This window comes from Faecalimonas nexilis (assembly GCF_059731825.1).
The window spans coordinates 1,441,789-1,499,459 of the sequence record NZ_AP029189.1 but is presented as its reverse complement, the minus strand read 5'-3'; the positions used below and the strand labels follow the sequence as shown (position 1 = coordinate 1,499,459).

Here is a 57,671-nt window from a genome sequence, read left to right as displayed (position 1 = left end):
TTCATATCTTTCAGGTTTTTTCTGACTTGATATGTGGTTCCATCTATCTCGATCTCGGACGGTTTGCTCTTACTTTTCGTTGAGTATAAAAGCACTTCATTTTCAGATAGCTCAACATTTTTGTGTTCCAGTTTATTATAAGTGTCCTGAGTCATCAAATACATGCTTCCATAAGACCCTTCTTTGACAGAAGTCATATCATCTTTAGACAAGATAAACTTATTTTGTACTCGGTTGACCGCAAATGGTGTCGCCTCATACTGCTCATCATTCCGGTAAGTAAGCCCATATTTTTCTACTATATCTGTGATGGTCTGATCAATGGATGCTTTTTCTTCCTCCGACAACTCCGTTCCGGAAATTGTCACATCATGCGGAAATCTTGTCTTTAATATATCCTCCATCCCAACATACAATGCCACTGTTGTGGAGACCATAACAAGCACCATCGTACTCAAAATACAAATGTTGGCAAGTCCCACCGCATTTTGTTTCATACGATATAACATTCCTGAAACAGATGTAAAATGTTTCGTATTGTAGTAAAATTTTTTATTTTTCTTTAACAGTTTCAATAAAGCAATACTTCCTGCTGTAAAAAGTGCGTATGTTCCGATGATAACAAGTATCACGGCGACAAAAAACAGACCCATTGCTGTAAGCGGTGATTCCGTTGTCTGTGCGATATAATATCCGCCTCCCAGTGCAGCCACGCCGATAATAGTCATAATGACTTTTGTTTTTGGTTCTTTCTCGCCCTGTTTTCCACCATGGAGCAATTCAATCGGATTGGCAAGTTTGATCTGGATCAAATTAAAGAGCAGATTCGCCGCAAAGATCCCACTAAACAAAAATAATGTCCCGCTAATTGCTTTTATTTCTATTGAAAACTTCAGCGCTACGTCAAAATGTAACATTTTGAGCAAAAACAAAAAAATCAGTTTGTTGAGGAGAATCCCTCCGCCAAGTCCAAGAATCAGACTGATCGCAACCACAATCAGTGTCTCACATATAAGCATTTTGGCGATGTGGCTCTTTCCAAGACCCAACACATTGTAAAGTCCGATTTCTTTTTTTCGCTGTTTCATCAAAAAACTATTCGTGTAAAACAGAAAGATCACTGCAAAGATTCCAACTACACATGTTCCATATGAAAGAATAATCATTAAGCTGTCTGACCCCGGCATCTGCCGGATTCCTTCATTATATACAAGAGAATGCATGATATAGAACATTGCAATCGTGACCACACAGGTAAATATATACGGCACATAACTTTTCCGGTTTTTCTTTAAATTTGTGACTGCCAGTTTTCCATAAATTGAACTACTCAATGCCGTCACCCCCTGTTGTCAACACCGTCAACGTATCAGAAATTTTCTGATAAAGTTCTTCATTGGAAAGGTTTCCGCGATATAACTGGTGGAACACTTCTCCATCTTTGATAAATAGTATTCTGTTTGCCGTTCTTGCCGCTTTTACACTATGTGTAACCATCAAGATCGTCTGCCCATCTGTATTGATTGTGTTAAACAATCTCAAAAGTTCTTCCGATGCCTTCGAATCTAAAGCTCCTGTCGGCTCATCTGCCAAAATCAACTGTGGTTTTGTGATCAACGCTCTTGCAACTGCTGCCCTCTGCTTCTGTCCCCCGGACACCTCATATGGATATTTGTTCAACAAATGTGTGATGCCAAGCTGCTCTGCAATCGGGCGAAGTCTGCTTTCCATCTCCGGATATTTTTTCCCTGCCAATACAAGCGGAAGGAAAATATTGTCTCTCAAAGAAAACGTATCCAATAAGTTAAAATCCTGAAATACAAAGCCCAAATTCTGTCTTCTGAATGCAGCCATCTCACGTTCTTTGATCGTAGTTAAGTCCCTTCCCTTTAAGAGAACCTTTCCTCCTGTCGGTTTATCCAACGCAGCCAAAATGTTCAAAAGAGTTGTTTTCCCAGAACCAGATTCTCCCATGATTGCCACGTACTCTCTCGGCTCCACCGAAAAATTCACATCCGCGAGCGCCTGCACCTGGTTCCCTCCAAAACGGGTCGTATATATTTTTTTTACATTTTTTACTTCTAATAATGCCATATCATTTCCACCTTTCTACTTTGTCTCTTTCTTGAATGCTCCTTTATTGTATAAGAAAAGATTTTTCCCTGCCATAATTTCAGGTGACAATTTTGCAATCCAATCTTACACTTTTGTAAGGTTCAAAATGACTGGTTTGATTTGCTTTTTTATGGCTTACATCTGCCACATGGTTCATATCCCTTTTGAATCAATTCTTCTCTGGTTCCCTCATAGGTCTCTTTATTTTTTCCCTTCATATCTTTGACGCTTGAACAGGTTGGTTTGTGGAACTTCTTATTGTTCGTGTTCAAAACGTAACTCTCTACCTGATTATCTGAAGCCTGATTTGTTTGTTCTGTATCTGTTTCATGGCTGTCTCCGGTTGCATAATCAATCTCAATCCCAGGCTGTACGTTGTACACATACACATGAAAAGAAAGTCCTTCTCCTTCATCTTCCACAGACTCTGCCTCCATTTCCACGCCGGATGCAACAAGATTATCCCCCTCATAAATCGGTGTTACACGGTAACGGACATGATGTTCTGTCTCTTTTATATAATCTGCCACCATGTTTTCAAATGGAAGCATTCCATCCACATTCATATATCTTGTCCCCGTAATGAGATTCTTTTCATTGGCATTTTCCGCAGTGAGCTGATAGCCAATCAAATGACACCGATTATACAAATACTTTCCATCTACATTATCATACTTGACCGTATGCCATCCGGATGGTTTGATCTGCCCGATTTTTCCTCTTTCCTCATTTGGCATCAACTCTTTTCCAATCATCGCTTCCGCCACGCCACATCTGCCTTTTGCATCCAGTTCACTGTAGGACTCAAACACATCTTCATCAAGTTCTGCCTCCGTAAAATCCGGTTTGTTATCATGAATCGTGACATAGGGTTCTCCCGCATATTCCGGTACTGACTCAACCTCAATATGCTTTGTCACTTCAATCTGCTTACCATCGTTTTGTACGGTTTTATTCAAGTTCTCGCAGCCTGTCACAGAAAACACCAGTACTACTGCCAGACAAGCCGCTATTTTTTTTCTTATGTTACTCATCTTACTTCTCCCTTTTACTCTAATCGAAAATCATCACGGTTCAAATTCAAAAAGATTTTTGTTCCTTTTGACACTTCCGATGATATATAAATTCTATGATTTAATTTATCGACGATGCTTTTGCAAAGATATAGGCCGATTCCCGTCGATTTCTTATCTGTTCTTCCGTTATACCCGGTAAATCCTTTTTCAAACACACGTGGAAGATCTTCCTGCCAAATACCAATTCCGGTATCTTCTATCACCAGTACATTCTCTTTCTTTGGTTCTAAATAAATAGAAATCGTTCCTTCATTCGTGTACTTCAGTGCGTTGGATAAAATCTGTTCGACAACAAGGCCAAGCCACTTTTCATCTGTCAGTATCTTATTCTCAATCGGCTCATATTTCAGTTTTATTTTCTTGAGAATAAATAACTTAGAGTATTTTTTTACTGCAGGTTTGATAATCTCATCCATCGAGTACCACTGCAGCTTTAAGTCTGATGCCATATTCCCCAAACGGATATAAGACAGTGCCATCTCCACATACTGTTCAATTTTAAATAGCTCCATCTCAAGCTCAGTGCGTTTTTCAAATGAAATCTCCTCAGCAGCCTGAAGTAAAATCCGCATTGCGGCAATCGGTGTTTTTATCTGATGCACCCAAAGACTGTAGTAATCAAGCATTTCTTTTCTAGCGATATTGTTATCAGACTCTATTTTCGCTTTCCCCTCGAACAGTGTATTAACCATCTCCTGATAATACCTCTCCACCAGATCCTCAGGTTCTCCATCCTCCGGGACACAGATATTGATATTGAGATACTGTTCCTCCATCCGCTTACATTTTCCATAATATTTCACAAAATCAACAGCAAGAAGAATCACCTCCACACTAAAACAAAGTGCAAATGCATACCACACGGTGTCTGGCGATATATCATACAACATTAAAATGACTGTAAAAATCACAGCGAAACTAAAGCTAATTCCTATCCATCTTTTATTTTTCTTCCAGTATGATCTGAATTCTTTCATGTCTCTATAATATATCCAATCCCTTTCTTTGTCTTTATAAACTCTACAGCAGCAAGTTCAGCAAGTTTCCGCCTAAGCCTTGTGACATTGACTGTCAGTGTATTGTCATCCACAAAAGCATCGCTCTCCCAAAGTGCCGTCATCAACTCTTCTCTTGTCACAATTTTTCCTGCATGCTCCATCAAAACCTGCAAAATCTTAAATTCATTTTTAGTCAATTCCGTCTTTTTTTCTTTATAGCTTACAATCCCATCATTCAGATTCAGCAACAGTCCCTGATGCTCCAGAACATTTAAATTTCCCTGAAATGAGTAGGCTCTTCGCAGCATTGCCTGCACTTTGGCTGTCACAACATTCAGATCGAATGGTTTTTCAATAAAATCATCGCCGCCCATATTCATCGCCATCACAATATTCATATTATCGGATGCCGACGACAAAAATACAATCGGTGTCTTTGCTATTTTTCGTATCTCCGTACACCAGTGAAACCCATTAAACAGTGGCAATATAATATCCATCAGCACCAGCTGCGGATCAAACTCCAAAAAATCATTCATCACATTTTTAAAATCTTTGACATAGCGCACTTCATAGTCCCATTTTTCCAAATGACTGCTCAGTGTCTTCGCAATCATCATATCATCTTCTACAATCAATATCTTATACATGGTACTCCTCCTTCTTCGCTCTCTATTGTAACACATAAAAACAGATTATTCATAGCTCCAGAAAATGCTGATTTTATGCAGTATTTCTTCATCTTTATAAGAATATTTGACACGGGATAACTGATATAATTTTCCCAAATACTCCGCGGCCTCTTTCACCATTTCTTCCAGCATCGGCTCTTTTGCTTCTGCATATACCGCTTCATTTGCAAATTTAAAAACGACCTGGCTTTGCTTATTTTGAATGCTCTCTTTCATCTTTGCAAGAATGGTATCTTTTTCATATGTCTCATAATACATCCCATTCAACACATAATAATTCGCATCTTTAGCCGTGCATTTTGGAAGTGCGATCACATCATCCGGCTTATGGGTCTGAAACAATTCCTCCTCCGAGATACAGAGGTAATCATAAACAATATTTGTGTCCACTTCCTCCAAATACACCGGGTCTCCCCATGTTGTATCCACATAGTAATAGTCTTCTCCACAAGAGACCAAATTCCACGCATGCGGCACCTCTTCACTTGATTCAGGACGCTTGGCTGTCCCTGTCACATAAGTGCAAAATACATTCAACCGCTCCAATAAATACTGCGTCGTTCTCGCATAGCCTGCGCAGACAGATTCCCCGTTAACCAATACACTGTAAATATTCTGATTGTCTGAGGCTCCTTCCCTGTAATCCGTATGGTTGATCACATATTCATATACATATTGAATTTTTTCATACTCTGCCCCATCCTTCGGCGCTCCATCAAGCACTTCCTGTGTTATTGCATCAATCTCTTTTTGTTTGCGCTCCCGCTCTTCTTGTCCATACTGATATTCAGGGTTTAAAACAGAATAGCTTTCTGTTCCTTTTTGGTAAATCGTTGTCTTCCCTCTTCCGTCACACCAGAAAATCTCCGGATAATCATTGAGCACAAATTGAAACAACTGATTGTTCTTTTTTGCATCTGCACTGTGCAGATAAATTTCCCCGTTTCCATCCAACACTCCTTGCAAAATTTCCTGATACACCACTTTGTCTTTTTCAGACAACGATTCATAATAATATTTTTGTGCCGGATTCGTCTCTTTCAAATTGACCTTTTGATACGGAATTTCATTTCGCTTTTCATAGCTTCTTTTCCATTTTAATCCATATGTTCCAACCATCCCCAGAACAACAACGACCGCTACACTCATTCCAATGCCCAAAATCATTCCGAGACAACCTCTCTTCTTTTTTCTCGCCATATTTCTCTCCTCTTTTATTCACAATCCCTTTTTTTCAGAATATCATAACAGTAATAGATTTCCTATGAGGTATTTTTATGAACCGTATCACTACCGCACAGATTGACAACGCTGATAAAGGAAAACTTCAGATCAATGTCACCTCCGACATAAATTCCTATCCAATCTCAGAGGCTAAAATATCCATTACTTATACCGGCGTTCCAGGATCTCCGATTGAAGAATTGACAACCGATTCCTCAGGACAGACCGAAGTGTTGGAATTAGATACACCACCACTTGAATACAGCCTAAATCCAACTATCGAATATCAGCCATATTCCGAATACACTCTGAATGTGTCTGCTCCTGGTTTCGAACCACTAAGCATTGCCGGGGCAGAAATCCTTCCGGACGTCACCGCCATCCAGAATATTACTATGCACCCGATGACCGATCCAGAACCTCCGGAAGATGTATTTGTTATTCCCGCTCACACATTATATGGAGAATATCCACCTAAAATTCCAGAAGATGAAATCAAGCCTCTGCAGGAAACCGGCGAAATTGTACTGAGCCGGGTTGTCGTACCGGAATACATTGTCGTTCACGACGGCTCTCCGCGAGACAGCACTGCAAAAAACTACTATGTCAAATATAAAGATTATATCAAAAATGTGGCGTCCAGCGAAATTTATGCCACATGGCCACAGGATACTATCCGTGCAAATGTGCTCGCGATTATGTCATTTACACTAAACCGCGTCTATACTGAATGGTACCGGAATCAAGGATATGATTTTACAATCACTTCCTCAACTGCCTTCGACCACAAATGGATCCCGGAACGTAACGTCTTTGATACAATCTCAGAAATCGTAGATGAGCAGTTTGCAAGCTATCTGTCCCGTCCAAATGTCAGGCAGCCAATTTTGACTCAATACTGTGACGGCAGGCGTGTCCAATGTCCGAACTGGATGACACAGTGGGGTTCCAAGGCACTCGGCGACCAAGGATACTCACCTATTGAAATTCTGCGCTACTACTACGGTGACAATATGTACATTAATACTGCTCAGGAAATTTCCGGCGTACCTTCCTCGTGGCCTGGCTATACCCTTTCCAATGGTTCTTCCGGGGACAAAGTTCGTCAGATGCAGGAACAACTCAATGTGATTGCCGGTGCCTATCCTGCAATTCCAAAAGTTGCTGTGGACGGCATCTATGGTCCTGCGACTGCTGCCTCTGTGCGAAAATTCCAATCCGTCTTTGGACTCCCTGAAACGGGAACAGTCGATTATCGCACATGGTATAAAATCTCCGAAATTTACGTAGGAGTCTCCAGAATTGCTGAGCTCGTGTAAGGCAACACCTTCAATTAGGGACAGGGGTATGTTCAATTGGGGACGTAGTAAAATTCAATTTTACTACGTCCCCAATTGTTAAAATAATCTCTTTATATCGTTAAACATCACGAATATCATCAGCGCAAACAACAGCATCAATCCCGCGAAATGCACCATACCTTCTTTATCCGGCGGCACTCGTTTGCCTCGTATCGCCTCAATAAACAAAAACACAAGTCTTCCGCCATCCAATGCCGGAAATGGTATCAGATTCATCACACCAAGGTTGGCTGATAATAAAATGGCAATATTCATCAATTCTATAATCACAACCGATAATCCATATGATTTACTCTGCTCATACGTATTTCCGACCATGTCAACGATACCAACGGGTCCGGATAGCTGATCAACTCCCACCTGCCCGGTGACAAGCATCTTCAAACTTTCTAAAGTGGTACAGATCCAAAATTTCACTTCATAAGCCCCATACTGCAACGCCGTGAACAAATTCGCCTCTTCGTTCTTGCCAGGAGACATCAACCCTAGTTTGTATGCTCCGTTTTCATCTTTTTGAGGCGTAATTGTCACCTCATGTTTTTCCCCATCTCGCTCATATGTGAGGTCTACCGTTTCCCCCGGATGGAATACATTAAAGTAAAGCACCTCACGCCAAACATTAATTTTCTTTCCATTCATCTTAAGAATCCGGTCTCCAGCCTGCATTCCTTCTACCTCCGCAGAATATCCTGGTGTCACACCGGAAATCACCGGTTTATCATAGCCAACCCACGCAACCAGTATTACCGCAAAAATAAATGCCAATATAAAATTAAAAATCGGTCCGGCTGCAATAACAGAAATTCTTGCCCAGACAGGCTTTGTGTTAAAACTTCCCTCGGACATATCCTCCACATCATCTTCGCCCATCATACAGGAGCCTCCGATTGGAAGCAGTTTGATCGAATACCTTGTATCTCCGGCTACTTTGCTGAACAGGCGGGGACCCATTCCGATAGAAAACTCCTCCACATGGATTCCATTCTTTTTCGCCAGCAAAAAATGTCCCAGTTCATGGATTGTCACAATCAGTCCGAACACCAATATTGCAAGTATAATTCCCATTTTACCACCACCTGCTTTCTATCTGTTCATATACTTCTTGTTCCGTCTGTAAAATCTCATCTACCGATGGATCTGCTATCGTTTTGTGTGCCTGCATACAATGCTCGATAATCTCTGGTATCTCCAGATACTTAATCTTTCGCTCCAAAAACTTACTAACTGCAAGTTCATTCGCCGCATTGAATACCGTCGGAAGTGACCCTCCCTCTTTTCCCGCTTCAAATGCAAGACGAAGTCCATAGAACGTCTCCATATCCGGTTTTTCAAATGTCAGCTTTGACAATGCTGCAAAATCCAATCTGTCTCCCGGCAGAAATCTTCTCTCCGGATAATATAATGCATACTGTATCGGCAGTTTCATATCCGGTGTTCCAAGCTGCGCAATGATCGCGCCGTCCACATATTCCACCATCGAATGAATGATACTCTGCGGATGCACAACGACCTCAATCTGATCAAGTGACACATCAAAAAGCCATTTTGCTTCAATGACTTCCAAACCTTTGTTAACCAATGTAGAAGAATCGATTGTAATCTTTCTTCCCATCTCCCAATTGGGGTGTTTCAGTGCATCTTCGACCTGAATATTGAGAAGTTCTTCTCTTGTCTTTTGGCGGAAAGGTCCGCCCGATGCCGTCAGTAGAATCTTATGAAGCGCTTTCTCCTGTCCCCCCTGAAGAGACTGAAAAATGGCGCTGTGTTCACTGTCCACTGGAAGAATCGCCACCTGATATTCTTTTGCAAGCGGCATAATGATATGTCCCGCTGTCACCAGTGTCTCTTTGTTCGCAAGTGCAATGTCTTTTCCTGCCTTGATTGCCTCAATTGTTGGGCGAATCCCAATCATTCCCACAATCGCAGTCACAAGGATCTCACTCTCTTCCATAACAGACAGTTCAATGAGTCCCTCCATGCCTGACACAATTTTGATATTCAGATCCTTCACATTCTCACGCAGCTCTTTTGCGCGTTCCTCGCTCCATACTGCCGCCATCTTCGGATGAAATTCCCGAATCTGTCTCTCCAAAAGTTTGATGTTATTCCCTGCCGCAAGTCCAAGTACCTCTATATCCTTATTTTCTCGGACAACTTCTAACGTCTGTGTTCCTATGGATCCTGTAGATCCCAGTATTGCTATTTTCTTCATGAAACATCCTTTCTTTTATCGCATCAATGCGACCGCCATATAATAAATAATCGGTGCTGTAAAGATCACACTGTCAAATCGGTCTAAAATTCCACCGTGTCCAGGAATCAGTTTTCCGTAATCTTTAATATCATGGTTACGCTTGATAGCAGATGCAGCCAAATCTCCCACCTGGGAAATCATTCCGCCAACACCGCAAATAACCGCATATTCTAACGCATTTGCGTCCGCTCCTGATGCAAACTGATTGATTGCAAGTGCATAAATTACTCCCAAAAGTGCTGCCCCGAGAATTCCCCCGATACCGCCCTCAATAGATTTTTTCGGGCTGAGCTTCGGCGCCATCTTATGCTTTCCAATCAGCATTCCGACACAGTAAGCACAAGTGTCACATCCCCATGAACAAAGGATAATGAGCCACACTAAATATGCCCCCTGTGTAAGCTCTCGCGTCTGGTAAACATAAGATAACATCACTGCCACATAAAACAGTCCGAAAAACGTAATCATAATCTGTTCTGATCGATACTTCGGATATGAAAATACATACACCGCCATAATGGCAACTAAAAATGCAATCGTAAGTAATGTCACCATATCAGCTCTTCCCATACGGATCATCCCATAATAGACGATACACGCCGCATAACCTACCACACCAAGTAATGTGTTGTGCCCTTTCAGCACTTTATATAATTCACTCATTCCAATCAGACTGATCAGCAGCACTGTTGCGAACAGGATATCACCTCCACTGATGATTGTCACCAATGCGATTAGGACAAGCAAAATTCCACTCAGTAATCTTGTCTTAAACATCTATTCTTCTCCTTCCTTCACGCCCCCAAAACGTCTGTCTCTACTATTATAATGCTCAATGGCTTTTTTCAATTCCTCTTTCGTAAAATCCGGCCACAATACATCTGTAAAATAAAATTCACTGTACGCAAGCTGCCATAACAAATAGTTCGATAACCGCTGTTCCCCACTTGTGCGGATCAGAAGATCCGGATCCGGAATATCATGTGTATCCAAATACTGTTCAAATACTGTTTCGCTGATTTCGTCTGCATGCAAGCGTCCGTCCTCACAGTCTGTACACATCCTTTTCATCGCACGGATCATCTCATCACGGCTTCCGTAATTTAATGCAATTTGAAAATTCAATCCATCATTATTCTTTGACGCTTCCTCAAGCTCATCGATTCTTTTTCGAATATCATCATCCAGGGCGGTCTTGTCGCCAATCACCCGGACTTTCATACGGTTTTTCTCTGCCGTTTTCAGGCAGGTCTTCATATAATTTCTGAGAAGTTTCATCAATGCATCCACTTCACTTTTCGGTCTGCTCCAGTTCTCCGTCGAAAACGCATAGACTGTCAGATATTTGATTCCCATCTTATATGCCTCTTTACAGATGCGCTCCACATTCTTGCTTCCCTGTGCATGCCCATAGTTTCTTGGCATCCCTTTTTTCTTTGCCCAACGACCATTTCCATCTAAAATAATCGCCACGTGCTGTGGTACGTTCATACAACGTCCTCCTTTTCTTTTGGTGCATACTGTCAAAGAAGATAAGCAAAGTCTGCATCTTAGCATTCCTCACTTATCTTCTTGCTCATCTTATCTCTTAAACAGTAAGAACTTCTTTTGATTTTGCTTCTACTGATTTATCTACTTCTTTGATGTATTTATCTGTTAATTTTTGTAATTCTTCTTCTAATCCTTTGATCTCGTCTTCAGAAACATCGCTTCCTTTTAACTTCTTAAATGCGTCATTTCCATCACGACGGATATTTCTGACTGCAACTTTTGCTGCCTCACCTTTTTTCTTAACATCTTTTACAAGTTCTTTTCTTCGTTCTTCTGTCAGTTCCGGGAACACAAGGCGAATTACTGTACCGTCATTTGTCGGATTGATTCCGATATCTGATGTCAGGATTGCTTTTTCAATCTCTTTTACCATACTCTTTTCCCATGGCTGAATCTGAATCATACGAGCCTCTGGAACAGAGATATTTGCCACCTGCTGAATCGGTGTTGCTGAACCATAATAATCTACTGTCAGCTTATCTAAAATGTGTGGGTTAGCGCGCCCTGCACGGATTGTTGCAAGCTCTGCATCCAGACTGTGTAATGTTTTCTGCATCTTTGTATCATATACCTGTAATTTTTCGTTCATAATCATATCCTCCAAAATCTCTCTTATACTGTCACTTTTGTTCCTGTGAATGTACCTTTCATTGTCTCAACAATACTGTTTTCTTCATTCAATCCGAAGACTAACATCGGCATCTTATTCTCCATACATAAAATAGACGCCGCAAGATCTACAGCCGCAAGACGTTTGTCAACCGTCTCCTGAATTGTGATCTCATCATATTTTTTCGCATCCGGGTTCAACTTCGGATCGCTGTCGTAAATACCGTCAATTGCCTTTGCAAGCAGCATTGCATCCGCCTCAATCTCAATCGCCCGAAGAACTGCTCCTGTATCTGTTGAAAAATATGGATGTCCTGTTCCTCCTGCAAAGAAAATAACCTTTCCACTGTTTAACGCCTCAACTGCTGCGTCTTTTGAAAACAGACTTGTAAATGCGCCGCATGTAAACGGTGTGAAAATCTCTGTCTTCATTCCAACATGTCTGAAAATATCAGATACGTAAATACAGTTCATAACCGTTGCAAGCATTCCAATCTGGTCTGCCTTTGTGCGGTCGATCGTCTCACTTGTTCTTCCTCTCCAGAAGTTCCCGCCGCCTGTCACGATTGCGACCTGGATCCCATCGTTTACCAGCTGCTTTACCTGATTGGCAACCCCGATACAAGTTGCCTCATCAAAACCAGTCTTTTTATCTCCTGCTAAAGCTTCCCCGCTCAGCTTTAATAACACTCTTTTCATATGTCTGCTCCTTATTCTATTTTTTCCTCTTGTGTTTCATTATTATATCATAAAGCTTTCTTCGTGCACAGTCTATTTTGCTATCCTTTTAGAAAATTTTAACTTTTATTTATATTTAAACCATATTTTTTCCCATCCAAACATGCTATGATACTTTCAGAGGTGAACAATATGAAGGAAAAATTACAACATTTTATGATGGGACGCTATGGCATCGATTCATTTTCCAAATTTTTGCTTGGAGTGACTGTTTTCTTCTGTGCCATAGATTTGTTTTTTCATAGCGTCGTTTTGAATTCCTGGACACTGCTTTTACTCATTTATACCTATTACCGTGTGTTCTCAAAGAACCATAGCAAACGGTATCAGGAAAATATGAGATTCTTACAGATAAAGAATAAGCTTTTAGCAAGATTCCAGCGTGAAAAATCACACATGCAGCAGCGGAAAACACATCATATTTATACTTGTCCGACATGTAAACAAAAGATCCGTATTCCAAAAGGAAAAGGACGTATCTGCATTACCTGTCCAAAATGTAAGACAGAATTCACACGGACAAGTTAAAAATCAGCATCGGTACACAGCTCTGTGAACCGATGCTATTTTTACTCCTGTATTTGTTCTGCACACAACGCCTCCATTTTCTCATGTACATAAGAAAAATCCCTCTCGTCATTTATCGTAACAATCACATCGCTTGCGGACAAAATAGTCCCTCCTTTTGGGATGATCTCTTTTTCGCCACGCTTAATCGCAACTAAAAGGCAGTGTTTTGGCCAGTCAATCTGCGCTACCGCTTTATGTACCAACAAAGAGCCATGCATGATAACATGCTCAGATAATATCTTCTGACCCGTTGTTTTCACCTGCTCTTCCCCCCGATTTTTCAAAAGTCTGCCCAGCAAGCTTTCATAAATCGGCTCTGATTTCATCAAACTTGCGACCACATATGCCACAATCGAGACAACTGACAGCGACAGCATCTGACTTAGCGATCCGGTCATCTCAAAAATCAAGATAATTCCGGTAATCGGCGCTCTTACTATCGCAGTAAAATACCCGGCCATAGCAAGCAGGACAAAGTTATTGATATACTCCGGGCTCATTCCGAAATATGTCGTTCCGACCATTCCAAAAATACCGCCGATAAATGCCCCTAACACCAGAAGCGGAAAAAATATTCCTCCAGGTGCACCACTGCCAAAACAAATGGCAGAGAACACAAACTTTGCGACAAGCAAAAAAACAACACTTGTAAGAGCCAACTCTCCATGGGTCAAAGCATCGATCAGATTATGCCCGCTTCCAAGAAGTTCCGGCATGATAAATCCCAAAACACCCGCTAACAAAAATGGGAGCATAACTTTTGTGATTTCGTTTAATCCTTTTGTCTTTTTATAAAGTCCTTGTACAGTTAACGTAAACCAATTATAAAAAGCTCCCATCACACCAAGGATGACACCAAGCAGCAGAATCATCCAATAATAACTCTGTGGTAATGCATGCCCAATATCAAATTGAAATACCGGATCCAGTCCAAATACCTTTGAAGAAATATAATCTGCCGTAATCGATGAGGTCATGACAGACACGAGCACAGACACTGAAAAATTCTTATGAATTTCTTCAAGTGAAAACATCACCCCTGCAAGAGGTGCATGAAATGCCGCAGATAGTCCCGCACTGGCACCACAAGTCAGCAAAAATTTTTCTTCTGTCTTTCCCCTGTCAAGCATTTTGGAAATTCCTTTTCCCGTCATTGCGCCAAGCTGAATGGACGGGCCCTCTCTTCCAAGAGAAAGTCCGGCAAACAAAGATAAAAATCCTCCTAAGAACTTTGCTGGCAGCACTCTATACCACCGCTGATTCAGTTTCCCGATCATCTCTCCTTCAAGCTGTGGAATTCCACTTCCTGAGATCATCGGCTCCCACTTCACAAGCAAGCCTACAATAACCGCAAACAGTACCAAAATAACGAACCACAAACACATCTTGACCGGAGAACCTTTTGCATAATGCAAAATCATCTGCAGCCACTCTCCTACATATGCCAGCACAAGCCGGTATAGCAGCACAATTCCCCCCGCCACTGCTCCAACTAGAAGACCTTCTCCAATCAACACCATATGAAATCGTTCCGCTCTGTTTAGAACGTACGACGTATCCTTTTTCACTTTTCTCTCACTCCTATTTTATTTCTGCATCTTCCAACGTTTTATAGCCATAAAATGCCGTTGTATAGCGCATGATTTCTTCTGTCATATTTTTTTGTTCCTGCACAAACGCCACAATACGTCTTCCATAGAGCACCAATGTCTGCATAGAATATGTCTTAAGTTCTCCCCGCAGATAAGTCTCAAAAGAAATATCATACAGTGTATCTTCCGATGTGTGGATGATTCTTGCCTGTCCGGACAGGTGCGGATATTTTTCAGCAAACTCCTCTCGCCATCCAACCTGAATCGCCACAATCTGCTCAACCATAGCCTGTTTTTCTTCTGAAATCTTCGGAAGTCCCGTGGCAATCGCTTCGTATTCTTTTGGAGCTGTAGACTCCATCATATAAGCATACTTTTCCATCACCAGATTTCTTCCCTGCGCTTTTCCCTCTTGAAGATCCTGCCAGTAACTCTCCAAAAGAGGCAGATCCCATATCAAAAACTGGCTTTTGCGCATCACATCAAACGTCTCAAAATCATCCTGACACGCAGCACGCCCGCCTGTATTTCTCACATTTTGAAACATCTCCCACTCCATTTCTACAATTTGTTCTATTATCGGATTCATCTCTTCTTTCGCCTCCAAAATTCTTTCCACATGCAATTCCAAAAACGTCTCCTCCCCATATGTCAGGTTTTGTCGTTTCAGTTCTTCTAACAGCCTTGCACAAATTTCTTCCACCACGCTCTCCCGTTCTCCTTCTGAAGAAAGTACCTGTTCAAACAGCGGTTTCAATTCACTTAAGCGTTCTAGATTTTCAAGACCTCTCCACGCCCATTTATAATACGGCATATACCTTCGATTCAAAAGATATGCTGTCCGCATTCCTTCCCGCACAAATTCGTCTAGCGCAAGATTTGCTGCTACAATATCATTTCGTTTTTTACATCTTCCATAATTATACTGCCCGGCTTGTGCTGTCAGCGCAACGGCATTTGCAAGTCTTCGTTTCCAGACAGCAAATGGCATTCCATTTTGCAGTTGTTCCCGAATTGCCGAAAATTCTCCCAATGGGTCATCAAACATCTCCCCATTCACTGCCATGGCAAGTTTTTCGTCTTCCATCTCACTCCATGCACCGTTTCCGGTAAACTCTTCATAAAATTCAGGAATACTTAGCACTCCCACACGTCCGCCTCCTCGCTTTGAAGTATTCCGTGCCGGATAACCCATAAAAGCCTTCGGGAGCGCCTCATATGCTTCCTGCATCTTTTGACCTACTTTTTCATAGTCTTTCTCCGTAAGCCAAAGACAGAATCCCGGTCCAAAATCATGATCCTTTGACCACATGTCGTCAAACCCGAGACACTCTGAGCCATGCCCAACAAGACCTGCTGCCACACGATCTGCATATTCTGGAAATTGCTCTTTTAGCATCGCTTTCCCGTAAGTCTCATAGTAGCATTTTGACAATTCGAGACCTGAAATCTCTTTTTTCGGTCTTCGTATGTTCTCATAAGTTTCTTTCGCCTCTTTTTTCAGATACTCTGCCTCTTTTGCAAATCCAGCTTTCGAAAGCACAATTGCGCAGTTTTCACAAGTCATTGCATAAGACTCATTCTTCCCAAAATGCGCCAAAATCTCCCGCAATGCTTCTGTATAGGCCGAAATTGCTTTTTCCAATTCTCCCTGCTCATAGTGCCCCTGTGCAAGAAGTGCCAACGCACCGCAATAGTGCGCATCTTTTTCTTCACATTCCTCAAATCGTTCAATCGCCCTCTGCACATATTCAATCCCTTGTGCAAATTCTTCCTTTTCATAGCAGACTGACGCCAGATTTGCATAGGTTGTCGCCTCTTCCACTTTATGATCCGGAAGGTTTCTAACAATTGCAAGCGCCTGCAAAAGACAGCTCTCTGCCGTCCCATAGTCTTCTTTTTGCTGAAATGCCATACTCATATTATTATAAAGTCCCGCCAAACGCTCATCTTGAATTCCAAGATTTTTGAAAATCTGTTCCGCTGCCCGGTACATCGCAATCGCCTTTTCGCACATACCTGCTGCTCGATATGCGGTCGCCGCATTCAAAAGTGTCGTCCCATGCGCCTCACTCTCCTGTAAACCAAGCTCTTTCACCAGTTCCAGCATCTCTTTTGAAATCTTTAGCGCCTCCTCATAGTTGCTGATACTTCTATAGTAACCAATCTGTTCATTTCCCTGAACCAATCTTTCCATTGTTCCTGGATCTATCTGTTTGTTTTCTTCCTGCATTTTGTTTCCTCATTTCCTGCCCCTTTCGGCATTCTTTTACACTATTTTTTATTATAGCCAATTTCATGCAGTAACACAACCTGCAGAAATTCTGCAATGTAATCTTAATTTATTTTAATAAATTTATCACTTTTCATTAAACACTTTTTTTGTTACGTGCGTTATAATATTTTTACTATGTACAAGAGAGGATTTTATTTATGGATTCAAGAAATTTAGATCATATAAATTACAGTTACACTGATTCAGAACGCGCTAAAAGAAACGCGCTAAAAAAACGCAGAAGAAAGCAGCTTCTCATACAAAGATGCGTCTTTTTTCTCATCGCCCTGCTTTTTCTGATACTCTTGGGAAAAACAGTATTCTCTATCAAAGAAAAATTATTTCCAAAGATAACGTCTTCCGAAGGGAACAATACTTCTGCAAATAAAGCAAAGAAAAAAATTGAATTCACACCGATCCCATCTGACACTGCTTCATTGCCTTCCGATGTCGTGACAAACTTGAATAACATGGCCGCAAGCGACAAGCGTGTCGCAGAAATTGTGAACCACTACGACCAGTATCCTGCTGATTTGCTGGAACTGCTCTCAAAAAATACCGAGGCAACTGATTTCGTTCTAAATTACCCATCTGAAAAGGACAAGCCTTGCGCCGATACAATCGGCGATGTCACAAAAGGGGTAATTCCGCACCTTCTTCAATGGGATACACGATGGGGCTACGGAATCTACGGGGATAATTTTCTAGCCATCAACGGCTGCGGACCAACTTCCCTTGCAATGGTAGTTTCCGGACTGACCGGAGACAATACGATCACCCCATATAAGATTGCACAATATGCAGCTTCCAACGGACTCTATGTTCCGGAATCCGGTTCCAGCTGGGAACTGATGCGGATAGGCGCCAAGCAATATGGAATCACCTCTCAGGAACTTGTATTAGATGAATCTGTTATGGCAAACCAACTCGCTTCTGGGCACCCGATTATCTGTAGTATGCGTCCCGGAGATTTTACTACTACCGGACACTTTATTGTGTTGAACGGATATGAGAATGGACAGTTTCATGTCTTGGACCCAAACAGCAATGCAAACAGTGAAAAGTTGTGGAGCTACGAACGACTTTCTCCACAGATTAATAATCTTTGGGCATTTTCTATTTAAAAAGAAGGAGCCAGATCAATTTGATTCTGACTCCATTCTTTATTTTACTAATTTTTGATTCAGCGGGTAATCTGAAAACAACCTTTCGATACATTCCTCATACACATGCCGTTTTTCTGCCTTTTTGATCTTCTTGGCAGCCTTCTCTGCTCCTTCAAATAAATGTATCATGAAAAACCACAATTCTTTCATCTTAAAAAGAACCGCCCGGTCTCCCGAAAGAACTTCCTGATTCTTCCTGTAAAATTCATCTTGAAATGCACGCAATACTTCTTTATCTAAGCTTTTACCCTCACAAATCAGATTCAAAAGTCCTGGATTTACCATCACCCCGCGCCCAAGCATCACACGCTCCACCTGCGGATACTCCTTTTCAAACGCTTCAAAATGCGACTTAATAAACAGGTCCCCATTATAGCAAAGCCGATTTTTGCTTTCTTTCACTGCCTGTCCAAATACTTCCATATTTGGTTTGTTCTTATAAAAATCTGCCCTCACCCTCGGATGGATAATCAGTTCTTCCATCTCGAACTTATTATAAATGTTTAAAAGCCGCTCAAATTCTTCTGGATGCTCCACCCCGATTCTTGTCTTGATGGAAATCTTTGATTCTGTCCGCTCAAAAATTTCGTATAGAAAGCGTTCCAGCTCATCCGGATATCCCAAAAAGCCGGATCCTTTTTTCTTTGCGGTAACTGTCCCAGACGGACATCCCAAATTCAAATTGATTTCTTCATATCCATACTCCCGAAACTCCTGTGCCGTCCGGATAAAATCCTCCGCATTATTAGTCAGAATCTGCGGGACCACACAAAGCCCTTGATTGTGCTGTGGCAGAATTTCTTTCAACTCTTTCGGTTTGAATCCACGATTTGGATGCGGTACGATAAACGGAGTAAAATATTTATCCATTGGATGGAAAAAATGATGGTATACATTCCGATAAACATATGTCGTCAGCCCCTCCAACGGCGCCAGATAAAATTTCATAATTGTCTTCTCCTCTTCTAACGAATTTTAAATGTCTTCGGTGCAAACCGAAACACGCAAAAATATGACAGCGGAATAAAGATGATTGTCACAGCAAGCACTCCCAATGTAAACAGCCATGAACCTGTCTGTATCTGCAGACAAAGATAGCATCCAAAATACACCAGTGCATTTACCACCGAAAAAATAGGGCTTTTCACCGTCTTTTCTTCTGTATATGGCTGCGTGATATAGTACATAAACAGATGAAACAGACAGAAAAATGCGGATAATAGCAAGGAGCCTGCCATCAACGGTATCACTTTCCAAACAGCTAGTATCTCACCACACAGAAGAGTCCAAAGAAGAATCATCCCGCAGATTATAGCCGCCGGAACTGCATCTAGCATCAATAATTTTCTAAGGCGTATCTTAAAATTTTTCAAGATTGCATCTGCTTCCCGGTAATATCCATATTTCAGCAGACTGATATCACAGTTAAAAAACATTGCCTTACAAATTCTTCCACCTGTGGACTCCAAATACATGACAAATACCATGACCGGCATCATCTGCGTCATCGCCTCAAATGTCTTTTGTTTCATCTGCTCTCCCACAAATAACAATGCCACTGCCCCAATCAGTCCAACTGCCAAGATGATGATGATTCTGCTTTTGACCGCTCTTGAAACAATTCTTTTATGGCGTTCAAAGAAAATGGCATTCAAATAGTCATACCCTTCTTTTTCCTCGTATTTTCTCGAGCGCAGTTCCTCTTTGGAAATATCCTTATCCTGAATCTGCACATCTGCAGCCCGAGCCTCTTTTACCGCATCATCCTGCTCTAAAAAATCTTTCAGGCTGACCATCTTTTTCGCAAAAATCGTATATCCCCCATACTTCCACACTTTCGAGAAACAAAACATTCCTACTAACGTGAAACTCAAAAAGACAACAACTTCTGCCATCACATATCTATCAAAAAACAACCTTGGGACTGCTGCCGCCACTCCATATCCGAGTGCTAATATGATTCCAAACATTAAAAATGTTTTTCCTAAAGATTTCCAAAATACTTTTTTCCCTTTTTTCTCGGAATGTCGATAGTGTTGTAAAATTCCGGCATGCCCAATGTATCGTGTAAAAAACAATGATACAACAAACAACGCAGATTCCGCTCCAAATCCAAACCACAATAGCGGTACTAAAAAGCAGATGGTATCTTTCACTCCTTTTAGTACCATCTTGGAGCGATAATGCTGTGCCGCCGGAATCCGCATCACATGCAGCAACACATAATCCTTTTTTGCCCCTTCCGTCAGGTTTGACACCAAAAAACTTCCCGGCAAAAAAGAGAAAATTAAAAACAAGTAGACCATTACTGCTTTTTGATCTACAAAAATCCCTTCTTTTTCCCAAAATCCCTGAATCCAATTCGCCGGCAGCTTAATCATCAGCAAAAAGTACAAAAATGTACCAACAAATGCACCTATCACGGAAAACACAACCGGTATGGCACCAATCGCCTTCTTGATATCCGTCTCTCCATACAGACGGTACGGTATTTTCTCTCCGACAAGCGGTAATTTTCTCACATAATAGAGCAGAACATTGACCTGCTGCACAAAGACAAGCATCCTTCCCTGAATGATGGTATTAATCATGCTGTTCCTCCTTCAGCGCCTCAAAAATCTTCTCTTCAAATTCAGGCGCCCCAATCATATTGTGGTCAATTGCCTCCAGTTTTCCCTGATTCAAAATGACAATCTCATCACATAGATCCTCTGCAAGTTCCAAAATATGTGTCGAAAAAATAATGATGTGATCTTGCTTCATCGCTTTTAACATCTGCTTAATCTCATGCGCCACAACGACATCAAAAGAAGTCAAAGGCTCATCCAGCAGAATCACCGGAGGCTTCGTAATCAAAAAGCAGATCATCTGCATTTTATTTTTCATTCCATGCGAGTAATCCTTAATCAGACGGTACCAGTCTTCTTCTTTGATCTTAATCATATCAAAGTACTCCGGAATTGACTTTTTATCCTTAATCTTATCTTTATTGATATCAATATAAAACTTGAGAAATTCATATCCTGTCAAAAATTCTGGTAAAATCGGATGCGCATATGTAAATCCGATTTGTGAAAAGTCCAAAATATCATCCGCTCCGTCATATAACGCAATCTCACCGTCACAGGAAATCTCTTTGCTGATACAATTGAAAAGTGTTGTCTTTCCTGCCCCGTTTCTTCCCAACAGACCATATATCTTTCCTTTTTCAAACACAAAACTTGCACCTTTCAGAACTTGTTTTTGATCAAATGCCTTCTGCACTTCTCTGAGTTCCAACCTCATATCTCCACTTCCTCTCCAAATAAAAAAGTAATATTGTATTATTATTTTAATACAATATTACTTTTTCTTCTTTTATTTGTCAATATATTCTTTTGTACCGACTCTATTGTACAACTTCCAAATAGCTGCTGATACAATATAAAGTCTGTCCATTATATTCTACTCTGGACCACCCTTCGTTCGACACGCCGGTACGCACGATGACTTCCCCATTTTTTAATTCTGCAATAACTTCTGATGGCGACTCCACACTAGGACGATTGCGAAGATTTGTCACTTCTTTTGCCGTCACATTTTCAGATACATCCGTAAACTTTGTCTTAAACTCACTTTCAGTCTCCTGCGGCGTCACATAACTCAAATCTGTTGTCAGATAATTGCTGACACAGTACACAGTCTGCCCATTGTAGATTATTCTCGACCAGCCGTTATTTCCCACTCCTGTTCGAACTGCTGTCTCTCCGTTTTTCATGCTTCCTACGATATTATCATCACTTCCTTGTTCCATCGTACTTCGAAGATTCACCTCGTCTTTTGCCGTCACCTGCTCTTCCACTTCTGTAAAATTGACTCCCACCTCTACATTAGCTTCCACTTGCTCTGCTCCGTTTTCATCTACCGCCTGCTGGGACTGACTATATCCGAAATAAGCGACATTAAAGTCAACCGCACCTTTGATTCCGTCCATTTTTCCCTGATTGGTGTACTGCCACATTACATGGTCACCTGTATAGTCAGATTTTGTTTTTTCCGGCCATGTCTGATCCGAGTACTGTGCAACCCAGATACGATAATTTAAAGAAAGATCATCTGCATTCCACAAATTATTGTCATCCAGTTCATTTTTCGCTGCATAGAACATTCCTGTGTAAGATCCTTCTTCAATAGATTTGAGAAATGCATCTGCCAGTTTTGTCCGCTCCTCAACCGAAAGCTCAAACTGTCTGCTGGACGGATTTTGAAAACCTTCACAATTGTAAGCGACCGGATATGTCACCGGATATCCTGAAAGCAGATTCTTCGTCCATTCTGCCTCCTCTTTTGCCTCTTCCTCTGTCACTGCCGTGGAAAAGAAATAAGCTCCGATTTTCAGCCCATTTTTGGATGCTTCCTGCAGATTGTATTTCGCACAGGCATCTTCTTTAATCTCCCCGTTCTTCATACCACGATATCCCACACGGATCATCGCAAAATCAATTCCGCTGTCCGCAACTGCCTTCCAGTCGATATTCCCCTGAAATTCAGAGACATCGATTCCGGTTGTGATCTCATCTGTCTCATATTGAGATGCCTTCAAGTCCGGAAGCTGCACTTTTGCTTCCTCTTTTTCTTCTTCAATCTTTGCCTGCGGATCTTCCTGCGCATTCTCCGCTTTGTTTTTTGCGTTGTTCTCTTTTTCATTCGCAAACAGAAAGTAACAAAAAACAGCCAATCCGATTACAATGATTGCCACACTGACAGAAATCGCGATGATCATCTTTTTGTTTTTACGGTCTTTGTTGAAAAAATTTTTCTGCATCTTTGTATCCTCCTCTTATCTTCTGCACGTCTTTCCGGTGTAAGACTCTGCAATTACTTTTATCACAGCCACACTATCTGCCATCTGTTCTGAGATTTCAAACTCTTTTCCGGTCTGATGCCACATCAGTTTGGAAAGAGCTAAACGCTTTTCCTCTGTATGTTCAAGAATCGTCGCTTTTCCGTTTCCCATCACGCAAGCATATTCATAACCATATGCACAAGGTGTATTTGCCTCAATCAGCGCATGTTCACAGTCCATCTCAAAACACACCTTCAAATTTTTTTGAATTGCACGCAGCTTTCTTCCTTCCTTTGCACTGTGAAAATAGAGCGCTAAAGATTCTTCTTCAAATTCATAACCAAAATTTAACGGCACCAGATACAAGCCTTCTTCGTCCTGCATGGCAAGTCTGCATACTTTACATTTCTCTATGATATCTCTGATTTCCTCTATGTCTGTGATCTCTCTGTCTTTTCTTCTCATCATATTCCTCTTTTCATTTTATCATATTTCATCTCATCAAACCATATAACTTTCTCCGGTTTTTCCACATGTTCCCCAATATATTTTTCCATCCACACCAAGTCATACCAGCGTCCAAATTTGTACCCACATCTACGAAATCTGCCCACAAATCGATATCCCATATGGTTGTGGAACTCTACACTGTTTTTGGTCAAATAAGGATCATCATCATCCACATACGCAATGCAGGCATTCAGATTCAATATATTCTGTTCCGATAAAATTTTCTCCAACGCCTCATACAGCATTCTTCCAATTCCATCTTTTCTCCCATCCTGCCGAACATAAATGGCTGTCTCCACAGACCGGTCACATGCTGCCCGCTCATTGAACACCCCCGCGTAAGCATATCCAATCAGTTCTCCGTCTCTCTCCGCTGCCAAATAAGGATGCCTCTTTAAAATATGTTCTATTCTGTCTCGAAACTCTTCCACCGTCGGAACCTCATACTCGAATGTAATCGCAGTGTGCTTCACATATGGTGCATAAATTTTCAAAAGTTCCTCTGCATCTTCGGGTTTCGCAATTCTGATAACACTCTTTGACATATCACTCCTCCTCTGATTTTGTACTGATCTCATCCAAAAATTCTCTCAGTTCCTTTACATCCTGTCTGGAAAGTTCGTCGCCATCATATAGTGATACGACAAAATTTTTTAAGGAATTACGGTATAGTTTATCTAAAATATGTTTACTCTCTCTTCTCGAAAATTCTTCGTAAGATACAATCGGTTCATAAAAATTAGATTTTCCGTTTTTTTCACAGGAGAGATATCCTTTTTCTACAAGCCTTGACAAAAACGTCAAAATCGACGTCTTTTTCCAGCCTTTTTTTTCTCCAAATACCTCCTCAAGATAGGATGCTGTAATGGAATTCTTATTTTCCGCATTCCATATTGCCATCATAATTTCCTGTTCTGACTCTGAAATCTTTTTCATCTTCACTTCTCCGTTTCTACTCTGTTTTTAAAATAAGCGGCATGAGCTGTTCTGTACAGATACGCTCTTTTACACCGCCCTCCGGACCATAAGAAATTTTCTTTTTCTTTGCGCCGACTTCCTCACCACATACCCAAAAACTTCCATCTTTTTTTCTGATATACATTCTCTCTTCCACTTCATCTATAGATACTTCCAACACATCAAAAAATAGTTTCTGATACATAGAACCCCTCACTTTCTACATATGTAGTATATTTACATACTACATATGTAGAACAAAAAGTCAATTATTTTTTCTGCTTTCAATATTTTCCCATCGCAGCAAGGCAAACAGTATATAACACTTGACAACAGCTTTTAACTGTTATATACTGTTTGCACAAAGGAGGAACACAAGTATGAAACTTATCATAAACAATTCCTCTATGGTTCCCATCTACGAGCAGCTTGTAGATCAGATCAAATTGCTCATTCGAAGTGGCGAACTGAGAGAGAATGATATCCTGCCATCCGTCCGCGCACTGTCAAAAGAATTAAAAATCAGTGCACTGACCGTCAAAAAGTCTTATGACACATTAGAGAGTGAAGGCTTTACCGTAACCGTACACGGAAAAGGAACATATGTAAAAGCAGTCAACACCGACCTTTTATTAGAAGAACAAAAGAAAGAGGTGGAGACTGATTTCGAACAGGCAATTCTAAAAGGCAGACGATACGGAATTAGTGATGAAGATTTGAAAAATTTATTTGAATTAATTATGGAGGGATAAAACAATGTTAAAAGTAGAACATTTGCAAAAACGATACAAACAGTTTTCTCTCAATTGTTCTTTGGAGATTAAATCTGGCTATGTAACCGGACTAATAGGACAAAACGGTGCCGGAAAAAGTACAACATTTAAGGCTATTTTAGGATTGATTTCTATTGATGGCGGTGCCATTACACTTCTCGGAAAAGAGATTGAGAATTTTACAGCAAAAGACAAGGAAGCTTTGGGTGTTGTCCTATCCGACTCCGGTTTCAGCGGATATCTGACAATCCGAGATATCGTTCCGGTTTTGGAACATTTGTACCATAAATTTGACAAATATTTCTTTTTGGAACAGGTCAAAAAATACAACCTTCCACTGAATAAAAAAATCAAAGAATTTTCAACCGGTATGAAAGCAAAATTAAAAGTGCTCGTGGCTATCTCCCACCATGCAAAACTGCTCATATTAGATGAACCGACTGCCGGATTGGATGTCATCGCCAGAGATGAACTGCTTGAGTTGTTAAGAGAATTTATGGAAAAAGATGAAGACCGTGCAATCTTGATCAGCTCTCACATTTCCAGTGATCTGGAGACGCTATGTGATGATCTCTATATGATCCATGACGGAAAAATTATTCTTCACGAAGATACCGATGTATTATTGGGTGATTATGCGCTGTTAAAACTAGATGATACACAATATCATGCACTGGACAAACAATATCTTCTGCGCTCCAAAAAAGAGCCTTTCGGATACAGCTGTCTCACAGACCAAAAACAGTATTATATAGAAAATTATCCCGATATCACGATTGAAAAGGGAACCATTGATGCTGTTATTACAATGATGATCAGGGGGGAATAAAGAATGAAAGGATTACTCATAAAAGATTTTAAATTAATGAAAATGCAGAAAAACTTTTTTCTCATGATGATTGCAATCGTCATAGCAATCTCGTTTTTTCAAAATGAGATATCATTTCCACTAGGATTTTTGCCATTTGTCATATCACTTTTTTCTTTGAGTACGATCAGTTATGACGAGTTTGACAATGGAAATGCATTTTTATTCAGCCTTCCAATCAGCAGAAAAGATTATGTGAAAGAAAAATATCTGCTTTCTTTCCTGCTTGGTTTTGGTGCTCTGATCTTGGGCCTTCTGATCATCTGTGTGGCTGGCTTTCTAAAAGGAGACACGATTCCTGCGGATATCATTTGGGCTGCACTGATAATCCTATCAAGCCTCATCATAATACAGGCGATTATGCTCCCGTTTCAGCTAAAATATGGTCCTGAAAAGGCAAGAATCGCACTGATGGGAACATTCGGACTGATATTTGTAGCCGGAGTGATCTTTGTCAAGCTCACTCAAGCCGCAGGCGTTGGTACCGTCATCCTTGCAAAACTTTCTGCACTCCATGTCGGGATCTTTGCTGCCGCCATCACACTGATTGCAGCTATATTTCTTTTCTTGTCTATGCAGGCTGCCATAAAAATTGTAGAGAAAAAAGAATTTTAACCATCACAAAAGACCATACACTTTTAACGCCTTATAGATGCCGTCATCATCCACGCATGCAGTCACGTAGTCTGCATGCGTTTTCACATGCTCACCGGCATTTCCCATAGCAACTCCAATGTGCGCATACCGAAGCATATCGATGTCATTGTCTCCGTCTCCAAATGCCATGATTTCCTCTTGTCCAATCTTAAAATGCTCCAATATCTGCCTGATACCGGCAGCCTTTCCTCCTCTTTTCGGAATAATGTCAAATGCCATTGGATTCCATACATTTTCTTTGCAATCTGTAAGGTTTTCCATCAGTTGCTGTACCTTGCCTTCGCTGTCATACACAATAAACTGGTACACATTTTCTCCATTGTACGAGCCTACCTTCGGCACCGCTGTTGAGATTGCCTTCTGAGCTGCCCGAACTTTTTCATCCACAAAATTAATATACATCCTGTTCAGACCAACAAGCATAACAGGAATTTTTTTCTCCTCAAACACAGTAATCATTCTCTTTGTATCTTCCGCAGCAATCGGGAAATCATACACAAGTTCTTTCTCTCCATCCAGACAAATCTGTCCGTTCAGCATCACATACCCGTCAAATGAAATTCCCTTTACCGGAAGTTCTTCCATCTCCAGTATATGCCTCCCTGTCGCAGCAAAAACTTTAATTCCCCGCTCCCGCAGCTGACAGATGGCATCTTTTGTGCTTTCCAGGACCTTCCCCTGTTTATGTGATATCACTGTGCCATCCATATCCAAAAAAACTGCTTTTATCATCTTTTTTCCTCATCCAATATTTTCTGAATCATATTTTTTACCAGTTCAAACGCAATCGGATTCATTCCACTGTTAATGACGATATCTGCCGTGCTTCTTGTCGGTTCGACATAGAGATAATGCATTGGCTTCACCGTTGTGAGATACTGCTCTACAACACCTTCGATGTCACGTCCGCGCTCTTTCACATCACGAATAAGACGTCTTAAAATTCGTTCATCCGCATCCGCCTCTACATACACTTTAATATCCATCAGATTCCGCAGTCGCTCATCCGCAAGAACAAGAATCCCTTCCAGAAGAATCACTTTTTTTGGCTCTACACGCTCGACCTGATTAGAGCGTGTATGCAATGTATAGTCATACACCGGACATTCAATCGCCTTTCCCTCTTTTAATTCCATCAACTGCTGCACTAAAAGTTCGGTCTCCATCGCATCCGGATGATCATAGTTCGTCTTTTTACGTACTTCCAATGGTATATCACTCTGATCACGATAATAATTGTCATGATACAACACCGCTACATCATCCTTAAATTCTTTCTTTAGCTTTCTAGTAAATGTTGATTTTCCTGAGCCGGTTCCTCCGGCGATTCCTATAATGATATTCTTCATTTTTCTTACCTTTCTATTTTTTCTATCGTATCCTTTCTGATTTCTTCCCTCAACACTGTCAGATAATCCGAAAATGTAACTCTGTCATTTGCATATGTCTGATTCATCTCATACTCTTTTGGAATCCATGTAGACAAATCTGAAAAATTATGCTGTATTACGGCTTCCAGACCATCAATTGCCTTGTAGATCTTTGCTTCCAAAGTCTTTCGTTCTTCCATCTCTTTATAAAGTTGCTGCATTTCTTCCGCATAGGATTTCGGAAGACTTCTCACCCAGTCATACAACAGTTCTTCTTCCTTTTTTTCATCTTCTGCTGTTTTTTCAAACGCCGGAATATCCCCCGTGAATGCTTCCCCCAAATCGTGAATGATACACATCCGAATGACCTTGTCCATATCCGCCTCCGGGAATTCATCCCTCATAAAAAACACCATCAATGTCATCATCCAGCTGTGTTCCGCAACACTTTCCCGTCTTCCTTTTGACGTGTAACAGTGCCTCGTTGTATCTTTTAGTCGTTCCGCCACTGTCAATAAATTCAATAGTTCTCGTGCCTGCATCCAGCCTTCCTCCTTATTATTTCTTCCATAGCATCAGATATTCTGCTTCCCCTGTCGCCTCATCTGTCTGCTCATCCTGTATCTCAAACTGCTCACGTGTATAAAACTTTATCGCCCGTTCATTTTTTTGATAAACATTCAACTTCAATTGTCCTTTCAGACTTTTTACGAAATCCAAAAGCTGTTTTCCAATTCCCAAAGACTGTTCTTTCTCTCTTACAAAGATTCCCGCAATATACTCGCCATCCAAGCCTACAAATCCTTTGATTTGACCCTGCTCTTCAAACACATAAATCTCTGCATCTCCAAGCATTCCCTCGACCATCTCAAAATGCTCATCCCAGTACGTTTCCGCAATAAAATCATGTGCTTTTTTATTCGTATGCAACCAGATATACGCCACTTCGTCAAGATCTGTTTTCCTTAATTTTCGAATCATAGTTTTTCCTCCGTGACTAGTTTACCACGAAAGTCACAAGAAGTGGAATATTTTCTGAATAAAAAAGTCCCATCAAGAACTTTTTGTCTATACAGACATTTCTTGATGAGACTTTTTTGTAAACTTTCTTTGTAAACTTTCTTTAAAGATTCTAAGGATCTCGTCTCGATTCAACTCTTTATATCCACCTGACATTGGAAACGTTACATCTGCAATGCTTTCCAGCATCTCTTCATTTGCTCCAAGTTCCGAAATATTCATAACCAAACCTAGTTCGTTCATCCAGTTCTCCATCGCTTTCAAACCTTCCCTGGCAACCTGCTCATCTGTCTTTCCTTCAGGTGATACATTCCACACATTCACTGCAAAACGTTTGAATTTTTCAAGACCATATGGCATGATATACCGATAATACGGAAGCGAAACCGCTGCAAGTGTCATACCATGTGTCGCATTTGTGTAGCCACCTACTGCCTGACCAAGCATGTGCACCATCCAATCAGCACTTTTTCCCATTGCCACCAACGTGTTCAATGCCCATGTTGCGGTCCACATAATATTGCTTCGCGCTTCATAATCCTGTGGATTTTTCACTGCCACACGGCTGGATTTCAGCAGCGAACGCATCAGCCCTTCACTCATATAATCGCTGGTGTTATCATCTTCTCCCGAAAAATACTGCTCACAAATATGGTTGAATATGTCGTAAATACCGGATACCATCTGATATTTTGGAAGAGTCATTGTATATCCCGGATTTAAGATTGAAAATCTCGGCATAATTTTTTCATCTGCAAATACATGTCCGATTTTCTGTTTTGTATCCTGATTGGTAATCACAGAACCAGCGTTCATCTCAGAGCCTGTTCCAACCATTGTCAGCACACAACCAACCGGAATCACTTCACAATCCGGCTCCTCAAAACGGATAAAATATTTTTCCCACGGATCTTCCTTACAATTGACAGAAACCGATACTGCCTTAGAATAGTCGCAGACAGATCCTCCACCGACAGCCAGCAACAAGTCCGCCTGATGGCTCTTAGCGATCTCAACACCCTCATACAACTTTGCAAGTGTTGGGTTTGGCATAACTCCGGCGATTTCCGCCACATTCTTTCCATTCTTTTTCAGAATTTCGATCACTTCATCATAGATTCCATTCTTCTTAATTGAACCGCCACCATAGACTAAAACAACATTTTTCCCATACTTTTGGAGCTCCTCATTCAGATAATTCAGAGAGTCCTCTCCAAAATAGAGCTTTGTAGGGTTACAATACGAAAAATTACCTAACATAACATTTATCCTCCTAACAATTCATTGACATTATTATTTTCTTGTGATACTGTCATATTAATACCTAAACTTAACTTTAGGTCAAGAGGTTTTTCAAAATTTTCAGGAGGTTTTTCACATGTATACAATCGGACAAATATCTGAAATGTTTCAACTGCCGATTTCCACACTTCGCTATTATGATAAAGAAGGACTTTTTCCGGATTTAGAGCGTTCTTCCGGCATTCGCAGGTTCAGCGAAAAAGAAATCGAGGCGCTTCGCGTGATTGAATGTCTGAAAAAATCTGGGCTGGAAATCAAAGACATAAAATTATTTATGGAATGGTGTTCTGAAGGAAGCGCTACCTACCAAAGACGCAAAGAACTATTTGAGCGCCAAAAAGAAATTGTACAAAAAGAAATCGCAAAATTGGAAAAGGTTTTGGATATGCTTCAATTCAAATGCTGGTACTATGATCAGGCAGTCAAAGACGGGAACGAAGACCGAATCCAAAGCATTCTGCCCGATCGTCTCCCAGAAGACATTCAGAAAATATACAATCGTTCTCACAATGATCAATAGAAGGGAAATGTTTCCCTTCTAAATCATCTCAAGCTGTCTTTCATTGTTTTCACATATGCTCCGACATATTCGGGCGCCTCTTTTTTATATGTCTCAAGCAGCTTAACAATCGCCGAGCCGACGATCGCACCGTCTGAAATATTCGCCATCTTCTTTGCCTGCTCTGGAGTTGATATTCCAAATCCAATTGCACAAGGAATATCTGTATTCTGTCGTACTACCTCGACAATAGATGCTAAATCTGTCTTGATCTCACTTCTCGCTCCGGTCACTCCAAGACTTGACACGATATATAAAAATCCTTCTGCTTCTTTTGCGATCATTGCAATACGGTTTGCAGAAGTCGGAGCGATTAGCGAGATCAAATCTATCCCATATTGATGGCAAACCGGCAAAAATTCTTCTTTTTCTTCAAATGGCAGATCCGGCAGAATCAATCCGTCAATCTCACACTCTTTACAGGAAGAAAGAAACCGTTCTGCACCGTAAGAAAATACAACGTTTGCATATGTCATAAATACCATCGGCACTTTCACATCTTTTCGCAGCTCTTTCACAAATGCAAATATTTTATCTGTTGTCACACCACCACTTAATGCCCTCAAGTTTGCCCCCTGAATTACATTTCCCTCCGCGGTAGGATCTGAAAATGGGATGCCAAGTTCAATCAGATCTGCCCCGTTTTCCACCGCTGCCCGAACTACAGCCCCGGTTGTCTCCAGATCCGGATCACCGCAGGTGATAAACGGAATAAATGCTTTTCCTTGTTCAAATGCTTTTCGAATATTACTCATAGATATCCTCCCCTCTATAGCGTGCAATTGCAGCACAATCTTTATCTCCTCTGCCCGATACAGTAATGACAAGAATCTGATCTGTTTTCATTTCAGGTGCAAGTTTCATGGCATAGGCAACTGCGTGTGCAGACTCAATCGCCGGAATGATTCCCTCCGTCTTTGCCAGATATTCAAATGCATCCACCGCCTCATCATCTGTCACCGGAACATATTCTGCTCTCCCAAGATCGTGCAGATGTGCATGTTCCGGCCCGATTCCCGGATAGTCAAGCCCTGCAGAGATCGAATATACCGGCGCGATCTGCCCATACTCATCCTGGCAGAAATATGATTTCATACCATGGAAGATTCCAAGTGTTCCCGTATTGACTGTCGCTGCGGTCTCGCGCGTATCAATTCCTCTTCCAGCCGCTTCACAGCCGATCAGCCGAACTTCTTTGTCGTCAATAAAGTGATAAAAACTGCCAATCGCATTTGATCCTCCTCCTACACAGGCAACTACTGCATCCGGAAGTTTCCCTTCTTTTTCCAGTATCTGCGCCTTAATCTCCTTGGAAATGACAGCCTGAAAGTCACGCACAATCGTAGGAAACGGATGCGGTCCCATCACCGAGCCGAGACAATAATGTGTGTCACTGATGCGTGAAGTCCATTCCCGCATTGCCTCAGAGACCGCATCTTTTAAAGTGGCAGTTCCTGTTCTAACCGGTATCACTTCCGCTCCAAGAAGCCGCATCCGATACACATTGAGCGCCTGCCGGATTGTGTCTTCTTCTCCCATAAACACCACACATTCCATTCCTAAAAGCGCAGCTGCCGTAGCAGTGGCAACTCCATGCTGACCGGCTCCGGTCTCTGCAATCAAACGTGTTTTTCCCATCTTCTTTGCAAGAAGCGCCTGACCAAGCACATTATTGATTTTATGTGCACCAGTATGATTCAAGTCTTCACGTTTCAGATAAATCTTCGCCCCGCCCAGATCTTTTGTCATCTTCTGTGCAAAATAAAGTCTTGACGGTCTCCCCGCATATTCGTTTAATAATTCCGTAAGTTCCCGGTTAAATTCCGGGTCGTTTTTATAATAATTATACGCTTCTTCCAATTCAATCACTGCATTCATCAAGGTTTCCGGAATGTACTGTCCACCGTGAATGCCAAAACGTCCATTTTGATTTGTCATATTTTCTCTTCCCTTCTTACTGCTGCGACAAATGCCGCCATTTTTTTCTGATCTTTTTTCCCATCTGTCTCAATGCTGGAACTGACATCCACGCCATCCGGATGCAATCTTTGTATCGCCTCGGATACATTGTGGCTTGTAATGCCTCCTGCAAGAAAATAAGGTCTTTCTATCGTTTGGATCAGCTTCCAGTCAAACACTTTTCCTGTCCCCGCTCCGGAATCCAATAAGAGCATATCCGCTTCACTTTCCTCTGCCCTCTTAACATCTTTTTCCATCTTTATGCGAAATGCCTGAATGATCGGTCTGTCAGACATCTTTCGAAGTATTTTTATATATGCGTTGTCTTCCTCACCATGAAGCTGCGCTATATCTATGACACCGCTGTTTAGAAGTCCTGCAACCTGCTTTGGCTCTTCATTTACAAACACACCGACCACCTGTATCCCTGTCTGCAAATATTTTCTAAGTTCCGCTACTTTTTCAGGACTTATATATCTCCTGCTTTTCGCTGCAAATACAAACCCAACATACTCCGGATGCAGGGCATTGGCTGCCTCAATGTCACAAACCCGCCTCAAACCGCACAGTTTTATCTTCGTCATATCACACCTCGCAGTTCTCTCAGCTTTGCCTTTTTATCTGCGGCACGCATCAGTGTCTCACCGATCAGTACAGCATCCGCCCCAATCTCACGAAGTTTTTTTACATCCTTTGCACTTTGAACACCACTTTCCGACACAAACAAGATTTCCGTTGGAATCTGTTCCCGCAGCCTGCGACTGTTGTCCGTATCCACCGAAAAATCTTTGAGATTCCGATTATTGACACCGATAATGCGTGACTTTGCGTCCACCGCCATCTGCACTTCCCGTTCATCGTGTGCCTCAACCAAAGCGGAAAGCCCGAGCATATCACAAATCTGAATGTATTCACGAATCTGTTCTTTTGAAAGAATCGAACAGATTAAAAGTACTGCGGATGCCCCAAGCACCTTCGCCTCGTAAATCATATATTCATCCACTGTAAAATCCTTGCGGATACACGGAATTTTAACCATACTTACAATCTCTTCCAGATACCTGTCACTTCCTAAAAACCATCTGGGTTCCGTCAGCACTGAGATACAGTCAGCTCCCGCCGCCTCATATTCCCTTGCAATTTTCTGATACGGGAAATCAGAAGCAATCACTCCTTTCGATGGAGATGCTTTCTTACATTCACAAATAAAAGAGAGTTCCGGCTTTTTCAGTGCTTTTTCAAATGCAAATATTCCCTTTGGCAGTTCCAGTGCTCTCCCCCTCATCTGTTCAGGCGATATTTTTCTTTTTGCCTGCCTGGTACGCTCTTTTGCATAATCTGCGAGTTCTTCTAAAACAGTCATTCTTTCACCTCCTGACGATTGCTTATTTTTATCAGTCTGCGCAGAGTCTCGAGTGCTTTTCCGGAATCAATCAGTCTGCCTGCAAGTGCAATTCCTTCCTCCATACTTTCCGCCTTACCCCCGATATACAATGATGCTCCAGCATTCATCAGAACTGCATTTCTCTTATGTCCGCGTTCTCCGTTTAAAATACTGAGCGTAATATCCGCATTCTCCTTTGGGCTTCCACCTCTTAACTCTTCTTTTGTACAACGCTCAAACCCAAACATTTCCGGAGTGATTACAGAAGACTTGAACCATCCGTCCCGAATCTCGCAAACAGTTGTCGGCGCACTCATAGAAATCTCATCTAATTTATCCTGCCCATACACAACCATTCCTCGTTTCACTCCCAAATTGATCAACACCTGAGCAAGTGGTTCCACAAGATATTCGTCATATACTCCCAAAAGCTGCATAGACGGTGTCCCCGGATTGGTAAGTGGTCCTAAAATATTAAACACTGTGCGAAAACCAAGCTCCTTACGAATCGCTCCCACATATTTCATAGATGCATGATATTTCTGTGCGAAGAAAAAGCACATTCCCACTTCCCGCAAAAGTTCCACGCATTTTTCAGGGCTTTGCTGAATGTTCACACCAAGCGCCTCCAGACAATCTGCTGTTCCACACTGGGAAGATGCTGCCCGATTTCCATGCTTTGCCACTTTCATTCCACCGGCAGCTGCGACAAGCGCCGATGTAGTCGAAATATTAAAGCTATGGGCATTGTCTCCACCTGTTCCTACAATCTCAAACAATTCCATATCTGTCTCCACCTTTGTGGCATGTGCCCGCATTGCCGCCGCACAGCCGGCAATCTCGTCTGTCGTCTCGGCCCTTGCGCTCTTCGTGGAAAGCGCCGCAAGAAACGCCGCATTCTGTGTGGCAGTTGTCTCTCCGCTCATAATCTCATTCATCACCGCATATGCCTCTTTATAAGTAAGATCCTCTTTATTTACGATTTTTACAATTGCTTCTTTGATCATCTGCTCATACCCCCCTGCAAGAAATTTTTTAACATGGTTTTTCCATCTGGCGTCATAATTGATTCTGGATGAAACTGCACCCCGTAAATCGGATAGTCTTTATGCTGTACTGCCATGACCTCTCCATCTTCCGTTTTCGCTGTCACTTTCAGACATTCCGGCATCGTTTTCATCTCAGCCGCAAGTGAATGATAGCGCGCCACTTGCATATTTTCCGGACAAGCTTGAAATAGCAAACAGTCCTTGTCAAATGTAATCTGCGACTGTTTCCCGTGCATCAGTTCTTTTGCATAGGTGACCGTTGCTCCAAACGCTGCACAGATTGCCTGATGCCCAAGGCAGACACCAAATGTTGGAATCTTTTTTCCAAGTGTCTTTGCCACTTCTATAATAACACCTGCATCCTCTGGTCTTCCCGGTCCGGGCGAGAGAATGATGCGTTTGGGATTCAACGCTCTGATTTCTTCCACTGTCATCTCATCGTTTCGAATCACCCGAATATCCTGCTCCATCTCACCGATCAGCTGATACAGGTTGTAAGAAAAACTATCATAATTATCAATCAGTAAAATCATATTTCTCCCTCCTCTGCCAATTTCAATGCATCCACAACAGCTTTTGCCTTATTGATGCACTCTGTATATTCTTTTTCCGGAACAGAATCGGCGACAATTCCCGCTCCTGACCTTACAAATACCTTTCCGTTTTTCTTATATGCAATGCGAATTGCAATACAGGTATCCATATTTCCGGTAAAATCAATGTACCCGATTGCCCCTCCGTAAATGCCACGTTTGTTATTCTCCAACTCTCCGATCAACTGACACGCCCTGATTTTCGGAGCACCTGAAAGCGTTCCGGCAGGCAGTACCGCCTCGATTGCATCAAGCGCATCTTTTCCCTTGCAAATTTCCCCACGCACAGTCGATCCGATATGCATGACATGCGAGAAGTATTCGATAGTATGAAACTTTTCTACCTTCACCGTTCCAAATCTGCTGATTTTTCCGAGATCATTTCTTCCAAGATCAACTAGCATATTATGTTCTGCAAGTTCCTTTTCATCTGCAAGCAGTTCTTGCGAAAGGGCTCTGTCTTCCTCATTTGTTTTCCCCCTCGGTCTCGTTCCTGCAAGCGGAAATGTATGCAAAATTCCATTTTCCAGTTTCACCAAAGTCTCCGGCGATGCACCGGCAACCTCAACATCCGTACCGGAAAAATAAAACATATATGGCGACGGATTAATTGTCCGAAGCATGCGGTAAGTATTCAGCAGACTTCCTTCAAACGGGGCACTCAGACGATTAGAAAGTACAATCTGGAAAATATCTCCCTCCCGGATATATTGTTTTGCCTGTTCTACCATGCCACAGAATTGCTCTTTCTCAAACAGTGGTATGACTTCTCCCATCAAACATCCTTTTGTTTCCTGCTTTTTTTCACCTTTTTTCAACAATTCTACAAGCTGTTTTAACTCCAGCACCGTCTTGTTATAACCAACTTCTATATCGTCCAGAGACATATTTACAATCAAAATGATTTTCTGACGAACATGATCAAATGCAATGACTTTATCAAACAGCATCAAATCCACATCTTTAAATGCCTCACTGTCTTCCACCCTGCATCTCACAGATGGTTCACTGTATCCCAGATAGTCATAAGAAAAATAACCGACTAGTCCTCCTGTAAAAGAAGGCAGATACGCAAATCGAGGACTTTTGTAATCTGCAAGAATCTGTCTGATATGCTCTGAAGGATTCTCCGTCTCAATTTTGACATTCCCAATTTGCATTTCCCCGTCAATACAGGTGATTTCTAACTTGGGCGCAAATCCAAGAAAGGTATAACGTCCCCACTGTTCATCTGCCACAGCCGACTCCAGCATATAACAATGTGTGGATACATTTTTCAATATTTTCATCGTCTCAATTGGTGTTGTAAAATCAGATAAAATCTCACAACTGATTGGCACAACATTGTATTGTCCGCTCTCTGCAATCTTTTTCACTTCACGAAATTCCGGTAATATTTTCATAATCACGACCTCCTCTTACACACTTTGTTCAAGTCACAATTACATTCTGTCAAAATTTTTTCAGTTCTTGAATAGCGTTTTTATACCACAAAAAAACGTCCTTGACAGAATGATAGTTTCTGTCAAGGACGAATAGTGTACATGTATAACAGGTACGACACAATCCGCGGTGCCACCTTGAATTCACGGAATCTCCGTGCTCTTAGCAGGATACAAACATACCCTCGGCAACTGACGTATGCCTACACGTTGCAGAATACTCTGTAAATATAAACTTTACATTTGACTGCACCCTCCGCGGTCCATTTGACAACTTGTTTCTCATCTGGTTCTCAGCATCCCAAACTCTCTGTAAAGGCATCATTGCCGTTATCTCCGCTTCAACGGTTTGACGTATTAAATTTTTTATTACAATAGCACATGATTTTTTTTGTGTCAAGACAATTTTGAAAATTCATGTAAATTCCTTCATGTAAAATTGCCATATATGATACCACAAAGCATGACAGTGCTGCTCCGATCAACATAATTTCGCTACTTTTATTTCCAATACTTTTCTACAGACTGCTTTGCTTCTTCCTCTGACATTGAAAAATCTTTTCTAAGTTTCGCTATTGTCTGTTCTTTGGATATCTGAAAATCCATGCAGGTCTTAATCATCCCCTCAAGCAATCCAGTTTCTCGACCAGCCTTATGTCCTTCATTCCATGCCTCTTCTTTCAAAAAGTCTCGAAATTCATTCTCATCATACTCTGTCAAAATCATTTCAATAACCTCCGCTCGGTTTTTCCGAAGTATCTCAGACAGTATTCCCTTCTTAATACAGACATCCACAGCATTTTCTACAGCATCTTCAAATATCATTCCCACCGCTATATTTTCACGAATAATCGCAATAAATTGAGCATATTCCTTCAATGCTTTGCACTTTTCCATCAACCTTCGGTTATGCCCAAGATTAATATTAAGAACTAACGCAGTACATTCTAATGCTGGTGTTGCTCCCTTCCCATTTGTGATAAACAAATCGCTCAGCTTCAGCTCCTGCCGTTCCGGTTCTTCTTTCGTCCCATTGTAAAAAACAAGATACTGTGGAAACGGAATATAAAGTGGTGAATTCGTATACAACCGCTGTTTTACCGACTCAATCTGCTCCCGATACAGAGATGAAAAATAAAACAGCCCGCGTAATGGCAGATTTGGGCTATACGAGCTTTGATGTTCATAAAGATTCAGCACATCATCAATCAGAAATGACAAATCATTCTTCATCCCCATATATACAACATCTTCAATCGTTGTAATTGTCAAATCTTCCGGATTGGTATAATCACTGTTATTTATCGCATTGTAAAGCTCCAGCAAATCTTTCTTGTCCTGAAAAATAAGGCGAAATAATCTGTCTTTATACTTCTTATTTATTTTATGTAATGTCAATCTTTGTTCCTCCTTCATTGTATCAAACATCATTTTATGAATCAATCAACAAAAAGAGAAAATACTCCCATAGGCATCACCGACTTTCTTTTGTATCTTACAAGTTGGATTTTATTTGTGACGACCGCCACAGAATTTTAGAAATGTTAAAAACTTCTTAGATGTTAAAATTTTGAAGGTAGAGAACTGCCCTCTAATTCTACCAAACAATTCTCACCTCTCTTCAATTTTATTTCCAACACTTTTCTACAAACTTCCCTGCTTCTTCCTCCGATATCGAAAAATCTTTTCGAAGCTTCTCTATTATCTGTTCTTTGGATACCTGAAAATCCATGCAGGTCTTAATCGTTCCCTCAATCAGTCCTGTTCGCATTCCACGCTCTATTCCAGCCTTGTGCCCCTCATTCCATGCTTCTTCTTTCAAAAAATCTCGAAATTCATTCTCATCACATTCTGTCAAAATCATTTCAATAACCTCCGCTCGGTTTTTCCAAAGTACCTCAGACAGTATTCCTTCGCCTACATTTTTATTTCCAATACTTTTCTACAGACTGCTCTGCTTCTTCCTCCGACATTGAAAAATCTTGTTTAAGTTTCTCCATTGTCTGTTCTTTGGATATCTGAAAATCTATGCAGGTCTTAATCGTCCCCTCAATCAATCCAGTTCGCATTCCACGCTCTATTCCGTCTTCCATTCCAGCCTTATGACCTTCATTCCATGCCTCTTCTTTCAAAAAATCTCGAAATTCATTCTCATCATACTCTGTCAAAATCATTTCAATAACCTCCGCTCGGTTTTTTCGAAGTATCTCAGACAGTATTCCCTTCTTAATACAGACATCCACAGCATTTTCTACAGCATCTTCAAATATCATTCCCACCGCTATATTTTCACGAATAATCGCAATAAATTGAGCATATTCCTTCAATGCTTTGCACTTTTCCATCAACCTTCGGTTATGCCCAAGATTAATATTAAGAACTAACGTAGTACATTCTAATGCTGGTGTTACTACCTTTCCATTTGTGATAAACAAATCACTCAGCTTCAGCTCCTGCCGTTCCGGTTCTTCTTTCGTCCCATTGTAAAAAACAAGATACTGTGGAAACGGAATATAAAGTGGTGAATTCGTATACAACCGCTGTTTTACCGACTCAATCTGCTCCCGATACAGAGATGAAAAATAAAACAGCCCGCGTAATGGCAGATTTGGGCTATACGAGCTTTGATGTTCATAAAGATTCAGCACATCATCAATCAGAAATGACAAATCATTCTTCATCCCCATATATACAACATCTTCAATCGTTGTAATTGTCAAATCTTCCGGATTGGTATAATCACTGTTATTTATCGCATTGTAAAGCTCCAGCAAATCTTTCTTGTCCTGAAAAATAAGGCGAAATAGTCTGTCTTTATACTTCTTATTTATTTTATGTAATGTCAATCTTTGGTAAGCGCAAAATATTGCTACGCTGCCCATGAATCACGCTTGCACCAAAATGATAGATGCAAGCGTTTTGCTCTATGTTTAGTTTTGACAGTTTGCTTTCGCAGTCTCGCTCCATGGGGCAAGCTGTTCCAGCTGTTCATCTGACATTTTATCGTCTGGCCGCTGTGATAAGAGGTATGTCAGATATTTGTAGGTATTCAGGTCATTCGCTTTTGCCATCTCAACCATTGTATACACAATAGCACTAGAGGCCGCTCCCTTCGGACTGGCACTGAACAGCCAGTTCCTCCGACCAACAGTGAATGGTCTGATTGCATTCTCGCTAAGATTGTTGGATAAACTGCAATGACCATCTTCCAGATAGGTCATCAGGGTGTCTTTCCGATTTTGGGCATAGTTCACCGCTTTCGCCAAACGGGTTCCCTTGTTTGGACGCTGTTGATCCAGCCAAATCCAGAATGCCTCCAGTATCGGCTTCTCCTTTTCAAGACGGAACTGTTTTCTCTGCTCCGCAGTATGATTTTTTGCTTTTGAGTACCGCTCACAATCAAACAGCTTGGAGCAAAATTGTACTCCCTGCACCGCCGGAAGGCTGTAATCATACTCTTTCCCTTTCGGTATGGCATCTGTGAAATAACGTCTCACATGTGCCCAGCAAGAGCAGCGTTTGATATCCGGCAGATTGTTATAACCCTGGTATCCGTCGGTCTCCAGATATCCACGGAACCCCTGCAGGAAAGATGCTGCATGGAACTTTGCCCTTGTCTCTGTGTAATGATAGAGCAGGATCGGCGGAAGCCCATCTTCTCCACTGCGGAAGAGCCACATCCAGGAATCTGTTTCAGGATTGCGCTCCGGCTCATTCAGTACCTGAACCCGAGTTTCATCTGCCATCAGATATTTACGCATCCGTAACTGACGGTGAAAATAATCATAAACATGGCAGAGGTAATTCTCGGTACAGTAAATGATCCAGTTAGCAAGCGTAGCCCGGCTCAATGGGACACCCAGCTGCTTCCATTCCGATTCCTGCCGGTTTAATGGCAGACCATTCTGGTACTTCTGGTGCATTGCCCATCCTACAACGGATTCCGATGCATAACTTTCCGGGATCAATGGTTCCTGAACAGGCGCTTTGACAAATGTCTGATCATCCGGGTGTTCCTCTGATATGGCACACTCCGGGCATTTATAGGTTTCACGATAGATATTTACTACTTTCCCTTTGGCAGGGGTAAACCGGAATTCATGGCGGACGAATTCTTTCCCAATACATTCCATCTGCGTTCCGCAGGTTGGACAGTTCCGCTCCTCCTCCGGAAGAGAAATGATCTCGTCGCAGGAAGGAACATTTTTAAAGAGATCCGCATGTGTCCGTCGTGCTTTTCGCTTATGTTCCGGAACAGTGATGTCATCAGGAAGTTCCTGTTTCCATGTCGGATCTGCTTCCTGCTCGGCTTCATCAAAAAGATTCAGCTGACCATCGATATCTTTCCGTTTTTCACTGGAAGTACCAAAGAGCTTCTTCGTGAGATATTCAATCTGCTGACGAAGATTTTCTTTTTCCAGACGGTCTGCTTCCAATGTTTTTTGTAAAGACTGGATCAGTTCTGTCTGTGCGGAAATCGTTTTATTCAGTTGGTTGATCATGTCCTTGTACGCAAGGATTTTTGAATCTTTTGAATTACCAGCCATATGTCTTCTGCTCCTTTTTTACTGCTCTTATTATACCATAAAAAGCAATGAAAAGGAAGCAGAAAACCCAGTATTTACAAGGGATTGCAGACATGATACAGGGTGTGGAAAGCTCTCCATTTTTGTTGGCTGGCATAGAGGTTTTACACAATCATTCCGTAGGTTTGAATGCTTTTGGTTGTTCGATTTCAAGACCGGACATGAGCCAGTCGAATTGCTGCCAGGTCAGTTGCTTTACTTCCAACTGATTTCTGGGCCAGCGGAATCTGCCCTGGACTTCCATACGTTTATACAGCAGCACTTATCTAAGAACTCGAATAAGTGTTGTTATTAGAATAGAATTATTATTCGAGATAATCTCTTGGAAAGCCCAGAAATTAAGACTTTCTAAGAAATCTTCTCGAATAATGATATCCTATTAGTGACTCTTCAAAAAATCAGGAACATTTCTTTCTTCCAAGTCTTCTTCATCAATATAAATCGAACGCGGAAAATTCATTTCGTTCCATTCACGGATATGTTTATCAACTGTTGCCTGTGGACTTTCTGTATAAATCTGTGTCGTTTGAACTGATGCATGTCCAAGGAAAGCTTTTATTACCATAATCGGAACTCCCGCTTCTAACATATGTTGTCCGGTCGTGTGTCTCATACTATGAGGTGAATAGTGTTCTTCTTTGAAAAGATTGGGCGTTTTTTCTTTAGCGAGTTTTATATATTTTTTGTATATTTCTTCCACGCATGATATTGTCATATGCTCATGCGTCTGACTCGAAAATATATGTCTGTCAGGTTCTGTTTCTATTCTGCGATGTCTAATATATTTTCTAAGCATAGATGCACAAGGGTCAGGAATACGTATGCGACGTGCTTTTGAACCTTTTCCTACTATATCAATAGTAGTACCAGTTGATCTGAAATTGACAGATTTTACAGTAAGATCACACACTTCCTGTGCACGTGTGCCTGTTGCATACATAAAGCTTAATAAAACCATGTCTCTTAAACCAGTCTCACTTTTTTGGTCAGGCAGTGCCAGAAGGATCTTTACTTCATCGGTGGTAAAACCAACACGCCGCTTTTTAGGTGCTTTTTTTGATGGAATCCTCAATACAGCACTTCTAAAAGTTGATGCTGCATCAAAGTCATAGTTTTGTGCATACTCGGAAAAAGAATACAGTGCGGCAAGTCTTTGATTTCTGGTTGTAACTGAACATTTACGTTCATTTTCAAGCCATGACATAAAATCGGAAAGCGTATTTACATCTAAACAGTCAAAAGTAATCTCATCTGCTTTCGTGTTTTTGACTGAATACATATATTTTATTAAAAGTGTAAATGTTGTTTTATAAGAGTTGATTGTGTTCTTACTTAACCCACGTGCTTCCGGCATATATGTATTTACATAGTATTCAAGATATTTCATAAAAATCGAAGGAGTCTTCTGCTTTCTCATAAATCAACCTCCGGAAACAGAGATTCTGTGAAATCAGCAAACAAGAGCATATCTTCTTCGAAGAGTTCACTGCTGAATTTCATATATTTTTCACTTTCCACAAGGGATTCATGACCACAATATACAGAAAAATATGGAGAAGCCATATCGATATGATATCCTGCAGTTTCCAGCTGTTTAAAAGCATGGAACATAAAACAATGTCTTAAACAGTGCAGGCATGGAGCACGTTTATGAGGATCTTCATTCCCTTTGATAATACCAGCTTTCCTAAGAATCTTTTTAAATTGGCGTTCAGCAGTTATTGGGGATAAATGTTCGCTTTGTCTTGGGAATAAAAATGGATTATCTATACCATAGATTTTTATCACCTTACAATAATCCTTCAGCATGTTTGTTAATGTTTCATGCATTGGAACTAATCGTTGTTTCTTTTTTTTGAATGTATAATACGGATGACTCCGTTTTCTAGATCCAGATGCTCCATCTTCAAATTTAGAGCTTCGCCTAATCTGAGTCCACAACAATACAAAAGGCGTATGAGAACCGCCATTTCCATATGTATATGCGGAATGCTGCTAAATTTGTTTGTCATTGGATATGCATCAGCAATAGCAAATATATTCGACAATTCCTCATCACTAAATATATAGGGAATATACAAATCTTTCGTTTTCTGGAAGGGCGGAAGATAAACAACTTTTCCCATATCGGCTCTATATTTCATAAAGTTTCGTATAGTCTTTATGTATCCATTAATAGATGCCTCTGGAACACCTACATCATTAAGCCACTGATTTATTATTGTTTGTGGTACAATTTCATCATTATAAGATATTTTTGTAAGATATCTGTCAAAAGAAGACAGGCGATAATTATCCAAACGATAGGTATTCCATGCGAAAGTCGCAACACGATACTCCATGAATGACTGCATGTCGTCTTTAAAACAACTTTTAAAAATCACGGTTCTCATATACGACCTCCTTTCAGGAATTGGTGAAGTGTTCCTGAAGGTGCCGGGCATGCAAGAGCACAATTCCTAAGCATCTGAATATCAAGACGTGCATAGTGCCTGATTGCATTGGGACTATCATGTCCCAGTACTTTTCTTACGGTTTCATAAGATATGCCATCGTTTACCATCGATGACGCAAGAGAAGCTCTCAGACTATGAGGTCCATGTTTTTTACCTGCAATGTTAATACCAGAGCGAATCATATGTTTTTTTACAGCAAATGAGACAACAGAATACGATATTTCTGAATAAGGGGCACATGATTTTAAAAATACATAGTCGCTTGTGGATGCAGGACGATCTGTTGACAGATAATCCATCAGTGCTGTTTTGATTTCTGGCACCATGTAAAGTTCTGAAACACTTCCCGTTTTATTTTGGATAAAGCAGATACGCTGATTTTTGAAATCAAGAGAATCTAATTTAAGCGAGGCAATATCTCCCGCACGCATTCCTAATCGCGAAGCGAGAAGCAATATCGCATAATCTCGTTTTCCGATAGAAGAAGTTCGGTCTACAGCATTTTCGATCTCGATGATTTCAGAGATATCATAAGTTTCAGGAATACGTATACCACGATTGAATTTAGGAACTAATGTTGAAAAATCTTTTTCAATGTATCCTTGTGCAAAAAGATATCTTAAAAAATCTCTTAGTTCAGGATAGAATTCTTTATTCTTAAGATTCACTGAAAACTGAATGATTTCAGAACTATTTATGTATTCAAGACTTTTACAATTGTTTTCATCCAGATAAGTAAGGAATAAATATAACAAGCGTTCTTTAGTCTTTAGAGTAATTGGACGATTTCCTATCTTGCGACAATGTTCAAGATAATCCGCCTTAATAGCGTGATATTGCTCTGGAACAGACAAATCTTTTCGTGGAACGGAATATACGAAACCTGTACCAGAACAGATATTATTTAATCTTCGAATGACTGTCCTGAAAAAACGTTTCGTCGTATAGTTGTAATCTCTTGATTCAACTTCTTTTTTGTAGTATTGATCTGCAACTGATGAAGAATAATCAGTTATGTTATTAGCTAACATGAATTTTTTGATTCGTTTTACATGTTCCTGATACAGTTGTATCGTGCTTTTTGCATACTTTTCTTCTTGAAGTATTAAAGTTAGTTGATCATACAATTCATCAATAGGTATTTGGGTATTATTCATTGGACACCTCCGTCTTATATTAGTAAGTCCAATGATACATCATTATTCGAGAAGATTTCTCTGAAAGTCTTAATTTCTGGACTTTCCAAGAGATTATCTCGAATAATAATTCTCTTCTAATAACAACACAAATCCGTCAGATTCCCAAAGCAAAGCTTTGATCCTGTCACAACGTTTTCCACAGAAAAGATACAGGGCGCTTCGCCTTGGATCCATATGGAGTTGATTCTCTACAATAGCACACAGCCCGTCAATGGATTTCCGCATATCCGTTCTGCCTGTTACGATATAGATTTCATCGGCGGCTGTGATATCCCCTAACATTCCAACTCCTTCACAATGCGAAGCGTTTGAGCCAGAAGCTGAGGATCTGTTCCATTTGGTATTGTTAGATGCAAACTTCCTACAGACAGCTTCATTGGCTCTGCTACGGAAAGGTTATTTTTTTCCGTAGCTACCGGAATCACATTTAATGGCTGTTCATATGGGAGCGGGTCAGTATCATGAAAATCCACTCTGACAACTTCCTGGCTTTCCGGTGCACGATAGCTGCGTCCGGTTGACGCTGGCAAATCCACACAACCTTTCTGACGCAGCCTTTTTACCCAGTTGTAAAAAGTTCCCGGTTTAATGTCATGTTCCACACACCATTGATGATCTGTCAACCCACTTTGACGGCATTCCATGATGAGACGGTATTGTTCTTCGGTAGGTATTCTTTTGCTTCTCATGAGCACACCTCCATAAATCGGATAGAGTAAAATGCTCGCATCTATCATTTCTAGCAAGAGAAGATGAAGTGAAATGCTTGCATTTTCTATTGATTATTATGGAATGATTTTTAGGGCAACACAATCCGTCGAATTATTTTGCGCTTACAATCTTTGTTCCTCCTTCATTGTATCAAACATCATTTTACGAATCAATCAACAAAAAGAGAAAATACTCCCATAGGCATCACCGGCTTTCTTTTGTATCTTACAGGTTGGATTTTATTTGTGACGATTGTCACACAAAATTAGAAATAATAGAAACTTCTTAGAAGTTTTGATTTGTGACATTGATCTTAACACAATGTAATGTGAACTTCAATCAAAAATTATATAATAAGCTCACAATAACAGATTCTAGCTAAATGAAATTTGTTTCTACTTCTTCTCTAACTCTCAAAAAAGTAGCAGTTTTTAATATCTGTTACGATATTTTGCGGTATTCTGCGATACCTTTTCTTTGAAGAAAAATGCCTGTAAACCTTGATTTTCAGCGAACTTTTCAATATTTCCAAACATTTTTCCATAAAATATAACACTTCTACATAAGCCGTGCGCTCAACCTCCATTCCGCTTCGCTTCATGTCGGTTGACGGGCGTCGCCCTATGAATAGAAAACGACAGTCCTCCCTTTATGCAAGCATAGGGAGTCCTGTCTTATTTCTATTCGCACGGCTTACTTCATTACAATATTTATATCTACTCGAAAATGTTGATTTTACGCTGTTTTTCGCTATCTATCTTCTGATTTACTCCATTTTTACTCCAAATTTAAGCCAATATTTTCAGTTCGGCTACTTCTTCTTTTTTCTTTTCTTCTGAAACGTGCGTGTATAAATCGGTTGTCATTGCCAATGTGGAATGACCTAAGAGTTTCTGTACTACCTGTTGGTCTACTCCATTTTCATAACACCTTGTAGCGTATGTATGCCGCAGAGTGTGACAGGTAAACAGTTCAAATATCTTCGGCTCTCTCTTTTCTTCCTTTGCCAGTTCAATCTCTATTACATTGATTTTTTCCACATAGTCTTTGATTGCACTATTGACGTTATAATAGTAAACTGGCGAACCGTCTGAACAGGTAAATACCAAATTTTGAAATTCTTTGTGCTGTTTCCATATCGAGCGTTTCCACATCTTCTGTTCTGTCTGCTTCATCTTCTGATTTTGCAAAATCTCATACACTTCATCTGTCATAGGAATTACACGATTACTGGATATGGTTTTTGCGGTTGTATAGAAAAACTTTGAACCCTCAACAGGACTAGAAGCCTTTGAATAATGGATTGTCTTATTGATTATAATTTCTCTTTTTTCAAAATCACAATCTTCCCATTTTAGACCAAGCACTTCTCCAATTCGACAACCTGTTGTCACAGCAAATTTCAGAACATTGATGTGTATATAAGAAGAAGCAAATGTAAAAAATTTCTCCTGTTCTTCTCTTGTTAATACACGTCTTTCTTTTTTCACTTCTTTTGGCATTTCCACACCGATACAGGGATTTTTTCTAATGTATTCGCTCAATACCGCCTTATCAAGCATATCACTTAACATAAATCTGATATTCGATACCGTTCCATGTGCAAGACCGCTGTCTATCAAATCATTCAAAAATTTCTGTACATGATATGTTTTAATGTCCTGCAAATACATCTTTCCGATAGAGTTCTTCACTCTTGAATTATAGTAACTGTGGTTTTTATATATCGTAGTCATTTTGACTGTTTTCTTCTTATACAACTCCGTCCACGTTACATACCACGCATTTAAAGTGATACTTTCGCCATTGCCATTCAAACCGTGTTCATCTTCATAAACCGCTTCTCGCAACTTCCGTTTTAATTCATTCAGTTTAAAATCATAAAGCGTTTTACGTTTCCCTGTTTTGCTTGTAAATCTTGCAATATAGCGTCCGTCTGCTCTCTGTGAAATTCCCTTACCGAGTTCTTTGCCTTTTAAATCTTTACCCATACCAACTTTCCTTTCTTCTACTGAAAGAAAAATGGTAAAGTAAATATTTCAATTTTCATTATATCGACACCCCATTTTCTTTTCAAGCCCTTTTGCATTGATATTCCAGCCATTCATCAAGTAATTTCTTATTTGCATACAGCCGATTACCAATGCGTACCGTAAATCTATTTTTCGGATTATTCAACAGTTCTCTTGCCTTTGTTTTTCCAATCCCCATATACTCACAAAATTCATTTATATTTAGTAGTGCTTTCTCGATACGATTACCCCCTTTCGCCTAATCTTCTTGCTTTTATGTAATCATCATACAACTGTTTCTGTGTGATATTCATTTCTCCATTTTTTACAAGATTACCGATATAATCTCTTTTCTCTATCTTCCCAACCTCTGCAAACAGCTTCAAAGACGGAGCAACATACTTTTCTAACCACTCCCACACCTTTTGTAAACTCTTCTTCTGTGGTTGCATGGTAAGTTTGACCTTGCCTATATCTTTCATCAGTTCCGCCCATGCTTGATAAGTTGGGTAAAGCCTTTTTCGTGTTGTCGTGCTGTCTGTCGGCTTTTCTAAAAATCGTATTTTGCTGTTCAACACTTCCATTGCCAGTCCTGCCACATCTCTATATCTCAATAATTCCTTTACTACACTTACTGCCATTTCCTGCCGAAATCTCAATTCATATCTGTTCCAATTTTCATCTAATTCTGTTCCATACTTTTTATTCTGTTCATATCCCTTTTCATAAAATACCAATCTCAAATTACTGGCTGAACTGCCGAGATAAAGACTGCCACCTTTACTCTGAAACACTTCCTCTTTCAGTTCTCCCGAATCGTGAAAATCTATATCCCTTAGTTTTGTGGAAAGCAATCCCTCTTTTGTCCGTATAATCAAATCGGGAATACTCAAATACGGTTTTCTATCATCTATCGCTAAATCAATCCGAGGAAAATTGATGTGATACTGACAAACTCTGTTTAAGAAATCAAACCATGTTTCCTCATTGAGTTGTAAAAAATTCTCATAGTTACGACAGCCTTTCCCACTCATTAAGATCTGAAAGCCTTGATACTGTGCATTTCCTGTCGGCTTTAGCACCTTGATATTATCGAAGATTGCCACAACCTCATGTCCTGCAATCCCTTTTTCATAGCCTGTTACCGTCATAAGTTCCAAAGGTATTCTCAACACATCTTCTATGACTGCTTCTAACGGAACTTCCTTAATGGTTATCTGACACCAATCTATCAAGGCACTTAATTCTTCTTTCTGCCGTATTACTCCCCTGTTAGTGTAGGGGAGTTCTGGAAGAAAACTTCCGCTTCTTTCTTCCAAATTTATCAAACCTCCTTATCTGCAATGGCGTTGCCATTGCCCTGCCCTCAACCTGCCGTTTGGTACGTCAGAACGAGGACAGGAACTTTGACCGCCTACATATTTTTATTTGGAACAGGGCGGATACCCTTACAGGTAATCTTCTCCACTAATACAGGAAAGTTTCCTCTCTGCACATAAGGGGCATAAACTGGTTCTCCCAGTTCCACCACAGCATAAGGCTCAATCTTCGGAAGTTCCGTTGCTTCCAAGCGAATATCCACGCTGTTCCCAAGCTTCATACTTCCAAGATGAAGTTTTAAGGCTTCCACTTCCTCTGTTTTCTTCTTACTGTCTTTATCATAGCGGTAACAGTTATCCGCACCCATAAAACGAAGTTCTCCAAAGGCTTCTTTTACCTGTTCTTTTGTCAATGTTATCTGCATACACGTTCCTTTCTCCCCGTTGAACCGATAGGTCAGTTTCTCATATTTTCATTTTCCTATTACGACGTCGTTTTTGTTCAGTTATTTCTGAACTTAATCGTATATTAGCACAGTCATATTCGTTTTGCAATAGAAAGTTTAGTTTTTTATAAACTTTTTGTTTTCATTTTTCTGAACTTGTGGTATAGTGTCCTTAGCTGATAAGATATGAGAAGTTATAACGAGATATGGAAAGAGAGGGTTTTTCAGATGAATACAATCGCAGAACGGATTAAATTTGCCATGAAAGCAAAAAACAAGAAACAGGTGGATATCGTCAAAGATACCGGTATCAGCAAAGGAGCGTTCAGTTCCTATCTTTCGGGACAGTACAACCCAAAAGCCGATAAAATGGAATTGATTGCAGACTCTTTAGATGTAGACTTGCGGTGGCTTTACGGACAAAATGTGCCTATGGAACACACAAGCCAAAGTGACAATACTCTGCAATATGTCTTTTACAACAACTCCTGTTCCGAATATCTTCTTGATAATTTAGACGATATCTATATTGCCATGATGACCCAGTACGCCGCCCTCATTCCACGCTTTTATGTTCTTGTCAATCGTGCTGGAAATGCAATGCACATACTGCCATTATTTTTGAAAGAGGATAGTTCCGAGTTCTATGAATGTCCGTCTGATTTCTTCTATTCCGACAGGCATACTATTTTTACAAGAGATTTTGAAAGCATTCACATGGTATTAACAACAGCCACAATTTACTATTATGGAATTGATACAAAAACCTATGAACCGAAAGTTACCAAACTTTCCTACTCACAGACTGACGATTGCTTCTATATCGACAATGAAGTACATGATTGTCACATAAAAGCATTTGAAAAAGAAGTGGTAAAAGAAGCACTTTACTTAAAACACAACGCCCAATAACAGACAAGAGGACTTGCAAGGCTTCTGACCTTTCAAGTCCTCTGCTGTATCATGGTTCTGTTGTCTATGTCCGTTCCGTCAAGGACTGCCCTACGGCGTATCGGCTTCGCCTTGATCCTTGACCTCACTATTTTTTCACAATATAACAATAAAGATGTATTGATTTATTTAATTGTTACTAAAATCATTATACCGAAAAATAATAGTTGACAATATGATTCTATAATAGTATAATTTGCATAATTATAAACATATTTACAAAGAAAGAGAGGTATAAAAATAAAGAAACTTCAGAAACCAGTCATTAGTTGTCTATTAGCCTTATTACTAACCGTATCCCCGTTGACTTATGGAGTAAATAGTGTCTATGCCGCTGAATATGACTCTACCGAACTCATATATGAAACCGATGTGGAGACCACCGATGCCGATATTGAACAATTAAAAAATCTCTTCAATAAAGTCGATAGTTATATAGGATTGGACGGAAGCAAATTATTTGATGAAGAACTTGCTAGAGAAAATAATGAAAGTCAAGAAATTATTGATATCGGATTAGCATACAATGAAATGTTAAGTGCAGAACAACAAGGTAACTACGATAAAGTTAACAGACACAAAAGAGCTGTCATCAACGGACTTTCTCACTACGGAAATTGGTGCGGAAAAGGAAATAACGGAAAAAAACCTATAGACATATTAGACGCTCAGTGTAAGAAACATGATAATTGTTACTCAGCAAATGGAATGTGGCATAGCAAATGTGATGTGCAATTTGTATATAATATAGCTAGAAATTTTGGGGCAATCAATAAAATTGGTTGGCGTGCACGAACTTATGCAGTTGCGGCAATGTTATTATTTGCAGGTAAGGTCGGTGGTACATCTGCTTTAAAGGCAAAATATCCTATTCTAAGACCTTTTTTACCTTAAAATATCTAATAGGAGATTTCAATGGAAAAATTTATTAAAAAATGGAAAAACTTGAATTTATTTAGTAAATGTTCATATTTGTCAGTCTGTTTATTATTTATTATGATACCATTTACAGGTTTAATTTTAGAGTCATTAAATATATCTATTATAAAATTCGAGATTATTTTGGGAATATATGTACTGAGTATTATCTTTTCTATCCTAGCAAAAAATTGGAAACTAATATTGATCGCAACCATTGGCGGATTAGTGCTATGGGCAATCACAATAGGTATCGCAGAAGTTTTATGGTATTATCTAAAGTCTTGGTTTGGGGTAGATATCTCATATCGTTAAAAAAATAATCTATACAAGAAAATATAGAAATGCTAATTATTTATTACTGATTTTCAACAAGAGAGACTATCGCTAGCGTGACAGACTCTCTTGTTTATTAAAATAAAACGAGGAAAATATTACAGCCAGTATAATCATTCCCCATATTTTTTGTAATGAAATTTAATAATTCTTTCCGATTTACTACACCATTTAGTACACCATTTTCATATCAAACTACACCATTTTATGATACAATACACCACTTTACCGTTTTTTTTAATCTTGCAGAACACCAGTAAATACAAGGGTTTGAGAAGTTACATCAATTTATGGAAAAGCATTATCAGAAATTTCATAAGTTTCTTGATTAAATAATATTACTTTCCATTTACTCATTTCCATATTCTCCTTATTGTGCCATGTTTTCTATCATGTTAAACAACATCTTATCTACTTCTAATATTTTCTAAAAACTATATCCTTTCAAGCACATGTGATATTTCTAATAATTTTCTTCTTTTAATATGTTTATATATTCCAACACCACCAATAACTAGAACAAGAATAAAAATCAATCCCCCTGTTACTCCTGTCACTTCTATATCTAGTAATGCCACTATCGAAATCATTAATGCTACCATGCCAATGTTAAAATCCAACAAATTACTATCTAAATAAGATTGACATGCTATTTTATACTCTTCCAAAATCTCTTTTTCATTATTATATTTCCTTGTTGCTAAAACAAGTTTATGTTCCAAACATCTATAAAACGAACTACTCTGATTATATTTATAGCATTTCTCTGCCTGTTTATAAATGTCCATTAACTCTGCAATTCTTTTACTTTGTATCATAATGTATCTTCTCAATCCTTTTCCTAAAAATAACGCAAATAATATCTCTACTATCTGCGTCATTCCTCTAATGTCTTCTTGAAATATTTACTCCATTTTCTTTCAATCTTTACTCCAATTTTACTCCATTTTAAAAATCTGTTACGATATTTTACGGTATTCTATGATACCTTTCCCTTGAAGAAAAATGTCTGCAAGCCTTGATTTTAAGCGAACTTTTCAATATTCCCAAGCACTTTATTCTGTTGTGAGATTTTCTCTCAAATTATTTCTGCACAATATTTATGATTCTTCCCGGAACGTAAATTTCTTTTACGATTGTTCCTGTCAGTTTATCTGCAACTGCTTCTTTACCAGCTTTAATCGCATCTTCTTTTGATACGTCTGCCGGAACTGTCACAACTGCTCTTGTTTTTCCGTTAATCTGAACAGCAACTTCGATTTCATCATCTTTCATTGCATCTTCATCGTATGTCGGCCATCCTGCATTGAATACAGTTCCTTCGTGACCTAACTGCTGCCATAATTCTTCTGCCATATGTGGTGCAAATGGTGCCAACAATACAGCAAATGTGCTCAATGTTTCTTTATCGATTCCGCCTTCTTTTTTCGCGATATCGATTAATTTATTGTTGTATTCCATGAAACCGGAAATAACCGTATTTAAGCTGAAACTTTCAAGACGCGTTGTGATATCGTATACCATTTTGTTACGAATCTTGATCATCTCTTTTGTCGCTTTTACATCTGCATCTTTGCTGTCCATAACAAGATTCCATACACGGTTCAAGAAACGGTATACACCGTCGATTCCGCGGTCATCCCATTCTGCATCTAATTCCGGTGGACCTACAAATAATTCGTACATTCTAAGTGAATCACATCCGTAATCTCTTACCAAATCATCCGGTGATACTACATTTCCTTTTGATTTACTCATCTTGATACCATTTTTACCAGTAATCATACCTTGGTTAAATAATTTCTTAAATGGCTCGTCAAAATCGACTGCTCCGATGTCGTATAAGAATTTTGTATAGAAACGAGAGTACAACAGGTGAAGAACAGCATGCTCCACACCACCGATGTACATGTCTACCGGAAGCATCTCATCTGCTTTTTCTTTGGAAACCAATGCTTCTGAGTTATGGTTATCTACATAGCGCAAGAAATACCATGAAGACCCTGCCCACTGAGGCATTGTGTTCGTCTCACGTTTTGCCGGCTTTCCACAAACCGGACAAGTTGTATTTACCCAGCTTTCGATTCCCGCAAGTGGAGATTCTCCTGTTCCTGTCGGTTCATAAGAATCTACTTCCGGCAACGTCAATGGAAGCTGATCTTCCGGTACCGGAACTGCTCCACAATCCGGACAATGTACAATCGGGATTGGCTCTCCCCAGTAACGCTGGCGCGAGAATACCCAGTCACGTAATTTGTAATTCACTGTCGCTTTACCGATTCCACGCTCTTCAATGATATGTGGAGCTTCTTTTTTCAGAACTGCAGATTCCATTCCGTTCCATTCTCCGGAATTAATCATTGTTCCGGAAGCCTCTGTGTAAGCTTCTGTCATATTTTCGATTTCTTTTCCGTCTTTTGCAATTACCTGAATAATTGGAATATTGAATTTTGTTGCAAATTCGAAATCACGATCATCGTGAGCCGGTACACACATAATAGCGCCTGTACCGTAATCAGCCAATACATAATCGGATAACCAAATTGGTGTCTTTGCTCCACTAATTGGGTTGATTGCATAAGAACCTGTGAATACACCTGTTTTTTCTTTATCCTGAAGACGATCTACATTTGATTTCATAGAAGCTTCATAAATATATTTTTCTACGGCTTCTCTTGTCTCATCTGTTGCAAGGCTTGCTGCCAAAGCGTGTTCCGGTGCAAGTACCATAAATGTTGCTCCGTGCAGTGTATCCGGTCTTGTTGTGTAAACTGTAATTTTTTCGTCTTTTCCTTCTACCTGAAAATCAACTTCTGCACCGAATGATTTTCCAATCCATTCTGCCTGCATTTTCTTAACTTTTTCCGGCCAGTCTAATTTATCAAGGTCCGCTAAAAGACGTTCCGCATATTTTGTGATACGGAGCATCCACTGACGTAAGTTTTTCTTTGTCACTTCTGTTCCGCAGCGCTCACATTTTCCGTTCACTACCTCTTCATTTGCAAGTCCTGTCTTACATGAAGGACACCAGTTGATCGGGAACTCTTTTTCGTAAGCTAATCCTTCTTTGAACATTTTTACAAAAATCCACTGTGTCCATTTGTAGAACTCAGGATCTGTTGTATTTACTTCCATATCCCAATCGTAAAGTGCTGCGATTTCGTTGATCTGACGTTTGATGTTCTTTACGTTTTCCGCTGTAGAAACTGCCGGGTGAACACCCATCTTAATTGCATAGTTCTCTGCCGGAAGTCCGAATGCATCCCATCCCATCGGATGTACGATATAGTATTTCTGCAATAATTTGTAACGGCTCCACACATCAGAGATTACATAACCTCTCCAGTGTCCTACGTGAAGACCATTTCCTGACGGATATGGAAACATATCCAGACAATAATACTTCTCTCTTTTCCCATTTTCATCTGATTTAACATTTACCGGGTTCTTTTCCCAGTTCTCACGCCATTTTTTCTCAATGGCTTTGTGGTTATAAGGTGTTGCCATTATTTTTCCCCTTTCTGCTTATAATTCTTGGTGAGGTTCTTTCGAACCTAGAATTAAACAAAGCCTTCTCATCTCAAAAGAGACGAAAAGGCTTGAATTTCCGTGGTACCACTCTCATTCATTCCGCATCCTGCGAAATGCACTCATTGCTTCTGTAACGGGAAGTCCCGCTTCTGCCTATGTTACTTGACGAGGTCTTTTCGAGTCTAGTAACAAGGTACAACTCATCGGCTTGGTGAGGTTCTTTCGAACCTAGCGATGTAGTTGTTTCTATTTCTGTTACTTGACGAAATTTTTTTCATCAGTCATTTCAGCAAAAGAACTCCGAGGCGAGTTGGGAGATTACGCTGCTGTCTTGCACCATCCGACAGCTCTCTGAAAACGATAGGCTCTTAATACTCCTCATCTATGTTTTTTGATATTATTTAATTGATTGAATTTAATCTCTTGTATTGTACCATACTAAAATATTTTGTCAAGAATTGAACCATGTTTTTCTGAAAATTGAAAATATACCAATTTGTGAACTGTTACTATAAATCATCCACCAACGCACTGCTTTTTGCATACGCGGTACTTCTCGCCTCAAAGAAATCTGTCTTAATTGCATTTGCATTTGAATACTGGCTCACCCAACGCATACTCTCCGGCTCTGTCTCATGCCCTTCATAAATTGGTGCAAACCCGAGGTTTGTGCATCGCAAATTTCCAAGATACTGCACGTAATCCGTGATCATTTCCCTATTCAGTCCTTGCACATCATCTCCGATTACGTAATGTCCCCACTTGATTTCCTGCTCGCAGCCCTCTTTGATCATACTGCGGTATTCGTCTATATATTGCTCGGTAAATAGATCCGGTTGTTCTTTCTTCAGTTCAATTAAAATATTGCGAAACAACCACAAATGAGTGTTTTCATCCCGATTGATATAGCGAATCTCCTGTACCGAACCCGGCATAAGCTGGTTTCTCCCAAGATTATAGAAGAACATAAATCCGCTGTAAAAATAGATCCCTTCTAAAATATAGTTTGCCACAATCGTCTTCACCAGCATTTCCATGCTCTTTTCTGTCTGAAATGCATTATAAAGATTTCCGATAAATTCATTTCTCGCAAGCAAATGTTCATCTTCCTTCCACTGATACAAAACCTCGTTTCGCTCCTGCGGCTCGCAGATGGTATCCAGCATGTAGCTGTAACTTTGGCTGTGCACCGCCTCCTGAAATGCCTGAATAGACAGACATAGATTGACCTCATTTGCCGTGATATACTCGCTGATCCCCGGAAGATTTGCCGTCTGGATACTATCAAGAAAAATGAGAAATGACAGAATTTTATCGTATGCCCGTTTTTCTGCTTTCGGAAGATTTCGATAATCTTTAATATCCACTCCCAGATTAATTTCCTCCGGAATCCAGAAATTATTCATCGCCTGGCGATACCAGCCGCTCACCCATGTGTATTTCATATTGTTAAAATCATTGAGATTTGTTGTGTTTCCACCAATCATTTTCCGCTTCTGAACCTGTATATCTCCGTTCGGATTAAAAAGCGGTCTTTTCTTTAATTGTTCCATTATTCCATCCCTTTCTGTTGCCATTTACTAAGAAGAGCAGACTTCACATTCCTCCACTTCCAAACTTTTTGAACGTATATAATAAATCGTTTTCACACCTTCTTCCCACGCAAGAATATAAAGATCCAACACTTTTCGGAACGTATACTCGTTCGTAATATAAA

General features: G+C 40.2%; 60 protein-coding genes, 1 pseudogene and 1 other annotated feature (2 of these 62 only partly in view). Of the genes and pseudogenes, 10 read left to right on the top strand and 51 right to left on the bottom strand.

All coding sequences use genetic code 11. The features are described 5' to 3' along the window. The 6 genes from AC6I5B_RS07525 to AC6I5B_RS07500 all read right to left on the bottom strand — a co-directional run. A protein-coding gene (locus AC6I5B_RS07525) for an FtsX-like permease family protein (RefSeq protein ID WP_497773721.1) crosses the window boundary here: on the bottom strand, window positions 1-1,343 show its 5' portion. It extends 634 nt beyond the left edge of the window; 1,343 of the gene's 1,977 nt are visible here — the first part of the coding sequence; the start codon lies at window positions 1,341-1,343; its stop codon lies off the left edge, out of view. Beyond that, window positions 1,327-2,094 carry an ABC transporter ATP-binding protein gene (locus tag AC6I5B_RS07520; RefSeq protein ID WP_497773720.1) on the bottom strand — a complete coding sequence of 256 codons (768 nt, stop codon included), beginning with the start codon at window positions 2,092-2,094 and terminating at the stop codon, window positions 1,327-1,329. Before AC6I5B_RS07520 ends, AC6I5B_RS07525 begins: the two co-directional genes overlap by 17 nt. Before the next feature lie 149 nt (window positions 2,095-2,243). Further along, window positions 2,244-3,149 carry a DNA/RNA non-specific endonuclease gene (locus AC6I5B_RS07515; RefSeq protein ID WP_071144276.1) on the bottom strand — a complete coding sequence of 302 codons (906 nt, stop codon included), beginning with the start codon at window positions 3,147-3,149 and terminating at the stop codon, window positions 2,244-2,246. A 14-nt stretch (window positions 3,150-3,163) separates the two neighbouring features. Next, complete coding sequence (locus AC6I5B_RS07510; protein WP_497773719.1) at window positions 3,164-4,168, bottom strand: sensor histidine kinase; 1,005 nt, start codon at window positions 4,166-4,168, stop codon at window positions 3,164-3,166. Beyond that, the gene (locus tag AC6I5B_RS07505) at window positions 4,165-4,839 is read right to left on the bottom strand and encodes a response regulator transcription factor (protein ID WP_004613956.1); all 675 of its coding nucleotides are present in this window, start codon (window positions 4,837-4,839) and stop codon (window positions 4,165-4,167) included. The genes AC6I5B_RS07510 and AC6I5B_RS07505 overlap by 4 nt, the downstream gene beginning before the upstream one ends. A gap of 45 nt (window positions 4,840-4,884) precedes the next feature. Next, window positions 4,885-6,081, bottom strand: coding sequence for a transglutaminase domain-containing protein (locus AC6I5B_RS07500; protein ID WP_004613957.1), 1,197 nt, complete (start codon window positions 6,079-6,081; stop codon window positions 4,885-4,887). 77 nt (window positions 6,082-6,158) lie between these two features. On the opposite strand from AC6I5B_RS07500, the gene AC6I5B_RS07495 reads away from it, so the two are divergent. After that, complete coding sequence (locus tag AC6I5B_RS07495) at window positions 6,159-7,424, top strand: peptidoglycan-binding protein (protein WP_004613958.1); 1,266 nt, start codon at window positions 6,159-6,161, stop codon at window positions 7,422-7,424. Window positions 7,425-7,502: 78 nt separating this feature from the next. Here AC6I5B_RS07495 and rseP read toward each other — a convergent pair whose 3' ends face one another. The 6 genes from rseP to pyrH all read right to left on the bottom strand — a co-directional run bounded on the left by rseP (window position 7,503) and on the right by pyrH (window position 12,579). Next, a complete protein-coding gene (gene rseP, locus AC6I5B_RS07490) occupies window positions 7,503-8,531 on the bottom strand; it encodes an RIP metalloprotease RseP (protein ID WP_004613959.1) in 1,029 nt (342 codons plus the stop codon). A gap of 1 nt (window position 8,532) precedes the next feature. Then, window positions 8,533-9,678: a 1-deoxy-D-xylulose-5-phosphate reductoisomerase gene (gene dxr / locus AC6I5B_RS07485; protein ID WP_004613960.1), complete on the bottom strand. Its 1,146-nt coding sequence runs from the start codon at window positions 9,676-9,678 to the stop codon at window positions 8,533-8,535. A gap of 15 nt (window positions 9,679-9,693) precedes the next feature. Then, window positions 9,694-10,497 carry a phosphatidate cytidylyltransferase gene (locus AC6I5B_RS07480; RefSeq protein WP_497773718.1) on the bottom strand — a complete coding sequence of 268 codons (804 nt, stop codon included), beginning with the start codon at window positions 10,495-10,497 and terminating at the stop codon, window positions 9,694-9,696. Beyond that, window positions 10,498-11,211 carry an undecaprenyl pyrophosphate synthase gene (gene uppS / locus AC6I5B_RS07475; RefSeq protein WP_004613962.1) on the bottom strand — a complete coding sequence of 238 codons (714 nt, stop codon included), beginning with the start codon at window positions 11,209-11,211 and terminating at the stop codon, window positions 10,498-10,500. A 97-nt stretch (window positions 11,212-11,308) separates the two neighbouring features. Further along, the gene (gene frr, locus AC6I5B_RS07470) at window positions 11,309-11,860 is read right to left on the bottom strand and encodes a ribosome recycling factor (protein ID WP_022250887.1); all 552 of its coding nucleotides are present in this window, start codon (window positions 11,858-11,860) and stop codon (window positions 11,309-11,311) included. Between the two features lie 23 nt (window positions 11,861-11,883). After that, window positions 11,884-12,579 (bottom strand): UMP kinase, encoded by a 696-nt coding sequence (pyrH, locus tag AC6I5B_RS07465; protein WP_004613964.1) that lies wholly within the window; start codon window positions 12,577-12,579, stop codon window positions 11,884-11,886. Between the two features lie 171 nt (window positions 12,580-12,750). Here pyrH and AC6I5B_RS07460 point away from each other — a divergent pair, with 171 nt between their 5' ends. Then, window positions 12,751-13,146, top strand: coding sequence for a hypothetical protein (locus tag AC6I5B_RS07460; protein WP_004613965.1), 396 nt, complete (start codon window positions 12,751-12,753; stop codon window positions 13,144-13,146). A gap of 41 nt (window positions 13,147-13,187) precedes the next feature. Here the strand turns inward: AC6I5B_RS07460 and AC6I5B_RS07455 are convergent, their stop codons facing one another. Further along, window positions 13,188-14,756, bottom strand: coding sequence for a ClC family H(+)/Cl(-) exchange transporter (locus AC6I5B_RS07455; RefSeq protein ID WP_497773717.1), 1,569 nt, complete (start codon window positions 14,754-14,756; stop codon window positions 13,188-13,190). 13 nt (window positions 14,757-14,769) lie between these two features. Further along, window positions 14,770-17,013 (bottom strand): DUF4125 family protein, encoded by a 2,244-nt coding sequence (locus AC6I5B_RS07450; RefSeq protein WP_004613967.1) that lies wholly within the window; start codon window positions 17,011-17,013, stop codon window positions 14,770-14,772. A 200-nt stretch (window positions 17,014-17,213) separates the two neighbouring features. On the opposite strand from AC6I5B_RS07450, the gene AC6I5B_RS07445 reads away from it, so the two are divergent. Beyond that, window positions 17,214-18,179: a C39 family peptidase gene (locus AC6I5B_RS07445; RefSeq protein WP_022250883.1), complete on the top strand. Its 966-nt coding sequence runs from the start codon at window positions 17,214-17,216 to the stop codon at window positions 18,177-18,179. A gap of 39 nt (window positions 18,180-18,218) precedes the next feature. On the opposite strand, the gene AC6I5B_RS07440 is transcribed toward AC6I5B_RS07445, so the two are convergent. The 8 genes from AC6I5B_RS07440 to AC6I5B_RS07405 form a co-directional block, all read right to left on the bottom strand. After that, window positions 18,219-19,169, bottom strand: coding sequence for a tRNA-dihydrouridine synthase family protein (locus tag AC6I5B_RS07440; RefSeq protein WP_004613970.1), 951 nt, complete (start codon window positions 19,167-19,169; stop codon window positions 18,219-18,221). Window positions 19,170-19,186: 17 nt separating this feature from the next. Then, window positions 19,187-20,812 carry a hypothetical protein gene (locus tag AC6I5B_RS07435; RefSeq protein ID WP_004613971.1) on the bottom strand — a complete coding sequence of 542 codons (1,626 nt, stop codon included), beginning with the start codon at window positions 20,810-20,812 and terminating at the stop codon, window positions 19,187-19,189. Further along, window positions 20,805-21,506 carry an ABC transporter ATP-binding protein gene (locus AC6I5B_RS07430; RefSeq protein WP_004613972.1) on the bottom strand — a complete coding sequence of 234 codons (702 nt, stop codon included), beginning with the start codon at window positions 21,504-21,506 and terminating at the stop codon, window positions 20,805-20,807. Before AC6I5B_RS07430 ends, AC6I5B_RS07435 begins: the two co-directional genes overlap by 8 nt. Window positions 21,507-21,609: 103 nt before the next feature. Further along, the gene (locus AC6I5B_RS07425; protein WP_497773716.1) at window positions 21,610-23,025 is read right to left on the bottom strand and encodes a GH25 family lysozyme; all 1,416 of its coding nucleotides are present in this window, start codon (window positions 23,023-23,025) and stop codon (window positions 21,610-21,612) included. 15 nt (window positions 23,026-23,040) lie between these two features. Further along, a complete protein-coding gene (locus tag AC6I5B_RS07420) occupies window positions 23,041-23,514 on the bottom strand; it encodes a pyridoxamine 5'-phosphate oxidase family protein (RefSeq protein ID WP_004613975.1) in 474 nt (157 codons plus the stop codon). After that, window positions 23,511-24,101, bottom strand: a complete 591-nt coding sequence (locus tag AC6I5B_RS07415) for a GNAT family N-acetyltransferase (protein ID WP_004613976.1) — start codon at window positions 24,099-24,101, stop codon at window positions 23,511-23,513. Before AC6I5B_RS07415 ends, AC6I5B_RS07420 begins: the two co-directional genes overlap by 4 nt. Window position 24,102: 1 nt before the next feature. Beyond that, window positions 24,103-24,492 carry a BlaI/MecI/CopY family transcriptional regulator gene (locus AC6I5B_RS07410; protein WP_004613977.1) on the bottom strand — a complete coding sequence of 130 codons (390 nt, stop codon included), beginning with the start codon at window positions 24,490-24,492 and terminating at the stop codon, window positions 24,103-24,105. Window positions 24,493-24,508: 16 nt separating this feature from the next. After that, the gene (locus tag AC6I5B_RS07405; protein ID WP_004613978.1) at window positions 24,509-24,718 is read right to left on the bottom strand and encodes a hypothetical protein; all 210 of its coding nucleotides are present in this window, start codon (window positions 24,716-24,718) and stop codon (window positions 24,509-24,511) included. 175 nt (window positions 24,719-24,893) lie between these two features. Between AC6I5B_RS07405 and AC6I5B_RS07400 the strand changes: the two genes are divergently transcribed. From AC6I5B_RS07400 to AC6I5B_RS07390, 3 genes are read left to right on the top strand one after another with little or no spacing between them, the layout of a single operon-like run. Further along, on the top strand, window positions 24,894-25,265 hold the full coding sequence (locus AC6I5B_RS07400; RefSeq protein WP_004613979.1) for a GntR family transcriptional regulator: 372 nt from the start codon (window positions 24,894-24,896) through the stop codon (window positions 25,263-25,265). Window positions 25,266-25,269: 4 nt separating this feature from the next. Continuing rightward, window positions 25,270-26,115, top strand: coding sequence for an ABC transporter ATP-binding protein (locus tag AC6I5B_RS07395; RefSeq protein ID WP_004613980.1), 846 nt, complete (start codon window positions 25,270-25,272; stop codon window positions 26,113-26,115). A 3-nt stretch (window positions 26,116-26,118) separates the two neighbouring features. Continuing rightward, complete coding sequence (locus tag AC6I5B_RS07390; RefSeq protein ID WP_004613981.1) at window positions 26,119-26,769, top strand: ABC-2 transporter permease; 651 nt, start codon at window positions 26,119-26,121, stop codon at window positions 26,767-26,769. Between the two features lie 3 nt (window positions 26,770-26,772). Here AC6I5B_RS07390 and AC6I5B_RS07385 read toward each other — a convergent pair whose 3' ends face one another. The 5 genes from AC6I5B_RS07385 to AC6I5B_RS07365 all read right to left on the bottom strand — a co-directional run bounded on the left by AC6I5B_RS07385 (window position 26,773) and on the right by AC6I5B_RS07365 (window position 30,461). Then, window positions 26,773-27,543 carry a Cof-type HAD-IIB family hydrolase gene (locus AC6I5B_RS07385; RefSeq protein ID WP_004613982.1) on the bottom strand — a complete coding sequence of 257 codons (771 nt, stop codon included), beginning with the start codon at window positions 27,541-27,543 and terminating at the stop codon, window positions 26,773-26,775. Then, window positions 27,540-28,160, bottom strand: a complete 621-nt coding sequence (udk, locus tag AC6I5B_RS07380) for a uridine kinase (RefSeq protein WP_004613983.1) — start codon at window positions 28,158-28,160, stop codon at window positions 27,540-27,542. The genes AC6I5B_RS07385 and udk overlap by 4 nt, the downstream gene beginning before the upstream one ends. 5 nt (window positions 28,161-28,165) lie before the next feature. Next, window positions 28,166-28,723, bottom strand: coding sequence for an HD domain-containing protein (locus tag AC6I5B_RS07375; protein WP_004613984.1), 558 nt, complete (start codon window positions 28,721-28,723; stop codon window positions 28,166-28,168). A gap of 16 nt (window positions 28,724-28,739) precedes the next feature. Further along, window positions 28,740-29,162: a GNAT family N-acetyltransferase gene (locus tag AC6I5B_RS07370; RefSeq protein WP_004613985.1), complete on the bottom strand. Its 423-nt coding sequence runs from the start codon at window positions 29,160-29,162 to the stop codon at window positions 28,740-28,742. An 87-nt stretch (window positions 29,163-29,249) separates the two neighbouring features. After that, a complete protein-coding gene (locus AC6I5B_RS07365) occupies window positions 29,250-30,461 on the bottom strand; it encodes an iron-containing alcohol dehydrogenase (protein WP_071144285.1) in 1,212 nt (403 codons plus the stop codon). Window positions 30,462-30,579: 118 nt separating this feature from the next. Here AC6I5B_RS07365 and AC6I5B_RS07360 point away from each other — a divergent pair, with 118 nt between their 5' ends. Further along, the gene (locus AC6I5B_RS07360) at window positions 30,580-31,023 is read left to right on the top strand and encodes a MerR family transcriptional regulator (RefSeq protein ID WP_004613988.1); all 444 of its coding nucleotides are present in this window, start codon (window positions 30,580-30,582) and stop codon (window positions 31,021-31,023) included. A 23-nt stretch (window positions 31,024-31,046) separates the two neighbouring features. Here the strand turns inward: AC6I5B_RS07360 and trpA are convergent, their stop codons facing one another. The 20 genes and pseudogenes from trpA to AC6I5B_RS07260 all read right to left on the bottom strand — a co-directional run bounded on the left by trpA (window position 31,047) and on the right by AC6I5B_RS07260 (window position 50,197). Then, window positions 31,047-31,817 carry a tryptophan synthase subunit alpha gene (gene trpA, locus AC6I5B_RS07355; protein WP_497773715.1) on the bottom strand — a complete coding sequence of 257 codons (771 nt, stop codon included), beginning with the start codon at window positions 31,815-31,817 and terminating at the stop codon, window positions 31,047-31,049. Further along, the gene (gene trpB / locus AC6I5B_RS07350) at window positions 31,810-33,000 is read right to left on the bottom strand and encodes a tryptophan synthase subunit beta (protein ID WP_412363661.1); all 1,191 of its coding nucleotides are present in this window, start codon (window positions 32,998-33,000) and stop codon (window positions 31,810-31,812) included. The genes trpA and trpB overlap by 8 nt, the downstream gene beginning before the upstream one ends. Beyond that, on the bottom strand, window positions 32,997-33,605 hold the full coding sequence (locus tag AC6I5B_RS07345) for a phosphoribosylanthranilate isomerase (RefSeq protein ID WP_022250873.1): 609 nt from the start codon (window positions 33,603-33,605) through the stop codon (window positions 32,997-32,999). The genes trpB and AC6I5B_RS07345 overlap by 4 nt, the downstream gene beginning before the upstream one ends. Continuing rightward, complete coding sequence (trpC, locus tag AC6I5B_RS07340; protein WP_004613991.1) at window positions 33,602-34,384, bottom strand: indole-3-glycerol phosphate synthase TrpC; 783 nt, start codon at window positions 34,382-34,384, stop codon at window positions 33,602-33,604. Before trpC ends, AC6I5B_RS07345 begins: the two co-directional genes overlap by 4 nt. After that, on the bottom strand, window positions 34,381-35,412 hold the full coding sequence (gene trpD / locus AC6I5B_RS07335; RefSeq protein ID WP_497773714.1) for an anthranilate phosphoribosyltransferase: 1,032 nt from the start codon (window positions 35,410-35,412) through the stop codon (window positions 34,381-34,383). Before trpD ends, trpC begins: the two co-directional genes overlap by 4 nt. Next, on the bottom strand, window positions 35,409-35,987 hold the full coding sequence (locus AC6I5B_RS07330; RefSeq protein WP_004613993.1) for an anthranilate synthase component II: 579 nt from the start codon (window positions 35,985-35,987) through the stop codon (window positions 35,409-35,411). The genes trpD and AC6I5B_RS07330 overlap by 4 nt, the downstream gene beginning before the upstream one ends. Continuing rightward, complete coding sequence (locus AC6I5B_RS07325) at window positions 35,984-37,450, bottom strand: anthranilate synthase component I family protein (protein WP_004613994.1); 1,467 nt, start codon at window positions 37,448-37,450, stop codon at window positions 35,984-35,986. Before AC6I5B_RS07325 ends, AC6I5B_RS07330 begins: the two co-directional genes overlap by 4 nt. 540 nt (window positions 37,451-37,990) lie before the next feature. Next, a complete protein-coding gene (locus AC6I5B_RS07320) occupies window positions 37,991-38,887 on the bottom strand; it encodes an RpnC/YadD family protein (protein ID WP_022250870.1) in 897 nt (298 codons plus the stop codon). Window positions 38,888-39,116: 229 nt separating this feature from the next. Then, window positions 39,117-39,353, bottom strand: a complete 237-nt coding sequence (locus tag AC6I5B_RS07315) for a hypothetical protein (protein ID WP_004615568.1) — start codon at window positions 39,351-39,353, stop codon at window positions 39,117-39,119. A gap of 61 nt (window positions 39,354-39,414) precedes the next feature. After that, window positions 39,415-40,371, bottom strand: coding sequence for a nuclease/transposase family protein (locus tag AC6I5B_RS07310; protein ID WP_497773713.1), 957 nt, complete (start codon window positions 40,369-40,371; stop codon window positions 39,415-39,417). 48 nt (window positions 40,372-40,419) lie between these two features. Next, window positions 40,420-42,036, bottom strand: a complete 1,617-nt coding sequence (locus AC6I5B_RS07305) for an IS66-like element ISRgn2 family transposase (protein WP_119636217.1) — start codon at window positions 42,034-42,036, stop codon at window positions 40,420-40,422. A gap of 151 nt (window positions 42,037-42,187) precedes the next feature. Further along, entirely contained in the window at window positions 42,188-42,337 is a 150-nt protein-coding gene (tnpB, locus tag AC6I5B_RS07300) for an IS66 family insertion sequence element accessory protein TnpB (RefSeq protein WP_073962808.1), read from the bottom strand. Between the two features lie 117 nt (window positions 42,338-42,454). Then, window positions 42,455-43,492, bottom strand: a complete 1,038-nt coding sequence (locus AC6I5B_RS07295; protein WP_118262634.1) for a tyrosine-type recombinase/integrase — start codon at window positions 43,490-43,492, stop codon at window positions 42,455-42,457. Beyond that, window positions 43,489-44,045, bottom strand: a pseudogene (locus AC6I5B_RS07290) (tyrosine-type recombinase/integrase). The gene AC6I5B_RS07295 and the pseudogene AC6I5B_RS07290 overlap by 4 nt, the downstream one beginning before the upstream one ends. Before the next feature lie 419 nt (window positions 44,046-44,464). Beyond that, entirely contained in the window at window positions 44,465-45,688 is a 1,224-nt protein-coding gene (locus AC6I5B_RS07285; RefSeq protein WP_022250142.1) for a tyrosine-type recombinase/integrase, read from the bottom strand. Between the two features lie 93 nt (window positions 45,689-45,781). Continuing rightward, window positions 45,782-46,012: an IS66 family insertion sequence element accessory protein TnpB gene (tnpB, locus tag AC6I5B_RS07280; protein ID WP_497773470.1), complete on the bottom strand. Its 231-nt coding sequence runs from the start codon at window positions 46,010-46,012 to the stop codon at window positions 45,782-45,784. Further along, window positions 46,006-46,419, bottom strand: coding sequence for an IS66 family insertion sequence element accessory protein TnpA (tnpA, locus tag AC6I5B_RS07275; protein ID WP_172590409.1), 414 nt, complete (start codon window positions 46,417-46,419; stop codon window positions 46,006-46,008). Before tnpA ends, tnpB (AC6I5B_RS07280) begins: the two co-directional genes overlap by 7 nt. Window positions 46,420-47,229: 810 nt before the next feature. Then, window positions 47,230-48,432 carry a site-specific integrase gene (locus tag AC6I5B_RS07270; RefSeq protein WP_004614000.1) on the bottom strand — a complete coding sequence of 401 codons (1,203 nt, stop codon included), beginning with the start codon at window positions 48,430-48,432 and terminating at the stop codon, window positions 47,230-47,232. A 266-nt stretch (window positions 48,433-48,698) separates the two neighbouring features. Continuing rightward, window positions 48,699-49,781 (bottom strand): replication initiation factor domain-containing protein, encoded by a 1,083-nt coding sequence (locus tag AC6I5B_RS07265; protein WP_004614002.1) that lies wholly within the window; start codon window positions 49,779-49,781, stop codon window positions 48,699-48,701. Between the two features lie 86 nt (window positions 49,782-49,867). Then, entirely contained in the window at window positions 49,868-50,197 is a 330-nt protein-coding gene (locus AC6I5B_RS07260; protein WP_004614003.1) for a hypothetical protein, read from the bottom strand. A 249-nt stretch (window positions 50,198-50,446) separates the two neighbouring features. On the opposite strand from AC6I5B_RS07260, the gene AC6I5B_RS07255 reads away from it, so the two are divergent. From AC6I5B_RS07255 to AC6I5B_RS07245, 3 genes are all read left to right on the top strand, one after another. After that, window positions 50,447-51,130, top strand: coding sequence for a helix-turn-helix domain-containing protein (locus tag AC6I5B_RS07255; protein ID WP_044987759.1), 684 nt, complete (start codon window positions 50,447-50,449; stop codon window positions 51,128-51,130). A 411-nt stretch (window positions 51,131-51,541) separates the two neighbouring features. Continuing rightward, window positions 51,542-52,063: a phospholipase A2 family protein gene (locus AC6I5B_RS07250; RefSeq protein ID WP_497773712.1), complete on the top strand. Its 522-nt coding sequence runs from the start codon at window positions 51,542-51,544 to the stop codon at window positions 52,061-52,063. 21 nt (window positions 52,064-52,084) lie between these two features. Continuing rightward, window positions 52,085-52,402 (top strand): hypothetical protein, encoded by a 318-nt coding sequence (locus AC6I5B_RS07245; protein ID WP_044987761.1) that lies wholly within the window; start codon window positions 52,085-52,087, stop codon window positions 52,400-52,402. A 455-nt stretch (window positions 52,403-52,857) separates the two neighbouring features. Here AC6I5B_RS07245 and AC6I5B_RS07240 read toward each other — a convergent pair whose 3' ends face one another. From AC6I5B_RS07240 to AC6I5B_RS07225, 4 genes are all read right to left on the bottom strand, one after another. Beyond that, window positions 52,858-53,304, bottom strand: coding sequence for a hypothetical protein (locus AC6I5B_RS07240; protein ID WP_004614007.1), 447 nt, complete (start codon window positions 53,302-53,304; stop codon window positions 52,858-52,860). Window positions 53,305-53,506: 202 nt separating this feature from the next. Further along, window positions 53,507-55,930: a leucine--tRNA ligase gene (gene leuS / locus AC6I5B_RS07235; protein WP_004614008.1), complete on the bottom strand. Its 2,424-nt coding sequence runs from the start codon at window positions 55,928-55,930 to the stop codon at window positions 53,507-53,509. 75 nt (window positions 55,931-56,005) lie between these two features. Continuing rightward, window positions 56,006-56,348, bottom strand: a binding site (T-box leader). Window positions 56,349-56,463: 115 nt separating this feature from the next. Next, entirely contained in the window at window positions 56,464-57,507 is a 1,044-nt protein-coding gene (locus AC6I5B_RS07230) for a ribonucleotide-diphosphate reductase subunit beta (RefSeq protein ID WP_022250867.1), read from the bottom strand. 27 nt (window positions 57,508-57,534) lie between these two features. Then, a protein-coding gene (locus tag AC6I5B_RS07225; RefSeq protein WP_004614010.1) for a ribonucleoside-diphosphate reductase subunit alpha crosses the window boundary here: on the bottom strand, window positions 57,535-57,671 show its 3' end. 2,113 nt of this gene lie beyond the right edge of the window; the window shows 137 of its 2,250 coding nt (coding positions 2,114-2,250); the start codon falls outside the window, past its right edge; the stop codon is at window positions 57,535-57,537.

Coding starts and splice junctions, on each gene's coding strand:
- AC6I5B_RS07520 (WP_497773720.1), bottom strand. CDS start 2,094: ATGGCATTATTAGAAGTAAAAAATGTAAAAAAAATATATACGACCCGT.
- AC6I5B_RS07515 (WP_071144276.1), bottom strand. CDS start 3,149: ATGAGTAACATAAGAAAAAAAATAGCGGCTTGTCTGGCAGTAGTACTG.
- AC6I5B_RS07510 (WP_497773719.1), bottom strand. CDS start 4,168: ATGAAAGAATTCAGATCATACTGGAAGAAAAATAAAAGATGGATAGGA.
- AC6I5B_RS07505 (WP_004613956.1), bottom strand. CDS start 4,839: ATGTATAAGATATTGATTGTAGAAGATGATATGATGATTGCGAAGACA.
- AC6I5B_RS07500 (WP_004613957.1), bottom strand. CDS start 6,081: ATGGCGAGAAAAAAGAAGAGAGGTTGTCTCGGAATGATTTTGGGCATT.
- AC6I5B_RS07495 (WP_004613958.1), top strand. CDS start 6,159: ATGAACCGTATCACTACCGCACAGATTGACAACGCTGATAAAGGAAAA.
- rseP (WP_004613959.1), bottom strand. CDS start 8,531: ATGGGAATTATACTTGCAATATTGGTGTTCGGACTGATTGTGACAATC.
- dxr (WP_004613960.1), bottom strand. CDS start 9,678: ATGAAGAAAATAGCAATACTGGGATCTACAGGATCCATAGGAACACAG.
- AC6I5B_RS07480 (WP_497773718.1), bottom strand. CDS start 10,497: ATGTTTAAGACAAGATTACTGAGTGGAATTTTGCTTGTCCTAATCGCA.
- uppS (WP_004613962.1), bottom strand. CDS start 11,211: ATGAACGTACCACAGCACGTGGCGATTATTTTAGATGGAAATGGTCGT.
- frr (WP_022250887.1), bottom strand. CDS start 11,860: ATGAACGAAAAATTACAGGTATATGATACAAAGATGCAGAAAACATTA.
- pyrH (WP_004613964.1), bottom strand. CDS start 12,579: ATGAAAAGAGTGTTATTAAAGCTGAGCGGGGAAGCTTTAGCAGGAGAT.
- AC6I5B_RS07460 (WP_004613965.1), top strand. CDS start 12,751: ATGAAGGAAAAATTACAACATTTTATGATGGGACGCTATGGCATCGAT.
- AC6I5B_RS07450 (WP_004613967.1), bottom strand. CDS start 17,013: ATGCAGGAAGAAAACAAACAGATAGATCCAGGAACAATGGAAAGATTG.
- AC6I5B_RS07445 (WP_022250883.1), top strand. CDS start 17,214: ATGGATTCAAGAAATTTAGATCATATAAATTACAGTTACACTGATTCA.
- AC6I5B_RS07440 (WP_004613970.1), bottom strand. CDS start 19,169: ATGAAATTTTATCTGGCGCCGTTGGAGGGGCTGACGACATATGTTTAT.
- AC6I5B_RS07435 (WP_004613971.1), bottom strand. CDS start 20,812: ATGATTAATACCATCATTCAGGGAAGGATGCTTGTCTTTGTGCAGCAG.
- AC6I5B_RS07430 (WP_004613972.1), bottom strand. CDS start 21,506: ATGAGGTTGGAACTCAGAGAAGTGCAGAAGGCATTTGATCAAAAACAA.
- AC6I5B_RS07425 (WP_497773716.1), bottom strand. CDS start 23,025: ATGCAGAAAAATTTTTTCAACAAAGACCGTAAAAACAAAAAGATGATC.
- AC6I5B_RS07420 (WP_004613975.1), bottom strand. CDS start 23,514: ATGATGAGAAGAAAAGACAGAGAGATCACAGACATAGAGGAAATCAGA.
- AC6I5B_RS07415 (WP_004613976.1), bottom strand. CDS start 24,101: ATGTCAAAGAGTGTTATCAGAATTGCGAAACCCGAAGATGCAGAGGAA.
- AC6I5B_RS07410 (WP_004613977.1), bottom strand. CDS start 24,492: ATGAAAAAGATTTCAGAGTCAGAACAGGAAATTATGATGGCAATATGG.
- AC6I5B_RS07405 (WP_004613978.1), bottom strand. CDS start 24,718: ATGTATCAGAAACTATTTTTTGATGTGTTGGAAGTATCTATAGATGAA.
- AC6I5B_RS07400 (WP_004613979.1), top strand. CDS start 24,894: ATGAAACTTATCATAAACAATTCCTCTATGGTTCCCATCTACGAGCAG.
- AC6I5B_RS07395 (WP_004613980.1), top strand. CDS start 25,270: ATGTTAAAAGTAGAACATTTGCAAAAACGATACAAACAGTTTTCTCTC.
- AC6I5B_RS07390 (WP_004613981.1), top strand. CDS start 26,119: ATGAAAGGATTACTCATAAAAGATTTTAAATTAATGAAAATGCAGAAA.
- AC6I5B_RS07385 (WP_004613982.1), bottom strand. CDS start 27,543: ATGATAAAAGCAGTTTTTTTGGATATGGATGGCACAGTGATATCACAT.
- udk (WP_004613983.1), bottom strand. CDS start 28,160: ATGAAGAATATCATTATAGGAATCGCCGGAGGAACCGGCTCAGGAAAA.
- AC6I5B_RS07375 (WP_004613984.1), bottom strand. CDS start 28,723: ATGCAGGCACGAGAACTATTGAATTTATTGACAGTGGCGGAACGACTA.
- AC6I5B_RS07370 (WP_004613985.1), bottom strand. CDS start 29,162: ATGATTCGAAAATTAAGGAAAACAGATCTTGACGAAGTGGCGTATATC.
- AC6I5B_RS07365 (WP_071144285.1), bottom strand. CDS start 30,461: ATGTTAGGTAATTTTTCGTATTGTAACCCTACAAAGCTCTATTTTGGA.
- AC6I5B_RS07360 (WP_004613988.1), top strand. CDS start 30,580: ATGTATACAATCGGACAAATATCTGAAATGTTTCAACTGCCGATTTCC.
- trpA (WP_497773715.1), bottom strand. CDS start 31,817: ATGAGTAATATTCGAAAAGCATTTGAACAAGGAAAAGCATTTATTCCG.
- trpB (WP_412363661.1), bottom strand. CDS start 33,000: ATGACAAATCAAAATGGACGTTTTGGCATTCACGGTGGACAGTACATT.
- AC6I5B_RS07345 (WP_022250873.1), bottom strand. CDS start 33,605: ATGACGAAGATAAAACTGTGCGGTTTGAGGCGGGTTTGTGACATTGAG.
- trpC (WP_004613991.1), bottom strand. CDS start 34,384: ATGACTGTTTTAGAAGAACTCGCAGATTATGCAAAAGAGCGTACCAGG.
- trpD (WP_497773714.1), bottom strand. CDS start 35,412: ATGATCAAAGAAGCAATTGTAAAAATCGTAAATAAAGAGGATCTTACT.
- AC6I5B_RS07330 (WP_004613993.1), bottom strand. CDS start 35,987: ATGATTTTACTGATTGATAATTATGATAGTTTTTCTTACAACCTGTAT.
- AC6I5B_RS07325 (WP_004613994.1), bottom strand. CDS start 37,450: ATGAAAATATTACCGGAATTTCGTGAAGTGAAAAAGATTGCAGAGAGC.
- AC6I5B_RS07315 (WP_004615568.1), bottom strand. CDS start 39,353: ATGATTTTGACAGAATGTGATGAGAATGAATTTCGAGATTTTTTGAAA.
- AC6I5B_RS07310 (WP_497773713.1), bottom strand. CDS start 40,371: ATGGGCAGCGTAGCAATATTTTGCGCTTACCAAAGATTGACATTACAT.
- AC6I5B_RS07305 (WP_119636217.1), bottom strand. CDS start 42,036: ATGGCTGGTAATTCAAAAGATTCAAAAATCCTTGCGTACAAGGACATG.
- AC6I5B_RS07295 (WP_118262634.1), bottom strand. CDS start 43,492: ATGAGAAAGCAGAAGACTCCTTCGATTTTTATGAAATATCTTGAATAC.
- AC6I5B_RS07285 (WP_022250142.1), bottom strand. CDS start 45,688: ATGAATAATACCCAAATACCTATTGATGAATTGTATGATCAACTAACT.
- tnpB (WP_497773470.1), bottom strand. CDS start 46,012: ATGTTAGGGGATATCACAGCCGCCGATGAAATCTATATCGTAACAGGC.
- tnpA (WP_172590409.1), bottom strand. CDS start 46,419: ATGAGAAGCAAAAGAATACCTACCGAAGAACAATACCGTCTCATCATG.
- AC6I5B_RS07270 (WP_004614000.1), bottom strand. CDS start 48,432: ATGGGTAAAGATTTAAAAGGCAAAGAACTCGGTAAGGGAATTTCACAG.
- AC6I5B_RS07260 (WP_004614003.1), bottom strand. CDS start 50,197: ATGCAGATAACATTGACAAAAGAACAGGTAAAAGAAGCCTTTGGAGAA.
- AC6I5B_RS07255 (WP_044987759.1), top strand. CDS start 50,447: ATGAATACAATCGCAGAACGGATTAAATTTGCCATGAAAGCAAAAAAC.
- AC6I5B_RS07245 (WP_044987761.1), top strand. CDS start 52,085: ATGGAAAAATTTATTAAAAAATGGAAAAACTTGAATTTATTTAGTAAA.
- AC6I5B_RS07240 (WP_004614007.1), bottom strand. CDS start 53,304: ATGACGCAGATAGTAGAGATATTATTTGCGTTATTTTTAGGAAAAGGA.
- leuS (WP_004614008.1), bottom strand. CDS start 55,930: ATGGCAACACCTTATAACCACAAAGCCATTGAGAAAAAATGGCGTGAG.
- AC6I5B_RS07230 (WP_022250867.1), bottom strand. CDS start 57,507: ATGGAACAATTAAAGAAAAGACCGCTTTTTAATCCGAACGGAGATATA.